This is a genomic window from uncultured Phocaeicola sp. (assembly GCF_948499155.1).
In the GTDB taxonomy this organism is placed as follows: domain Bacteria; phylum Bacteroidota; class Bacteroidia; order Bacteroidales; family Bacteroidaceae; genus Phocaeicola; species Phocaeicola faecalis.
In genome coordinates this window covers 57,672-115,342 of the sequence record NZ_CAOOSE010000005.1, presented here as the reverse complement: position 1 = coordinate 115,342, position 57,671 = coordinate 57,672, and the positions used below count along the sequence as shown (strand labels likewise).

Below are 57,671 nucleotides of genomic sequence, written 5' to 3'. Positions count from 1 at the left end.
GCGTAACCGATGTGAAAATCACACAGCAGAACGGAGCTTGTACCGGTATCGTAAAAGACGGAACCGGCGAGACCGTCATTGGAGCCTCAGTAGTAGTAAAAGGTACTACTAATGGAACAATCACCGGAATCGACGGTGACTTCTCTTTATCTAATGTCAATAAGGGAGACATTCTTCAAATCTCTTTCGTGGGTTACATTACTCAGGAAGTAAAATGGAACGGTACTCCTTTGAACATCATCTTGAAAGATGATACTCAGACTTTGGAGGAAGTAGTGGTGGTAGGCTATGGTACACAGAAAAAGGTAAACCTGACTGGTGCAGTAGCAATGGCGGAAAGCGATGTTTTGGAAGACCGTCCTATCGCTAACTTGGCTCAAGGTTTGCAAGGTGCCATTCCTAACTTGAACATTTCGTTTGCCAATGGTAATCCTAACTCAAGCACAAGTATCAATGTCCGTGGTCTTACATCATTGAATGGCGGTTCTGCATTAATCTTGGTAGATGGTGTGGAAACCAACGATATTTCTTTGCTTAACCCGCAGGATATTGAAAGTATCTCAGTGTTGAAAGATGCTTCTTCTGCAGCCGTATATGGTGCACGTGCAGCATTCGGCGTTGTATTGATTACAACTAAAAAAGGTAAGAAAGGAGAAAAAGTAACTTTCAACTATAACAATAATTTCTCATGGTCAGCTCCTTCACGCATGGCTAAAGGATTACCGGCAGACCAATGGTTACGCGCCATGAATGTGGAATCCAACAATACCAGCGGTACTCAATATTGGAGTGATGAATTGATTGAAGCTGTAGAAGCACGCATGAAAGACCCCAGTCTTCCTACTGCTTGGGAAAACACACAAGGAAACAAATTCACCGCCAACGGAGAATGGGCTTATGCCGGTAATACTGACTGGCTGGATGTACTGTTTAATGATGCAGCCTTCATGCAACAGCACAATGCCAGCGTTCGTGGTGGTTCTGAAAAGACCTCTTACTACGGTTCGGTAGGTTACAAAGGACAAGATGGTTTGCTGGCTTATGGAACAGACCATTTCAAACGTATTAATATGTCATTCAATTTCAACACTCAATTAACTAATTGGTTGGAAATCGGATTGAACGTAAAATACAATCGTAGCGAAGCTAACGAACCTAACTCTAATTTCTATACTTCAGAAGACCCTTATTATGAAGTATATCGCGCCATGCCGTTTGTTCCCGTTTATTTACCGGATGGAGACTTTGCAGGTGTAGCAGGTTCTAACTTCAACTTCAACATTGCGGGTATGTTGGCACAGGCCGGACGTACAAAGAATGTTTATGATGATATCTGGTATACAGGTTCTTTCAAATTAACTCCGTTCAAAGGACTCACTGTAAGAGGTGACTATACCGGAAACCGTTACTTCAGAACCACTCGTTCACACGAAAAGACTATCTATCAGAAGCAACCCGATGGCACTTCAATGTCAAAAGGTGACCCGAACGGTGTTTCACTGAGGAAGTATGACGATACTTATGAAGCATTGAACTTATGGGCAGAATATAAGAAATCTTTCGGCGACCACTCTCTTACCGCAATGGTAGGTTATAACCAGGAATCTAAAGAAACCAGTAATATGTATGGCAAGACAACAGGCTTGTTTGTAAATGATATCCCTGTTATCGACTTAGCCGGAACCAAGCAAAATCTGGAAGAAGAAGCAACTATCTGGGCTGTACAAGGTGCTTTCTTCCGTTTGAACTATGATTATAAAGGTAAATACTTATTGGAAGTGAACGGTCGTTATGACGGTTCTTCAAAATACGGTGAAAATGACCGTTGGGGATTCTTCCCATCAGCTTCTATCGGTTGGAGATTATCTGAAGAAAAATTCTTTGACTCTGCACGCAATATATTCGAAAACGTTAAACTCCGTGCATCTGTCGGTTCATTAGGTAACCAGGTTACTACAGGTAACTTCGACTACTTAAGCTCTATGGGCTTTGCTCAGCTTAACTACTTATTGAACGGTAAATTGGCAACCGGTATCACTCCTGCTTCATTGGCTTATAACAATGTAAGTTGGGAAAAGGTAACTACCGCCAACTTCGGTCTTGATCTGGGTCTGTTGAACAACCGCTTGACTGCTTCATTCGACTACTTTATCCGTTATACCAATGATATGGTCGTATCAAAGACTTATCCTGCAACAATGGGGTCTACCGGCGGTAAGGAAAATCTAGCCAACATGAGAACAAACGGTTGGGAACTTTCTTTGAGCTGGAAAGACCAAATCGCCAACGTAGGCGGCAGCCCATTGGATTACAACATCGGTATCGGCCTTTCGGACAGCTATTCAAAAATTACCAAATATGACAACCCGACCGGTTATCTGGGAGACTACTACGAAGGAATGGAACTGGGTGAAATATGGGGTTATGTCACTGACGGCTTCATTCAGGACAAAGCAGAAGCAGAACAACAGGCTGTTCGCCAAAAAGTAATTGCAACCACTTGGTTGCCAGGTGATATCCGTTACGCTGACTTAGACGGAAACGGTGCAGTTGACTACGGAAAGAATACATTAAGCGACCACGGTGACAAGAAGATTATCGGTAACAATACTCCGCGCTATCGTTTCAACATCAATCTGGGTGCATCATGGAAAGGCTTTGATATCCGCGCTTTGTTTGAAGGTACAATGAAACGCGACTTGTGGCTCGGTACAGGCAGTACCGGTATTTTCTGGGGATACTACGGACAATGGTGGAGTACATTGAATGAAACTCATCTAGACTATTGGACACCCGAAAATCCGAATGCCTACTATCCAACTCCGACCAACACAACTCGCAGCCGTCAAACTCAGACTAAATATTTGCAAGATGCTTCTTACATCCGTCTGAAAGATGTAACTATCGGTTATAACCTGCCACAAGCTTGGATTTCCAAATTCGGCATCGCTCAGTTGAGAGTTTTTGCAAGCGGACAAAACTTATGGGAAGCTACAGGTTTGTATAAATACCTAGACCCGGATGCAACAGGTAACAGAAAGAAAGATGGTGAAATGGAAGATCGTATGACCAAATACCCATTCTGCCGTACTTATTCATTTGGTATCAACGTAACATTCTAAATTCAGGAACGATTATGAAAAAAAATATATTATATATAGGTTTAGTAGCTTTAGCATTGCAAAGCTGCGATTATTTGGATCGCGAACCGCTGGATTCCATCTCTAAAGACAAATTCTTTTCAACAGCCGGTGCTGATGGATTACAGCAATATTGTAACAATCTCTATCCTAAATTGATTAAAGGGCATGGAGACCCACAATCTTACAACTTCGGTATGATGGAAGAAGATTTCAAATCGGACAACATTTACCCATGGGAATACAATACTACCAGCTTCGGTCTGCACGTAGCTCCTACCGGTGCTAAAGATACAGAATGGAACTGGGAATATATCCGTGCTTGTAATGACTTCTTAGCCAATTACGAACAGTCACAGGCTTCAGAAGCAGAAAAACATCGTTTTGCAGGAGAAATCTTATTCCTCAAAACCCTTGACTATTTCAACAAAGTGAAAACTTATGGCGATGTGCCTTGGTATGACAAAGTCGTAAATCCGGGAGACGAAGACTTATATAAAGCACGTGATTCCCGCACTGTGGTAGCAGACAATATGCTGAAAGAAATCGATCAAGCTATTGAGTGGTTGCCCATGAAATCGAAAGTGGATGTTACTCGCATTTCAAAAGATGCAGCATTGGCATTGAAAGCACGTTTCTGCTTGTTTGAAGGTACATGGCGTCGTTATCACAAGATGGAAGGAGATACAAAATTCCTGCAGGAAGCATACAATGCGGCCGGAGAATTAATGAAATCGGAATATGGCTACTCATTATTCCAGGGCAGTTCTCCTTCACAGGCTTATCATGAATTATTCATTCAGTCTGATTACGCAAACAATCCTGAAATCATCTTGTCTAAGGCCTATGACCCCAGCTTGGGTAAAGGTAATAACCTGAGCCGTCAGATTGGTGTAGGCGAAACCCCTCTGGGTGTCAGCAAAGACTGTATTGATGACTATCTGTGCGCAGAAACAGGATTGCCTATCACTCTTTGCAATTGCCCCGGACATAGCACACACACCGGATTATTGGCAGAGTTGAACAACCGCGACCCGCGTTTGCTACAGACAGTATGCTCGCCCGAAGCCGGTGAACACACCTATTATCTGAACGGACATCCAGCCAATATTGCCAACATTGTAAATACCGGTGCAGGCGGTTCATCTTCTACCGGTTATAGCATTGCCAAATTCTATAATGCAGCCGAACATTTGGCTGCTCACCATCAGGGAACATTGGATGCTCCGGTATTCCGTTTCGGTGAAATTCTGTTAATTCGTGCAGAAGCTGCTGCAGAACTGGGCACCATTTCTCAGACTGATTTGGATGCAACAGTCAATAAGCTGCGTGAACGCGTAGGATTCAACCACAAATTGACTATGACTCCGGCCGTTGATCCCAAACTGGAAACTGAATATCCGAATGTAAGTGCCAATAACGCAACACTGATTCGTGAAATCCGTCGCGAACGCCGTGTAGAATTATTCGGTGAAGGTTACCGCTTTGACGACTTGCGCCGTTGGGCATGCGGTAAACGCCTAGATGCTTCTGTTGCACCCCGCATGGGTATGATTCCTGATGCAACTCTTTATTCTGCTGAAAATATCGCCACTATGCAGAATGTATTGGGTACAAACAACCAAGGTGAACTTGACATTTACAGTAAACGCGTAGACACACAGGCAAGATTTGAAGATCCGAAGAACTACCTGTTTGCTATTCCGACTAATGAAATCTCTATCAACCCGAATCTGACACAGAACCCGGGATGGTAATTGATACATTATAATCTATTGAGAAATGCCCGGGAAGCGAATAATGCTTTCCGGGCATTCTTTTTTTGTTTTCCACCCAATTATTAAATTTCTATCCTCTTTTCTTGCTCGCCAAATAAGAAAACCTTACCTTTATCAACCCTTAAACGGAAATTAAACGCAAACAAAACAATAAACACTAACTCATAACAGTTATGTATAACCTCAAAAAACTAATAGTATGCATGGCTGGAGCAGCGTTCGCCCTGAACCTCCACGCCCAACAAGTACAAGGCTTTGTCCACAAGCAGTCAGAAGCAACCGATTATGTATGGCCTACCGACCAACAAGTGTTGGCCAAACTGGACAAATGGCAAGACCAGAAGTTCGGAGTCCTGTTCCATTGGGGTCTTTACTCCGTTCCGGGCATTGTAGAATCATGGTCGATATGCTCGGAAGACGTCGACTGGATTTCACGCAAGAAGCCTTTACCCTACAATGAATACAAAGAATGGTACTGGGGCTTGAAAGATTCGCTCAATCCGGTCAACTTCAATCCCGAACAATGGGCGGATGTAATGCAGGATGCAGGTATCAAGTATATGATATTCACCACCAAGCATCACGACGGTTTTTGTACTTTCGATTCCAAATACACAGATTTCTCTATTGCACACGGAGCCTTCAAGGATAATCCGCGCAAGAACGTGGCTTACCATGTATTCGATGCTTTCCGTAAGAAGGGCTTCATGATGGGATGCTATTTCTCTAAACCCGACTGGCATTGCGAATGGTTTTGGAATCCTTATTTCGCTACCCCCAACCGTAATATCAATTACAAGAAAGACCGCCATCCTGACTGGTGGAAGAATTATCAGACCTTTACCCGCAATCAGCTGAACGAACTGATGTCTGACTACGGAAGTTTCGATATCCTTTGGCTGGACGGCGGCTGGGTGAAAGGCGACGACATCGGCCTGGACGATATTCTGGCACAGGCACGCCGGAAGCATCCGGGATTGATTTCGGTAGACCGCAGCATCAGGGGAAAGAACGAAAACTACCAGACGCCCGAACGCGGTATCCCCGAAACACAGCTCGACTATCCGTGGGAAAGTTGCATCACACTGAGCAATGATTGGGGATGGGTGCCAAATGCTCCGTTCAAATCGCCGCAGAAGGTAATCAACATATTGAGTGAAATCACTGCCAAAGGCGGCTGCCTGCTATTGGGTGTAGGGCCTACCCCTGACGGTATCATCGAAGAGGAAGTGACCAAGCGTCTGCATGAGGTGGGAGAATGGCTGCGGGCAAATGGCAAGGCTATCTACAACACCCGAATCACTCCCATTTATCAGGACGGACACACATGGTTCACTGCCGACAAAGACGGACAGACACTCTATGCCATCTATGCATTGCCCGAGGGAGAAACACTGCCGGAAACGATAGAATGGACAGGAAATCTTCCAAAAGGCAAGATGAAAATGCTAAAAGGAAACAGGAGCGTGAAATATACTTGCAAGGACGGCAAAGTGAAGGTGTCACTCCCCAAAGGTATCAAGAATGAACCTATTGCATTGCAATTTAAAGTAAAGACTAAATAAGAACTATAGAGGGGGGGCAATTTATCAGCAATGAGAAAAGCCATATCATCACTCGAGAATCGAGTTGGATATGGCTCTCTTTTATACTTGTCAGTTATAAGAAGCAACTTTTAGAGTGGACATCTTGGTTTTGGCATACCTCCTAAAGCAAAAAAACTTTTGGTTATTCTTCCATCACAAAACTTTTCAGGATAGCCTCAGCCTCCGCTTTATGCCCGGCCGAATAAATGATGGAAATATAAAATGCACTTCCCGCCGCCTTGGTCATCAGGCAGGCATAGCAACAATGGTCATTCTCACATTTGCCATCCATTGAAACGCCATAGAATTGCTCCAAGTCAAAGGCTTTGACAGCAGTCTGATTCTCCACGCCATCATCATTGGCATAATCCCGAAGCACCCCTTTCAGGTCGTCCTTCGTGATGCCGTCAGAGTCCAAAGCCTGGACAGTGATATAAAACTTACTATCATTCAACAGGAAAGTTTCCTCCGTATCCTCCTCCACGGCAATATCCTTCGGCACCTTGAAAGTCAGTCCGTAGGCAGTCCATGTTATGGGAGACAATGCCTGTGCGCCTGCCGACAGGCAGGCAGTCAGACACAAAAATGCAAAAAACAAAATTCTTTTCATCTTTTACTTCGTTACGAATAAAACTCCGCCCGACGCACAAGTCGGTTATTTATCTTTATCACGTATCTCCACGCGACGAATCTTACCACTGATAGTCTTCGGAAGCTCTTCTACAAACTCTATCACACGCGGATACTTATAAGGGGCAGTCACACGCTTCACATGGTCTTGCAATTCCTTAATCAGTTCGGGGCTTTCCTGTCCTTTGTAGTTCTTGGAAAGAACGATGGTCGCCTTTACCACTTGTCCGCGCACCTCGTCGGGAACACCCGTAATGGCACATTCCACCACTGCAGGATGAGTCATCAGTGCACTTTCCACTTCAAACGGGCCTATACGGTAACCGGAACTCTTGATAACATCATCCGCACGTCCCACAAACCAGAAATATCCGTCTTCGTCACGCCAAGCCACATCACCGGTATAATAAATGCCGTCGTGCCAAGCATCTTCTGTCAGCTCGGCCGCCCGATAATACTCTTTGAACAACCCCAGCGGCTTGCCTTTTGACGTATGGATGACAATTTGTCCCTGTTCACCGTCTTCTGCCGAACGACCGTCAGGAGTCAGCAAGTCAATGTCATACTGCGGGTTGGGCACGCCCATGCTGCCCGGTTTCGGGTCCATCCAAGGGAAGGTGCCCAATGTCAACGTCGTTTCCGTCTGTCCGAAGCCTTCCATCAGCCGGATACCGGTTATCTTCTTAAACGTCTCATATACAGAATAGTTCAACGCTTCTCCGGCAGTGGTGCAATATTCCAAAGAAGACAGGTCATACTTACTGATATCTTCCTTTATCAAGAAACGATAGATGGTGGGAGGAGCACACAGTGAAGTGATATGATAGTCCTGAATCTTTCCGAGGATATCGGCAGGAGTAAACTTCTCATGGTCGTAAACAAAGATATTTGCACCCACAATCATCTGTCCGTAGAGTTTTCCCCACACGGCCTTTCCCCAGCCGGTATCAGCAATCGTCAGATGCAGGCTGTCGCGGTGCAGGTTATGCCAGAAACCGGCAGTTACGATATGTCCCAACGGATAAGTAAAGTCATGCGCCACCATCTTCGGCTCGCCGGTAGTTCCCGATGTAAAATACATCAGTGAAGTATCCTCATTGGTATTCGGATGTTCGGGTCTTACGAACGGAGCCGCGTTTTCTATCCCCTGATGAAAATCTTCGAAACCTTCGGGAATTCCGGGACCGACGCTGACCAGCTTCTTTACAGAAGGAGAATCAGGCATCGCTTCTATGATATGTTTGGTGATTACATCCTCGCCTGCCGCAACAATCATCTTAATATCGGCAGCGTTACAACGATACACAATATCTTTCTTGGTCAACAAGTGAGTGGCAGGAATCACCACCGCGCCCAATTTGTGCAGGGCGATAATGGAATACCAGAACTCATAACGGCGTTTCAGTATCAACATCACCATATCACCGCGACCGATGCCCAGACTTTGGAAATAAGATGCCGTCATATCGGTATATTTTTTCAGGTCGCCATAGGTGTATTGTCGGGATTCACCTTTATCGTTGGTCCACAACAAGGCTTTCTTGTCGGGTTCCTCAGCAGCCCAAGCATCAACAATATCATAACCGAAATTAAAATTTTCGGGAACCTTGATTTTCAGGTTCTTTATAAAATCCTCTTGTGAGGTAAAAGCGGTTTGTTCTAAGAATCTTTCTACCATACTCTTACAATTTACATAATTACTGCCAGGAACTTCACAGTCTTGCCATCCAGTGCCATCATGCCGTGAGGCTGAGCAGAATCAAAGTAAAGGCTGTCACCCGGGTTCAAAATAAGTTCTTTTCCGTTAATGTTAAGCAACATACGTCCTTCTATCACCAGGTTGAACTCTTGTCCTTCGTGTGAATTGAAATAAATAGGCGTATCTTCGGGCTTCGGTTCTACGGTAACGATGAACGGATCTACTTTGCGTCCGCGGAATCCCGATGCCAATGATTCATATTTGTATGCTTTGGTACGCTCCACTGACACCCCTGTGCCCCAACGGGTCAAGAAGTAAGCACTCATTTTAGGTTCTTCACCAAACATCAGCACATCCAGTGCGATGTCATATTTGCGGGCAATCTTCTGCAAAGCACTGACTGATATATCTTTCTCACCGCTTTCCATACCCAAGTATTCTTCCACCGTGAGCTGGCAACTTTCGGCCACCTCTTGGGGAGTCAGTTCCAAAACGTCTCTCAATCCCTGAAGACGTTCGGCTATTTGCTTTATTTGGTCACTCATAATCTTTAGATTTAGGGTTCAAAGATAATGAAGATTTAATTAATCCTAGCAAAATTTCAAGAAGTTTCTAAGAAAACTATCTATTAGACAGTAAAACTGCACAATATCATTCTACATGAGCAAGAATAGGCATTTAAGAAGGTAGCTGCCTTTCGGATAGTTTCAAATGAAAGTATTCGCATCGGATAGCAGGAAATAATGACATGTAACCTACAAAAAATACATTATTGGGCAAAAATGAGAGCAATGCTCTCACCTTTCCAAGCGTCTCTCCCCGCATCTCTCATACCTGAAAGGCTTTATACATCGGATTTTCAACAACACGAGTGAGAGAATGAGAGATAAAATACATTCTAACTGTTTTGCGCAGAGGATTACTGAAGAAGAAATAGTAAGAGTCAATGGAGAAGACTATATTAAACAGACAGATATGTTACATGCCGCAAGGAGAGTGTCCAGTAAAACTTAACCCAATAGTAGCCATCCGCCCAATGATTATTAGGTTATCTCCCTTATTTTCATTTTTTTTGTATCCGAACGAAAGGAAAAATAATAATAAATTATACCAATGAACAGTACTCACCCGACGACAAAACTGTCGGCGCTAAATATGCCGAGAAATCTTTTCACCGGACAGAAATTATCTGTCTGGATATAGAAACGATAAGCGGAAAGGGAAAAACAGTACGTTCTTGATAAAAAAGAAATCCTCTCCTATGCTACATTTCCATTGAAGCAGATGGAGGGGTGCCAAAAGTCCGACAGTCCCCCTCCACTAGTCTCGGATGACAGAATGATAGGCTGTTTCAGTTCAGTGAGGGCTCTTCATCAGATTACCATTTAGCAAAGAAGAGTTTCGGATTGATATTCAAAGAAACCCATCCCCAGTCCTGCCAACTGCTATGATTACCGCCTTTCACTGCATCCATGGTCTTGGTTCCCAACATGAATGAATAACCGGCTGACAGTTTCACGTCTTTCATAATGCTCCAATCCACCTGAGTATCTATTTCGGAGCCTAATCCTTTGCTCAGCTTCTCCCCGCCGAGCAACGGCTTCTGTGCCGCACTGAAATAATGATAATTCACCTGCAATGCAACTTTCGGCGATGCCTTGAACGCTAGTCCGATGCGATTGTCCCACAAGCCGGGAGCCGATACACCCTGCACCCATGAAGAAGCATAGAAATAATCCATGGCTCCATAGAACTTATGATGGGTGCCGTAAAGCGGGTCGAAGGCCTTGTTCTTGTCACCTTCTTCCTTGTTGCCACTCAGGTAATCACTACCGACGGTAACCGACCACGCTTTGTCTATCTTATAAGAAGCGACCACACTCCACATATAGGCGGAGACATTCTTTGAATTCATATTCTTATCGGGCTTGCTCTTTCCCGACTGATAATAGAAAGCGCCGTTCAAATTCCAATTGCCCGGATGAAAAGTCAGATAGGTGCCCATGGTCTGCATATAGCGGCTCTTCGCCTTTTGCTCGTCACCGGCTTCCCAACCCAGATTCATAAACAGCAGGGAGGCTTCAAACGGAGTGGCCTTTGCTTTATAGTGATACCATGCTGTCTGCATGCTCTTATAAGGCTGCCCGATGGCATTGTAGTAAGTTCCTGCATATTTCTCATCATTCTGATTGAAGGCCAGAATCAAATGAAGTTGGTTGTGCTCATCCCGATAGCCTAGTTTCAGGGCATCGTGATAACGTCCTGCTACATTCCAATCCAATCCGCCCAAAATGCGTTCGTCATCATAAGAAAGCGTCTGACGTCCCAAGCGAGCAAAGAAACCGTTCTTTGAAGTTAACTCAGCCCAAGCCTCATTCATGATGAAACGGCCGTTCTTGTCAATCTGAGGATCTTGTCCCCACACTCCCACGTGCTGGGCAGATATTTTCATGCTCAAACCCGTGCGTCTGTATTCCATAGAAAGGCGGGCGCGATTGTTGATGAAGGAGGCAGAAGGCTCCCCTTCCTCACGAGGAAGTAATGCACCGTTACGGTATTCAGCACGCGGACGAATCTGTGCGGACATACTAAACTCATTTTCCTTATTGTCATCCTGCGCATACGTCAGGCCGGGAAGCAAGAGTAAACTTGCCGCCAATAGTCTAAAATGTTTCATCGCTTTATTCTTTTAAATTAGTTCAGATTATATGTGTGTACACTCACTCCTTGCGCCGAGGGCAGGTAATTGATGCCATACCAGCACATTTGGAGCAGCACGAATGCCACAAGTGAGATAATCAATGCTTTCTTATAGTCGGCGGGGCATCTCAAGCGGAAATGGATATAGGCCAGATAGCCAAACCAAGTAGCTGCCGCCCAAGTCTCCTTCGGATCCCATGCCCAGTAATGTCCCCATGCTTCTTTGGCCCATACTGCCCCGAAGAGCATTCCCAAAGTCATAAAGGCAAGTCCCACACAGATTAGATTATCACATAAATCGAGTTCTTGCCTTCCAGGTGTTTTCTTCTTGAACCATAGCAGGTAGACCGCCATCACTGCAGCAGCCCCCAGCATGGCGTATGCAAACATATATACAATGACGTGAGGAGCAAACCATGGGCTTTGAAGCGCGGGCATCAACGTCTTATTATGAATTTCAGGTTTAAACAGATTGATGCAGATAAAGACTAATGACAGAATGAAGCTGAAACTCAGAATCCATTTGTACTTCCAACGGAAGTAGGTTATCAGTCCTGCCAAGGGCAGGAAAAAAGAATACCACAAGCGTGTCTCTCCCATTGTGCGCATGGGCGGTCGCTCCAACGATATCCACATCAAGAGGATAAAGGTGAAGAATATCGCCTGCCCTGCCAATGTAAAGCCGTAAACCAATGCCTTGCGTTTTCCTTTCCAAGCGGCAAAAGCGCCGATTGCCCAACAAATCAGAGCAACAATGGCAAAGAAAATGAAATAATCCCAACTCATGAGTGTGCCTCCTTTCTTTCTTCAGCCTGTCCGGACTTTCTTCTCCCCAGCTGGGCGGTGGTAAACAAACAGACGGCACCGAGAATCATCATGCCGATACCGATATAGACATAAGGTAGCCAAGGGTCGCGCACTAATTCAAAGACGCTGATGTTACTCCATCGTCCTTTTGTTTCATCGTAACTCAACTGATAGATTTTCCAACCGTCTATTTCGTATGGTTTGTTGACTTCTATCGTGCCCGATTCCTGCTTACCGCTTTCTGTGTACAGGGTCACATCCGAAGCAAAACGTTGCGGTTCGCGTTCGGGCATCACCATACTTATCCGGTCATTCAGTTTCAGGGCTTTGTAGGGAAACATAAAACTACCGCAGCTCACCCACCCCTCTTTGGTTTCATGGGTTTTGCGGTTCTTTGCTTTCAGATAGATAGCATACGTTGCCCCCATCGAACGAAACTCGGTGAAACGAAGGGTATCTTCCGTTGCCACCGAAGCCGCTTCGGGGATGGACTGCGTGATATTCAACTCCCAGTCCAGCAGGTCGCCATGCGACACTCCTTCTTCCAACAGCACATGGGCAGGAGCGTCTTCGGGTAATACCTTACCGGTGGCATTGTCAATCAACATAAGCTTAGGAGGATATTCATCGATGGTAAAGTCGTTGAGTTCGATAGCCAAAGGAAGTTCCACCAAATTTTGATTTTCTTCATCTTGAGCACGCCATTCAGTATTGCCCAAAGAGGTGGTCATACGAAGGCGCTGCATATCAGCATTGCCCAAAGTGGCGGCAACCAATGCTATAAAAAGTCCGACATGGTTAAGCAGAAAGGGAATTTTTTTCCAATGAAAGGGAAAGGTAGAACGAAGAATGGCCATCCCCAATGACAGACTCATCCATATATATAGGAGTACGAAAGGCCAAGAAGAGAGCATTTGGGTAAAAAGCCCCTCCACCGCATCAATGGCATGATGCGAAGGAACCTGCTTCACCAATCCCATCAGGACAGTGGCTACCACTACCCAAAGCAAAGAAAAAACGGCAGCCGTATAATGACTCAGCCAACCAAATACATAGACCTTCTTCCGCAGGGCATTCATTACTCCCAACAGAATCAGGAAAGCTGCCAATACGATTACATTCACCGGAAAGGCAATCCAGTCCCATTCTATTTTACCGACAGTTGCCTGTAACAGAATTCCTGTTACAAGCAGACCGGCACCAATCATGATACCTTCTCTCAACTTCCAAGGTTTATTCCACATAGTTCATTCCTTATCATTCCGGCCCTTCCTCTTCTTTAAGAAACAGAACCGAACCGCAAAGCTACCATTTCCGAACGTCTTTCCAAAGTATTCGGCATATCATTTCCATCACCGTTGTTTTCCACTCTTCGGGATGTACCGGACCATGCTTGGCACCCTCTGAATACCTCATCCTAAAGAAAAAGTACTTTTATAGTATTAATTATAAAAGAATTGCTACTTTTGTAAAACACACACGTAGGATATGAAGAAGGTTATTGAACGTACAATCAGAATTTTATTGGCTGAAATATTTCTTTTCTGCCCGATAATGATGAGTCAAAACAATCCTTATAAAATAAACGACCAACTCTTTTCTTATTATCAGAAATGTACTCGCTCCATCAAACAGCCCAAAGTATTGCTCATGGCCGACACACTTTTCCACCTAGCCGAACAAAAGGGAGACGTGAAAGCGCAATGCCTTGCCAAAAACCTGAAATCCGACCATTACTATTTCACCGACAACATCACTGCACTCCTGAAAGAGAAGGAAAAAGTGGCAGACTTTGCACGCAAGACCCCTTATAAACAATACATATTCGGCGCATGGAACCGGATTATTACTTACTACCTACGCAACTGGGAATATGATGCCGCCCTCAGCGAACTGAAAAAATACCAAAACGAAGCCTTACGCCTCAACAATTCTTACGGTATCGGGCAAAGCTATATACAAATGGGAGATGTTTACTTTCAGCAGAAAATGCCGCAAATCGCCGTTCAGCAATACCAACAGGCAGTGGATTATTACAAATCGGTGGGGAAAGACAATGAATTATATTATCCCTATTATACCTTGGCAGCCAGCTATATCAATCTAAACGATTATAAAAAAGCAGAGGAATACACATTAAAATCTATCGAATTATCTCCTAATGACAAAGCCAAAGCCAGCGCACATATCAATTTATTACGCATCTATACTAGAACCAAAGAGTTCGAAAAGGCAAAAGAAATTATACCTATTTTAAAATCTTATAAAAAGAATGATGTCTTGCAGACAGGTACTCTACAAAACTATTACATCATCATGGCTACATATCTTATGCACACCGAAAAATATGAAGATGCCATGACCTATAGCGATTCTATCAGAAACCTACAAATTCAATGGGAACTGAAAAGCCGGATTTATGAAAAGATGAAAGACTTTGAAACCGCCTATACTTACCAACTGAACAGTGCATTGATGCGCGATTCATTGTCGCAAGCACGCAATAATGAACTTTTAGCTGACTACAACGCCCGTTTCAACAATCAAAAACTGGAATTGGAAAAGAACCGGCTGACGCTTCAAAATACGGAAATGCGCCTCAGCCAACTACAAGACCGGGAAAAGATGATGATGCTGGAAAAGGAACAGACACGCATCGAGCTGGAGAACCGCAACTTGCAGTTGAAGCAACAACAAACAGCCATCGAACTGCAAAAAGCCGAAACACAAAAACAACGTCTGGAAGTCATACATAAACAAGAACAGTTGCAACGCATCAAGATGGAGCAAGAAGCCAATGAGCACAAAGCCTGGGTTATATTCTCCATTTTGATATTGATTTCCGGCTTCTCCTTCATATATGCACTCACACGCAGACAGCATGCCAAGCATTTAAAGGTAGAGAAAGAAGCTGCAGAAAAAGCACGGCGGCAGGCAGAAAAAGCAGACAAGCTGAAATCGGCTTTCCTGCAGAATCTCAGTCATGAAATCCGTACGCCTCTCAATGCCATCATCGGTTTTAATGATTTGCTGAACGATGCCGATGCGGAATTCAGCGAAGAAGAACGGAGCGAACTACTCGGCCATCTGCACACCAATACCAATTTATTGCTTACATTGGTAAATGACGTGCTCGACCTAAGCAAACTGGAAAGCGGTAACTATAACATCTCTTTAACTAATGTCGTTTTGCCCGAACTGTGCCAATCTACTTTGGCAGGTGTGGCACACAGAGTGGCCGAAGGCGTCAGACTGGAACTGAAGCAACCCGATACGGAAATCATCCTGAATACAGACGCGCAACGCCTGCAACAGATTTTGACCAACCTATTGGTCAATGCCTGTAAATACACTTCCCAAGGCAGCATCACTCTAGCTTATGAGATAGCAGGGCACTCTATCATTTTCTCTGTTACCGATACCGGCAGCGGCATTGATAAAGAAAAAGGTGAATTGATTTTCCAACGTTTCGAAAAGCTGGACAGCATGAATCCGGGCTTCGGACTCGGTCTGAGTATTTGCCGGAGCCTCGCTACCCTGTTGGGAGGTAAAATCTATCTGGATACACAATACACCGGAGGTGCAAGATTTGTTGTGGAACTCCCCTTACAGCCTCCGGCATAACGACTCCCTATTCTTTTCTATAAATTTTAGTTTTGATTAAATGACCCGATGCGCTTCGTGCCCTTCCACATAAATGGCACTGAAAGGACGTGCCGGACAAAGATTTTCACACGCACCACAACCGATACAACGTTCTGTGTTTACTACAGGTATTTGTAAAGAAGAGGCATCTTCGGCATCTTGAGGAACCATCTGAATAGCTCCTGTCGGACAATGCCGTGCACAGTTGCCACAACTCACTCCGTCGGTTTTGACCACACAGTTCTGCGCAATCCACACTGCATGTCCAATCTGAATACTTGACTTATCCACTGTAGTAATGGGACGAATGGCTCCTGCCGGACAGACCTCGGCACACTTCACGCACTCGGGGCGGCAGTAGCCGCGCTCATAAGACATTTCGGGCTGCATCAGATGTTTTAAATCGGACGAAGGACGAAGCACTTGATTAGGACAAGCCGACACACACAATTGGCACGCCGTACAGTGTTGTGCGAAATGCCCGATGCCCGACGCTCCTGCAGGAACAAGCCGTGTGGCACGGTCGGGCACCTTCTTGTCTATTATTGCAGCCAGCCCGCCATCTACCTTCTTCTCTTGTGCCTTCAGTAAAGCACCGGCAGTAAGCAAAGCCGAAACAGTGAGAAAACCGCGACGAGACTGATCCACTTTTTCCGCTTCCGAAGCGGTAGCATGCGCCACCGCCGGCTGTTTCTTTTGAAGCATTCGTCCGGGCAAATAACGGATGGCTCCCTGACGGCATTTGTCTATACAATCCATACACGCCACACAGCGGCTATAGTCTATTTCATGAGCCTTGGGATTGATACAGGAAGACTTGCAATTACGTGCGCACAGCCCGCAACCATTACATTTGGAAGTATCGATAACCAACTTAAAATATGAATATCGGGAAAGAAAACCGAGCACCGTACCTACCGGACAAACCGTGTTGCAATAAGTGCGGCCGCCTCGCCATGCCAGCACAAAAAGAACCGCAAAGGTAACGGCAGCCACCGCAAAGGTAGAGATTCCTTTCATCCATATATCCACCGAATAAAAAGCATAACTGTCCATCCGTTCGGCAAAGTATGCCAACAAGTTGTTCCCCCACTGATAAAAAGGAGCAAAAAGATGGGCGACGATTCTACCGTATGAGCTGTAAGGAGCCAGCAAAGCAGCCAACGGCACCACACCTGCCACCAATACAGCTACAAACAACACCAACAGAGAATAACGCAGCCACGACACTGCGGGAGAGTAACGGAAACGGTTCTTTTTCACCTTTCCCGAAAAACAGGAAATGATATCCTGAAAGACACCCAACGGGCAAATGACTGAACAATAAATGCGCCCGAACACCAAAGTGAAAATCACCAGCCCCACCACAATCCCTACATTCAAGGCCAGCACCGCAGGCAAAAACTGAATCTTTGCCATCCAGCCGAACCAACCGTGTAAAGTGCCTGTAAAATCAAGAAACAGCAAGGTAATCAGGGAGAAAAACAGCACAGCAGCCGTCAGTCTTATTTTACGTAACATAAGCATTCGTTTTTTTATTATAAGGTTTCTTGTTTCAACTGCTCCACAAAGTCGTCTATGCGGCGGAGCTGTTTCGGAATATCTATACTCTGAGGGCAATGCGGGTTGCACTGATTACAGCCGATGCAATGATTGGCCTGCCTAAGTTTAGGTACAGCGCGGTCATAGCCCACCAAAAACGCACGACGCGCTTTTCGGTAGTTCTCGTCCTGACGGCTCTTGGGTACATTTCCTTCATTCACACAACGGTTGTAGTGCAACAGTATGGCGGGAATATCCAGTCCATAAGGACAAGGCATACAATATTTACAGTCATTGCAGGGAATGGTAGGATACTTCAGCATCATCTGTGCCGTGTCCTCCAAAAAATCTTTTTCTTCATCGGTCAGCAACTCCAACGGCGAATAAGTACGAAGATTATCCTGCAAATGTTCCAGATAAGTCATTCCGCTCAATACACACAGTACATCGGGATAAGTCCCGGCAAAACGGAACGCCCACGATGCCACACTATTCTCGGGACGACGCTGCTTGAGGCGTGCTATCAGATGATCATTCAGTTTGGCAAGACGACCGCCCAACAAAGGTTCCATGATAATAGCCGGAATGCCCCGTTTCTCCAATTCGCCATAAAGATATTCGGCATTCACATTATTGCCCGTGGCATGGCGCCAGTCGGCATAATTCATCTGTATCTGTACAAAGTCCCATTTCACATCCAACGACAACAAGTAATCAAATACCTCCACCGAACCGTGAAACGACCAACCCAAATTGCGGATACGTCCTGCATCACGCTCTTTCAACAAGAAATCAAGAACTCCGTTATCAATGTAACGGTCATGGAAAGTCTGTATTCCGGCTCCTCCTCCCACAGAATGAAGCAGATAGTAATCCAAATAATCCGTCTGCAACTCTTTGAATGACTGCCGATACATCTCAATGGAATTTTCACGCGTATAGTTCTGAAAATTCGACAGTTTGGTAGCTATGAAAAGTTTCTCGCGGGGATGGCGTTTCAATGCAATACCGGTAGCCTTCTCAGACAATCCCTGGCAATAGACAGGCGACGTATCAAAATAATTCACTCCATGCTCTATGGCATAATCCACCAACCTGTTCACCGCTTCCTGATCCACAATTTCCCCTTTGCCATCAGGATTTTGTTTCATTGGCCACCTCATACACCCATACCCCAGCAGTGATATACGCTCTCCTTTGGGTGAAGTGCGGTAAGTCATTTTATCTGTAGGAATTTCTCCACGTGCCGCCGCTTCCGATGCCTGCGGCTTTTTATCGGACGAGCAACCATATAATGCGGTAGCCGATGCCACGGCGCCAGCTCCCATTATCTTCAGGAATTTTCTTCTGTCAATCCCTTTTTCATTTTTCTCTTTCATACCTGGTTATTCTACTTTGACCTTCAACAACTACAAAGTTATCAGAAAAAAATAGAAAGACTCAACATTAGATCGTTTTTTCATAACAAACTTCTTACATATATAATATATATTACCTATATTTGCAAAGTTCTGACCATATTAATAAATAAAATGGGAAAACACATTTGCTATATTATACTTTTAACCATATTATTTATCCTTCCCCTTCAGGCTGCGAACAGAGAGAGCCAACATCTGTCCACATTGGAATATCTAATGGATAATTATCTTGCCTTTGATACCAACACCCCCATTGACAGCGTTATCTACTGGGGAGAACAAATCACACCGACATTGGAAAAAGAAGGAAAAACAGATTTATTCTTTCGTATCAAACAGCAGCTGGTCCAACTCTATTCGTATCGTGGAGATATTGGTCAGGCCATAGATGAAGCACGACTAATGTATGAAAAAGCCAAAACCATGAATTATCAGCAAGGAATGGCACTCGCAAGCAGAGCCATCGGAGACGCCTACCATTGCTCCAACATGGCACAGGAAGCCATTGACTCTTATAAGGAAGCCATCCAATATCATATTACTTCTCCCGACCATAATTTGTTTAAAGAAGCAACCACCCTGAAACTTATCTCACTACTGATGATGACAGACCAGACAGACGAAGCTGGACAATATATCCATCAATTGGAAGCCTCAGAATACAAATATGCCGGCACCACTTTACATTTTTTTGATTACATCCTCCATTCAGCCTTCTATATCAAAAAAGAAAATATTCAAAAAGCAGCGGAATACCTCCAAAAAGCAGAACACTTTTTCACATCAAACCCGCAGCCTTATTTCTATCCTTTTCTCAACTTTGCATGCGGGCAATACAACGAAACCATCGGTGCATACGAACAAGCATTGCAAAATTATGATGAGTTTCTAGAAAATATCCATCAGAAAAACAAGTCGGTCAACTATTTGCATGTGTCATACACCAAGGCCAACCTTTTAATAAAAATGGGAAAGAAACTGGAAGCTGCCCGACTGTATGAGCGAATCAGCGAAGTAAGTGACTCAGTCGTATCTCCCAGTTACTCACACCGAATCAATAACCTTCGCGCCCGATTTGAAGAAAACCGTATGCAAATTGAAAATAAGGAAGAGCTCAACCATCTACTATTGGTGGGACTCGTATCGGGAGTTATCATATTGGGAATTATCACCTATCTGGCCATCAGTATTCTGAAACAGAATAAAAAATTGGAGCAGTCCAAAATCAAGTTGGAACAATCACGACTGAATGCAGAAAACGCCATGCATACCAAAAGTCTTTTCTTATCCAACATGAGCCACGAAATCCGCACTCCTCTCAGTGCCATATCCGGTTTCTCGGAACTGCTGACAGACAAACAATTGGATGAAGAGACACGTCGCCAATGCAGTGAGGTCATACAAAGAAACTCAGACCTGCTGATAAAGTTAATCAATGACGTTATTGACTTGTCCAATCTCGGAACAGGGAATATTCATTTTCACTTTAACTACCATGATGCTATCAGTATTTGTCGGGATGTAATCAATACTGTCAACAACGTAAAAAAGACCGAAGCCGAAGTTCTATTCAAATCCGGACTGGAGTCGTTGCAACTATACACAGATGATTCCCGTCTGCAGCAGTTACTTATCAACCTGCTCATCAATGCCACCAAGTTTACTCCCAAAGGCAGCATTACATTGGAAGTGGAACAATATTCGAAAGACAGTGTCCTGTTCACCATAACCGACACAGGCTGTGGTATTCCGCCAGAAAAGCAGAGTAAAATATTCAACCGATTCGAAAAACTAAACGAAACGGCACAGGGAAGTGGACTTGGACTTTCCATTTGCCAGCTCATTATAGAACATATAGGTGGAAATATCTGGCTGGATTCGAGTTATACCGGCGGATGCAGATTTTGTTTTACCCATCCTATTAACCCAATAGATAAGAAAAAAGAAACAGAAGGGGAAAAACCATGAAACGAATACTGATACTGCTCATCATACTGATTTATAGCGGAGGAGCAAAATTACTTTCTAACAGTAGCACTTCCGCCAAAGACAGTTTACTAAAAGTATTAGAAACATTGCCGGCCGATACCACCCGACTAGATATGTTCATCACACTGGTGCATCTAGACCCTATGTCGCCTTCCTCCCTCACATTTTTAGATCAAATGTTAGAGGAAGCTATCCAACAGGATAATAAGTATTACGAATGTTATGCCGTTTATTCCCACTTAGTCTACTACTTCAACCATCAAGATGAAGAAAATGTAAACCTATGGATGGAAAAACTGGAGAAATTGGCCTTGGAGAATAAATTTCATGACTTTTATTTTCTAGGGAAAAGAGTCCATATCACCATGCGGATTATTGCACACAAAATAGAATATAGCATAACGGAAGCCGAAGAGATGTATGAACTAGCCCAAAAATTAAACCATCCCTTGGGTATGTCTAGAGCCAAGCTATGTATGATGACCGCTTATTTAATGACCATGCGCAACAAAGAGGGTATCGAAGCTGGCAAAGAGGCTTATCGGCTATTACCGCCTGATGCACCTTTCAGTACACGCAAAGACGTTCTGCAGGAATTAGTTTTGGGCTGCTCGTCCACGAAAGACAAAGACCTTATGAAGGTTTTAGACGAATATAGAAGTTTTCTCGATAAAATGTACTCAAACCATTATCCGGTCTTATCCAAAAAAAATGCCTACCTATTATTGGAATCCTTGTATGCCGATTATTATATCTACCACGGTCGTACAGAAGAAGCAGTCCCCTATCTGAAAGAGATGGATAAAAACTTTTTCAGCGAATGTTATATCCCATGCCGCGGATTATATTATGATGTTTATTCGCGTTACTATAAAGCGATTCATGAATATGACAAGGCTCTAGTCTGTGCCGACAGTACCATCAGCCTGCTCTCCAACATCGCGGACAATGACGGACTGAACATTGGAATAAACCGGGCAAGCATTTTAGTCGATGCCGGAAGACTGGACGAGGCTATCCCCCTCTTTCAAAAATTACTGGCCCAGAAAGATACTTTCCACAGGAACTTATCAACATCTCAAATAAATGAAATCTATGAGATGTATAACATCAACAATCTTATTCTTGAGAAAGAACAGCATAAAACCATGAAGCGCTATATCATCATTGCAGTGATTGCCATTGCTTTGCTTATTTTAATTCCTTCTACCATACGCATCTACTCGGTGCGAAAAAGACTGAAGAAAGAAGAAGAAGAATGTCGTGCCATGAGTATGATAGCGGAAGAGGCCAATGAAGTGAAAAGCCGTTTCCTTGCCAATATGAGTTACAATATCCGCATTCCTCTGAATAACGTATTAGGATTCTCCCAATTAATGACTACCGATGTAGAGAATATCGATGCCACTCAGTGGAAAGCTTACACTGAAATTATTCAGGCTAATTCAGCCGAACTTATCCAACTGGTAAACGACGTACTCGATTTATCAAGGCTAGAAGCCGGAAAAACGAAATGGCAATTGGATGAGTGTGAAATTATTCAATTGTGCTCGGATATCACCAGCATGGTACACATGAAGTGCGGAGATAAAATATATATTAATTTTTATTCTGATATTGACGTCCAAATGATAACAGCCGACAATAATCGCCTCACACAGGTAATATTAAGCACATTGATTTATGCCGACCCATGCGAGAAAAGCAGAAATGTATCTTTCTATCTGAACCGCGATAATGAAAGAAAAATGTTAGTGTTCCGCATTGTCAACAGTCCATTGGCAGATGCCCAACTGCAAACGCAAAAAACAGAAATACGCCATAATATTAACCGAATGACCATTGAATACTTCGGTGGCACTTATACTATTGAGCCGAATGCAGCAACAGGAGCAACGATAAGTTTTACTTATCCTTATGGAAACCAAACATGACTATCCTAGAAACGAATTTCAGAAGCAACAGAAGACAGGAAGTTATTGTAATACACTTGTTATCACTGATATATGTGTATATGAAACATGTTTCCCTTTCACTTGGTATCTAAATCCTATTTTACATTACTTACTTTCATTGCCTTGATAACGGCCGAAGTAAATCCGGCATGGTCCAATTCATTGATACCCTTAATAGTTATTCCACCGGGAGTCGTTACCTTATCAATCTCCACAGAAGGATGTGTATCATTATTCAGAATGAGTTCGGCAGCACCCTTTACCGATTGCGCCACCATTTTCTGTGCATCTTTCGGATAAATGCCCATCTCAATGCCGGCCTGCATAGCCGCCTGTATATACTTCAATACATAGGCTATACCGCAAGAAGTCAATGCAGTGGTAGCTCCCATCTGGCTTTCGGGTATCAGCATAGCCAGTCCAAGCTCATTGAAAATATCCAGCATCAGTTGTTCCTGTTCCTTACTGGCATTGCGACTGGCTATTAAAGTCATACTTTGGCGTTCGGAAATGGCTGTGTTCGGAATCACACGGAAAATAGTCATCTGCGGGCTTACCCATTCGGAAAAACGATCGAACGACAGGCCTCCCGCAACAGAGACAAGTACTTGGCGTTCAATATCCAATTTAGTAAAACTCAGCACTTGTTCTACCATCCACGGCTTCACTGCCAGAATGACGATATCGGCCTCTTTCACCACTTCATCATTGTCATTTGTCACATTGATTTCAGGAAACTCCGCCTTCAACGCATCCAGTTTCCCATTGCTGGGGTTGGCTACGAATATTTCACTTGCTTTTACTATAGTTCCTTGGGCTAAGCCGCGTGCAATGGCACCTCCCATGTTTCCTGCACCGATAATTGCTACTTTCATTTTATTATTCTTTTAAATCGACCGGCCCAAAGATAAACGGAAAAAGTGAAAATACCGGCCCATAGGACATGTATTTTCACTTTCTTATATTATTGCAAACTTCTTTCAATCAAAAGAGTTTCTTAAAGCGGGCCAAGAATTCGTCAGCCTCAGCTATAGTCAAGCAGAGAGGCGGTAACAAACGGATAACATTTGTGCCGCTGACACCGGTGAATACTTTTTGTTCAAATAACAAGCGTTGACGTAATTCCTTAATCGGCTCATCAAACTCTATACCAATCATCAGACCTTCGCCACGCACTTCCTTTATTTGCGGGAATTTCTTTAATTCAGTCAATAAGTAAGCGCCGACTGTCGCAGCATTTTCCACCAAATTTTCCTGTTCCATCACATCTAATACGGCAATAGCTGCCGAACAAGCCAAATGGTTTCCGCCGAAAGTGGTACCAAGTTGTCCATACACCGGCTTGAATTTCGGACTAATCAGAACACCTGCCATAGGGAAGCCGTTACCGATTCCCTTTGCCACGGTAATCATATCCGGACGGATACCTGCATGCTGATGAGCAAAGAATTTACCGCTTCGTCCGTATCCTGATTGAATTTCATCCAGTACAAGCACTGCATCTGCCGCTTCACACTCCTTGCTCAACTCTTGCAAGAATTTAGCATCAGGGACTTGAATGCCACCCACACCCTGAATACCTTCAATAATCACAGCACATACATCGCCTTTTGCCAACTCAGCTTTAGCTGCCTCAATGTCATTCAAGGGCAGATACGTCACATGACCGTTATCATTAATCGGAGCAATAATCTTTGGATTATTGGTTACTTCCACCGCCAATGAAGTACGTCCGTGAAATGCCTTGCTAAAAGAAAGCACCCGCTTACGTCCATTATAAAAAGAAGCAAGCTTCAACGCATTTTCGTTTGCTTCGGCACCACTGTTAATCAGAAACAATTGGTAATCGTCGTAACCCGAAATCTTACCCAATCGGTCTGCCACTTCCTGCTGCAGTTTGTTAATCACCGAGTTGGAATAAAAGCCCAACTGTGCCACCTGATTGCTTACCATCGCTACATAATGCGGATGTGCATGACCGATGGAGATGACCGCGTGACCACCATACAGATCAAGGTACTGCGTATCTTTATCATCCCATACATGGCAGCCTTTTCCCTTTACGATATTAATATCGAACAGAGGATATACATCAAATAATTTCATAACTCTTCTTTTTTTAGAAAGCAGCCGGTTTCAACTTCAAGCCTACCGTCTCTTCCAGATTGAACATAAGGTTCATGTTATGGACAGCCTGGCCGCTGGCACCTTTCAACAAGTTGTCGATGCAAGAGATAACCAGCAGTTTGTCGCCATGTTTTTCCAAATGAATCAAGCACTTGTTGGTGTTCACCACCTGCTTCAAGTCAATGTTTTTATCTACAATATGAACAAAGGAATCTTCGGCATAGTAGTCTGTGTACATCTTCACCAGTTCTTCCAGTTCTACCTTGCATTTCACAACCAATGTGGCAAAGATACCACGCGGGAAGTCGCCACGGTAAGGGATGAAATCTATTTCAGAATCAAAACTGTTCTGCAACTGCTTCAATGACTGTTTAATTTCGGGCACATGCTGGTGAGAAAACGGTTTATAGATGCTCATATTATTATTACGCCAGCTAAAATGGCTTGTCGCACCCGGTTTGACACCGGCACCGGTACTTCCTGTAATGGCATTCACCATCACATCTTCGTTCAGCAATAAATGTTTTGCCAGAGGCAATAATCCCAACTGGATACAAGTAGCAAAACACCCTGGGTTTGCTACGTGCTTGCTGTGGCAAATGCCACGACGGTTCAGTTCGGGCAAACCATAGATAAAGTCATGGTCGTCACTCTTAATACGATAGTCCATACTGAGGTCAATGATTTTCAGATCTTCAGGTACATTATGACTATCCATAAACTTCTTCGTATCACCATGGGCGGTACAGAAGAACAATACATCTATTTCATCCAAAGGAAGCTGGTCAGTAAATACCAAATCGGTCTCACCATAGAGTCCTTCATGTACGTCAGTTATCTTATTGCCAGCGTTACTGCTACTATTTACAAACTTTATTTCCACTTCGGGATGATTAATCAGCAGACGAATCAATTCGCCTGCCGTATAACCGGCCCCACCGATAATTCCTACTTTAATCATAATTAAATCTCTTCGTCCTTGTGGTTATTATAATAAACACGCAATGGTGTAGAAGTTACTTTGATAAAGCCTTTCGCATCTTCCGCCGTCCAGCCTTTCTGCATTTCACCATATTCACCGAACTTGGTTTTCACCAAATCGTCTTTCGATTCAACGCCTACTGTAGAGAACGAAAGCGGACGGAGTTCAAGGATAGCCGTACCGTTGACGTTGCGCTGCGATTCCTGAAGCATAGCTTCGATATCACGCATCACCGGTTCCAAATACTGACTTTCATGCAAGAACATTCCATACCAATTGGCAACCTGATCTTTCCAATATTGCTGCCATTTGCTCAAGGTGTATTTTTCAAGGAAACGATGTGCACCGATAATCAGCATGGGAGCAGCAGCCTCGAAACCTACACGGCCTTTGATACCGATAATGGTATCTCCCACATGCATATCACGACCGATGCCGTAAGCGGCACCGATTTCTTCCACCTTCTGGATAGCCTTGATAGGATTATCAAACTTTTCATCATTCACAGCTTTCAGCTCCCCTTTCTCGAAAGTAAGGCGAAGTTGTTCGCTACCCTCCTTTGTCACCTGTTTCAAGTATGCACTTTCGGGCAATCCCTGTGCAGAATCCAGAATCTCACCACCACAAATTGAAGTTCCCCAAAGGCCTACGTTATATGAATATTTCAACTTTGTGAAATCTGCTGCAAAACCATGCTCATTCAAGTAGTCGATTTCCTGTTGACGGCTCAACGCCATATCACGGGTAAGGGTAATAATTTCCACCCCCGGAGCCAATACCAGGAAAGTCATATCAAAACGGATTTGATCGTTACCCGCACCAGTTGAACCATGAGCGATAGCGTCAGCACCGATTTCGTTGGCATAGCGGGCAATGGCCAATCCCTGGAAGATACGTTCCGAACTTACAGAAATAGGATAAGTTCCGTTACGAAGGACATTACCGAATACCATGTATTTCAAACTCTTCTCATAATATTCCTGAGTGACGTCCAAAGTCACGTATTTCACAGCCCCCAACTTATAAGCATTTTCTTCGTTCTGCTTCAGTTGTTCTTCGCTGAAACCACCGGTGTTTGCGCAAGCTGCATACACTTCATATCCTTTTTCCTTAGCCAGATACATTACAGTAAACGAGGTATCAAGACCACCACTGAATGCAACTACTACTTTTTTCTTCTTTTCTTCCATAATGGTATATGTTTTTTATTATTCCTTCTTTAAATCGTATCCTCCTCATGCAAAGCCGGATCATAAAGCATCGCAGTACAGATACAGAACTTACGGTTCTTTGCCACCAATATATCGTGATTGGTACATCCTTCACAGCCTTTCCAAAACGCTTCATCATCCGTCAATTCATTGAATGTAACGGGAACATAGCCCAGTTCAGTATTCATTTTCATTACAGCTGCACCGCTGGTCAGACTGAAAATCTTAGCCTTCGGCCATCGTAAACGCGCCAAGCGGAAAGACGCCGCTTTAATGCGTTTTGCCAAGCCCAAGCCACGATAATCAGGATGAACAATCAATCCCGACGTGGCTACATACTGCTTGTTTCCCCACGACTCAATATAGGTAAAACCTGCAAACTCCTCACCACATAAAGCGATAATCGCTTTTCCTTCTCTCATTTTAGTCGCCACATATTCATGTGTGCGTTCTGCGATGCCCGTTCCGCGTACCTTAGCTGCTTCCCTGATGGTATCTAAAATCTTATCAACGTAAACTTCATGTGAGGCATCAGCCACCATCACATCAACTTGTTTAGCATCCATTTCTTATTCTATATTATTTTTTATTGTATATTCGGTATAATGAGTGAGAGCGCATTCTTCACTCCTGTCTTTGTGCAGCCTTCGCGTATCACAAGTATAATAGTATCATCTCCGGCAATAGTACCCAAAATCTCATCAAACTCTTTATTGTCAATGTCATAAGCCAAACTGCTGGCATAACCGGGACGAGTTTTGATTACAGCCAGATTTGCCGAAAATTCAATGGAAATAAACCCATTATGCATCAATAATTCGCTGGCCGAATGTTGTTCGGTCATACGCTTGTACATTGTATTGTTAGGTAATACATATACATAATTTCCATTCATACTGGCAGCCTTAGCAACTTTCAATTGTTTCAAGTCACGTGACAACGTAGCCTGTGTCAAGCGGAAACCCTCTTTTGCCAATTCTTGCAACAACTCTTCCTGACTTCCTATTTCCTTGCTGGAAACTATAATTTTGATGGCATCAAGTCTACTATTCTTGCTCTTCATACTGCATAATTATTCTAATTCGGCTGCAAAATTACGCATTATCTGGGAATATAGATACAAAAACCGGAATATTTTTGCGCAAATATGCAAAAAAAGTAGTGCTGAAGTTGCATTTTAACCGGAAAGAGTCACACCTGACAAGGAAGTACGATAGAAAAACAGCTACCTTTGCCTACTTCCGACCATAACTCAATCTTTCCGTGAAGCTTCTCAATGATGGCTTTACAGATAGAAAGCCCTAATCCTGTACCCTGTGCAAACTCATCTTGTTTATAAAAACGACTAAAAATTATGTTCCGTTCTTCGGCAGGAATACCTTTTCCGGTATCTTCTACATAAATATACACTTCTGAAGTTGCTTTTGCATATTCCCATCCCAACTTGATATATCCTTGCTGTGTAAACTTGCAAGCGTTATTCAAGAAATTGGTGAGCACCTGCATCACTCGTCCTCTGTCCACATAAATCCGGGGAGAAACTCCCGAAGGAATCTCTTTCAAGAATTGCAAGCAAGAAGGGATTAACACGCTATGTGTCTGATAAACATCATTCACCAACTCACTGACATCACACATAGTATAATCGAAAGACATTTGTCCCGAATCAAGACGGGAGATTTCAAGAATATCATTTATCAGTTTCAGCAACTGCTCCGTATTCACATTAATGATATTAACATATTCCTGCTTTTCCTCTTTTGATAAATCCTCCTCAGCGTTAATCACATTGGCAAACCCGACAATGGCATTCAAGGGAGTGCGTATCTCATGACTCATGTTAGTAAGAAAAGACTCTTTCAATTCTGCTTTTTCTGCCAATCTTCGTGCTTCCTCCAGTTCATGTTCCTTATCCTTTATATTCTGCACATTGAGCAACAATCCGGCAGTCCGGTACTCTCCGGTAGCCAACCGAGTAGTAGTATAACGGAATTCCCACCATTGATACCCTTTATCATTGAAATCACAACGCACCTGCACTATTTTCTTTTTGGCATACAAATGTTCTTTCCAATCATTATAAATAATTTCCTTGTCATTCGGATGAGTCACTTCAACCAAATCTTCTATCGTCAATTTCCCATCCGGCATATTCTGTGATTTCCAAAATGCAGTTTCAAACACAAGAGATTCATTCTGTAGTTTCCATGCAAACGTATTACTTCCCTCAATAGCCAGTTCCAATGTCTCATTCTTATCTGCAAGGTCCAGAAGTACACGTTTTTTCCTTCTCTGCTCACGAAGATAGAGAAACAATAGCCACGAAATGATTAAGCCAACCCAGATTGTTATCGAAATAACCAAGAATAACCACAACACCGGATATTCGTCCTTAAAGGGAATATTTATAATTTTACAATAACCGGGGATTCTGTCTTTCCCCCAACCCAGCTGAGCCATAACATTCCAATCCACCACATAATCCTTGCGGCTTTCCCTAATGGGCAACTTAGAAATATTTTCACCATTCAGCAGCCTGACAGCCGTCTCTACCTCCTCTTCCACTTGCGTATCAAGCATAGTCAAATAACCTCCCAATAACTTTTCTTTTTGTCCAAACCCATCATTTATCATCGTCAAAGTAAGTCCCTGAGCCAGATTACTGACATTGACAGTCGTAAAGTCACGCTTACACTGCAAATAGCAACTGTTATGTTGATATTTACTCATATTCCAAGCTAAATAACCATTCGTAGAATTGCGCATGGGAATATAATGAAAAGTCAGTTTATGAGTCCGTTCCAATTTCAACTCCGCCGTTTTCCGGTCCATAATCCACAAGATATTTTCATCTTTCAACTGCCTATGCATATCTGCCTCTATTTTTTTATCAAAGAAAGTAGAATCCATAACAGCAAAGAAGTGCACTTCATCTCCCAATAGCGCTTTGGCAAAATCTATATTTTCCTTGATTTCCATCTTGTCATGAAAGCCTGTAACATTCGGATATTGCCTTATCAATGGCCAGTTGGGATAATTCACTCCTCCAAACACAATAGGAATCTTCTTCAAATAAGGATGCCCGCACTTCAATAAAGAATATGTGGCCTGGTCTTCATTTACTAAAATCAGTTCAGGATGCCAAGACCGGACTGAATCTATCATATAATACATTCTTTCCAACTCCGCCTGTGCTAAATAAGACTCACAATCCAAATAGAATACACGTAAGTCCACCTCCATATTCCTTTTAGCAAAAGCATCTGCTATTTTCCGGTTAAAATCCGGATATGCGGCATAACTCTCTTCGTATGAATGTATCACCAGCACACGTCTGGCTACTCCTCCCCATCCCGACAATGTACAGGCTAACAATGCCCATGTCAATAACATCAACTGTCTTCCAATCCTGCTCATAAATTTCCTGCGGCTATTTATCATCATACGGATAAGTAAAAGTTACTGAAGGGCCTTGTTTTGCCTGCTCGTCTACTTTATAATACCCTCCAAAATAATGAATGAAGTGAGCATTTATCTCATTACGAATCATAGCTGTTTTATTCTCAAAACGCTCCTTTGCCAATGGTGTATTGACAACCGTCACCAGTAAAAGGGATTTTTCATCTATACGCTTTACAGTTATATCCGAATGATAAAATTCCGTATCGACAGTAGAGACAGTCAAACTCTCTAATAAAGAAAGTAAACGGGCCCGGTCTGTTCTGACCGTCTGTGTCTCCAAATCAGTACGTAGCTCTGCATGCACACAGTTCTGCGCATTTTTATTAGCTTCCTCTATCACTGCACGAAACAGACTGACAAAGTCACAACGCTCTTCCACATACTTTATTTTCCCCGACTCAAGACGAGACAACTCAAGAATATTATTCACATAGTCCAACAACTGCGTGGCATTCTCCTGAACAATCTTATTATAAGTGGATTTAGTCTCTTCATCCAAACAATCCGCATCAGCCAGAATCTCGGCAAAACCGACCACTGCATTCAAAGGAGTCCGTATATCATGACTGATTTCAAGTTTTAACCGTTCCTTGGCCAAATTGTCGGCATGAGAAAGTTCGGCAGCCCTTATCGCCTCCTTCTCCGCCACAGCTATTTTCTTGGATAAATAGCCGGTATAAAGATAAAACAGGAGCATCAGAACCAGCAGTACACTCAGAATCGTTATCGCCCGAAGATAATTCATATTGGCAATCTTCTGCTTTTCCATCAGCAGTTCATTGATTTGATACTTCTCTTTTACCTGTTCCAACTGGCTGGTGGTAGTAGCTATATTCAATGAATCCTGTTTATGCAGCAAAAGTTTCAAGGTATTGATACCTCCGTTCCAATCCCCCTTGTCGCGCAGTATTAAAGACTTATAAAAAATAAGAGTTTCGAATACATCTATATGGTCTTTTTCCACAAACGGAGCAACCTGATCAATCAATGCAAGCCCTTGGTCATATTTTTGTGTCCGCGCATAATATTGCATTTCCATCAATTGGATATTCAGCCAATACACCGAATCCACTTCCGGAGTAAGCAACGCTTTAGACTTTTCAAGGGCTTCAATAGTTTTGGGATAATTCTTTTTATTCATGTAATAGTTGACGTACTTAATCTGGCAATCCACCATTACATCTCTCCAATTATTAAGCGTTTTCGGTTCCTTTTCCACAACTCCACCCAATAAATCATCCATTTTCTTCAAATAAAACAAAACCGAATCCCGCTTCCAGGTACTCGAATCCCGCTTCGCTCTATAAGCATATTGCCTTGACAAACGAGAAAGAATATCAATGTGCAAACCCAATTTAGTATATCTTCTGCATGCCCGATAGCCTTTTAAGAGAGCAGCAAGCGCCTCATCCGGGCGGTTGGAAGTGGCATAAGTACATCCCAAACTGTTATAAGCAGCCACTATTCCATTATTACAGTGACGCTCTTCCGATTCTTTCAATACTTCCCAAGCTACAAAAACCGCCTTTTCATTCATCTTTTTAGAAGCCAGTACGCGACTGACGGCAGCCTTTTGTTCTAGATAATAATCATACTTGCCTATCTTGGAAGCAAGTTCCTGCAGTTTGTCCACCCAAAACGTAATACTATCCAAATCATGTTTTTTATCATAGCAGACAGCCAGATAATAAGCGCCCAAATTCTCATAATATATATTCTGCTGTTTACGTGCTTCTTCATAAAGGTGTCTGGCAAAAAACACATTATAAGGAGGATTCTGATGCAAGTATGCCGCATCCAGCAAGACAAACAAACGAGAAGTGTCTGCTGGCAAATGTTCCACTTTCCTCATCAGACTGTCACGAAAAGCAATCGTATCATCTCCCTTCCAGCCCCGAGAGAAGAGGCATGAAAAAGAAATCAGACAAGATATCAGTGTTATAATTTTTTTCATGTTATGATACTCTGCTTATAATAACATCGATTTATACTTTAACGGATGAGTGAAACAAAAACGTGCCCCTCGGGTATAGTCTCCGTCAATCCATATCCTACCACCTACAAATTTCACAATCAACTGACAAATGGAAAGCCCCAAACCGCTACCCTGCACAAATTCATTCAACTTTTCAAAACGCTCGAAAATAAGTTTCTGCTTCTCCTTCGGGATGCCGCAACCGGTATCCGACACCGAAAAAAGAGCCGTCCCGTCATTTACCATTTCAAGTTTGAGCACGATAGAACCTTCTTTAGTAAACTTAACAGCATTCACCAGCAAATTTATCAACACCTGTCTCAGCCTCGAATCATCCGTTTCGAGCTCCAACGAAGCCAAATCAGTCTCAAACTCCAGCTTCACATTCAGTTTATAAGAGGCGCGTATAGTTTCTATTACTTCGTAACATATCTTCACCGCATCATACTCCTTTATATTGAACTGAATATTATCCTCTTCAAAATCCGACAAGTCAAGTATATCATTTATCAGTTTCAGCAGTTGGTGCGAGTTGACACGAATAATCTCACAAGCTTGCTTACGGGAGTCATCATCCATGCCCATATCCTCCTCCGACGCCAACAAAGTAGAGAAACCCACAATAGCATTTAACGGCGTACGCACTTCATGGCTCATATTAGAAAGGAACATATTCTTTTTGCGAATAGCATTCTCCGCCTTCTGCCTCATCTCCTCCTGCTTTCTTTTCGATTCTCGCAGTTTAAATATCTTCTTCCAACTCAGAAAGATAAGATAAAACAGTACCAAGACACAAACAGCAATTCCGGTCACATAATAACGGTTGGACAAAGTACGCCGATGTTCATTCATAAACTTCAACCGGTCCGCCTGAAACCGGGTACAAAGTTGGTCTATCTCTTTAGGATAAGTTTCCGTAAATACAGATTTTGTATAAGTATAAACAGACACAAACTGCTTAAAAGCCTCTTGCTCCTCGCCCATCATCACATACAGCTCTGCCTTATTGCGCATCGCATCAATATACAATCCGCGATTCCTTTGCGATGTCTTCCCATTAAAGAAACGGTCATAAGAACCCAGCGCCTTTTCATATTCCCCCTTACTCTCATAATAAGCAGCCTCAGTTATCAACAGATGCTGGATAACCCCCACCGGCAACATCGGTTCCAGTTTCCATGCTTCCTTCAAGTACTTGTCGGCTTCGTCCGGCACACCCGCTTGAATACAATAATAAGCATTATAATTATGAAAAAGTGCCTGTTCCACCGGAGATAAGTCTGCCGGCGGATACCCATTTATGCGTTCGATATACAGTTTAGCCTTCTCAACCTTTTTCAGGTGAAGAAGATTATCCACCAATTGCGTCAGTAGTATTTTCGTCAGAATCTGATTATCCGAAGGATCATTTAACTGCCTGAAAGCCTCTTCGAGTGATGTTTCCGCTTCCTCCAACCGGTTCATGTAACTATACACCTCACCAATTGCATTGAGCGACATCGCCATACCGAATTTGTGGTTCATAGCCTGAGCCTTGGAGTACATCATATCACTTTGGGCAATGGCAATACGGCTCTCCCCTCTAAGGATATGCGAACGGATTACAATCCTTCTCAATTCAAAATACTCATCATACTTGCCTATGGAATCCAACACGGTCGCCAGACTGTCACCCAAAAGAGCGATACTGTCATTCCTCTCTGTATGGATAAAACCGGCATTTTGTCTGAATGAATGGATATAACTTTTTTGCAATTCATCAGGTTGAGCCTGCTGTCGATCAGCATCCCATGCTCTTGCCAGACCAATATTTGTCAAGCATAATAAAGAGAGAACAATAAGATGTCCGACTATTCTTTTCATTCTTAATAAAACCTTCATATATTTTTCACTTAGCGAAGGTATTGATATTCTGCCATTTCACCAAAGAAGTTACAAGAAAAGTAAGAATAATATGTTTTAGGGCATTTACCACACAATCGAACTGTTATTCTATCAAAAAAAAGAAGAGCAGTTTAAAAGAATGAACTATTTTTGCAGTATCATTAATTCCTTAAATTATCAATTGCAGAAACATGGAACACACTTATTTCTTTGCGGTAGACCTGGGTGCCACCAGCGGACGAACCATTTTGGGCTGTCTGGGAGACGGCAAATTAGAGCTGAAAGAGGTTACCCGCTTTCCGAATCATATAATAGAGACCTGCGGGCATTGTTACTGGGACATCTATGCCCTTTACCGCGAAATCATCAACGGACTCAAAGTAATAGCCAAGGACAACATTCCCATCCGCTCCATCGGCATTGACACATGGGGAGTGGATTTCGTACTAATCGGTAAAGACGGTGAACTGCTCCGCAATCCCTATTGCTATCGCGATCCGCACACGGTAGGAGCTCCCGAAGAGTATTTCACGCATATTCCGCGCGAAAGAGTATATGATATTACCGGCATTCAGATAATGAACTTCAATTCATTGTTCCAGTTATCGACACTTCACCGCCATCACTGCACAGCATTGGAAGCAGCAGACAAGATTCTCTTTATGCCCGACGCATTGGGCTATATGCTCACCGGCAAAATGGTCACGGAATATACGATTGCCTCTACTTCACAAATACTGAATCCGCGTACCAAACGCTTTGAAAAAGATCTGTTGGACGTAGTGGGAGTTAAAGAAGAACAATTCGGCCGGTTTGTCTTCCCCGGAGAACAAATCGGAGTACTGACGGAAGAGGTACAGCAACTGACCGGCTTGGGGGCTGTTTCCGTCATTGCGATAGCCGGACACGATACAGCCTCGGCCGTGGCAGCAGTACCGGCTCAAAATGAGAAATTTGCTTATCTAAGCTCAGGCACATGGAGTTTGATGGGTATTGAAGTAAAAGATGCCATTATCAACAAGGAAAGCTACGAACAGAACTTCACCAACGAAGGGGGAGTGGAAGGCACTACCCGGTTTCTGAAAAATATCTGCGGCATGTGGTTGCTCGAACGATGCCGTAAGGAATGGGAAGCAGCCAATAACAATTATTCTTATGCTGAATTGATTGATGCAGCTTTGGCAGCACCCGCTTTCCGCAGTCTTATCAATCCGGATGCACCGTGTTTTCAAAACCCGGCATCCATGATTAAAGCTATCGCCGAATATTGCAGACAGACCAATCAGCCTGTCCCCGAAACGTATGGAGAAATAACCCGTTGCATCTTCGATAGTTTATCCATGCGCTACAAACAGATATTCAGTGTACTGCAAAAGATTGCGCCATTCCCTATCGAGAAATTACACATAATCGGCGGAGGCTCGCGAAACAATTTGCTCAACCAATTCACCTGCAATGCAGTAGGTGTTCCTGTCATGGCAGGACCGAGTGAAGGAACCGCTATCGGCAATATCATGCTGCAGGCAAAAGCAAATGGATTGGTAAACGACATTGCTGCCATGCGTCGCCTTATCAGCACCTCTGTCGAAACTGCTTCCTTTGAGCCGCAGAATGCAACACAGTGGGAAGAAGCTTATAATAAATATCTTGCCTGCTACAGAGAAGATATTTAATATTTGCTATATTTGTAAATTACAGAACAATCAAATTAAAACAAGAAATATGAAATCAATTTTAGACAATCGCCCCGAACTGGCACATGAAGTAAATAAAGTAGCGGAAGTTGCCGGTTATTTATGGCAAAAAGGATGGGCAGAGCGTAACGGAGGTAATATCACCGTTAACATCACAGAATACGTAGACGACGAAATCCGCAATATGCCCGCCATCAGTGAAGTAAAACAAATCGGCGTAACACTGCCCCATCTGAAAGGATGCTATTTCTACTGCAAAGGAACCAATATGCGTATGCGTGATTTGGCCCGCCGCCCCATGGACAACGGCTCTGTAATCCGCATTCTGGACGACTGCGCAAGCTACGTTATTATAGCTGACAAACCGGTCCAGCCCACTTCTGAAGTTCCTTCCCACCTGAGCGTGCATAATTTCCTCATAGGTAAAGGCTCTCCCTATAAGGCATCCGTACATACACACCCCATCGAACTGATTGCCTTGTCACACAACAAGAAATTCATGGAGAAAGATGTAGCCACCAATCTTCTGTGGAGTATGATTCCCGAAACAAAAGCATTCTGTCCGCGCGGCTTAGGCATGATTCCTTATGCCCTTCCCAGCTCAGTAGAACTGGCAGAAGCCACTATCAAAGAACTGGCAGACTATGATGTCGTCATGTGGGAAAAACATGGCATCTTTGCAGTGGACTGCGATGTAATGGCAGCTTTCGACCAAATTGATGTGTTGAATAAATCAGCATTGATTTATATCGCGGCAAAGAACATGGGCTTTGAGCCCGACGGCATGAGCCAAGAGCAAATGAAAGAAATGTCCGTAGCCTTCAATTTACCTAAATAATAAAATAAGTAAGAAGGTGTCGAAACTCTGATAACCTAAAAATCACCCTCGCCACAAGTAGTCGTAGCGAGGGTGATTTCGATAATAAGGGAGTTTTGGCATCCCCACTTTTATTATCTTTCCTAAATGTCCTTTCTCTTTAATGCCATCAAGCCTGAGGTTCCCTACTGTCCAGCTTCTCAAACATTCTGTCGAACTCCGCTTCATCGTAATTCAATTCACTGAAATCAAAATCACCATAAGGCACCTCTGCGGCATCCACTTCTCCGTCAGTCACCCCTTCTATACTATAAGTAAAATCAGTACCGATTGCCTCCATTATAATCGGTATATAGAGGTCGGCTTCCTCGTCTGTATCGGCACGCAAGTAATGCTTACCGTTTCTGCCGAATTCAGTAAACGGTATCTCCTCTTTCTTTTCATCCAGAATATATTTCGTGATATCGAAAGAATCTTCAGAATCTATTCCCACCGCTTCGGCAAAATCAACAGCCCCATACACCAACTTGTGGGCATCAGCATACTCCGCTTTTTCCAAATCCTCATCCATATCAATACGTCTCACCATCATTTCATAATCGTCATAATCCAGATTAAAGAAATACTCAGAATGAAGCAGACCTTTACAATAGATATCCACCAAATAAACCCCCATCGTAAAGTGTCCTTGCGGATGTTGGCGCGTGACAATAATTGTCTTTTCCCCCATATGATCCCATTTTGTTCCTATATAGCACTCTACTATCGGCAACTGTCTTGCTTTCTCCTTTATATATGCTTCCGGGGATAGCGGTTTTTGTTTTTGAACTTTATTCTTTATCATAATTATAGATATTGATTTCGTACTATGGCTGAGTATCCATTTCTGAAAAGTCAAAAACCTGCTACCCTATTCTTCACATGTATTAGACTTTTTAGAGACTCCAGTCCTTTAATGGCAGTAAAGATAGGAAAATATATTCCATAAATAAGACATATCCGAAGAATATTTACTACAATAAAAACAAGCAGGATAAAAATGAGAGCATATCAATACCCTTTATTCCGTTGCAACCTCTTATTTAATATGAAAATGAACGGAGTTTCATTACCGTATGTTTTATCACAATAAGCAGTATAACTCCTGTAATGCCCCAAAGCAGGAAAGAAAAGAGAGATAAAAATCGGTTGGAAGGGATAGAGGCTCTGTTTGAAATCTTGGGAATTCAAACTCTGCATACGCTTAGAACCCCCTAAGTCGTTTCATTAGGCGGACTAAGCGTTTTCGTCCTTTCGATTATGCCTGTCTGTCAGTCGGATTACTACAGTCTTCGGCAGTGGACTGTATAGTCCATTGCAGTGGACCGTACAGTCCGTTACGGTGGACTGTACAGTCTGCCGCAGCAGACTGTAATAATCTTCCGTTTAAAAAGGCTTGGCTGACCCTAAGAAACGGCTTAGTCTTCCCTTTGTTGGTGAATATGATATATTAAATCTCCAAGAATAATGACTGGTCCACATCAAACGATAAATTACACCTTTGCAAAATAAATATAGGTATTATAAGGCAAAAAAACTATCTTTGCCATAACAAAGAATAATCAGACCGGTGTAACCGTCAAAAGAAAATAGAAAAAATGAAGATATATACACTAAACATGGCCGCAGCAATGCTCTTTACTTTGGTCACAATCTCACCTGCCCTTGTGGGCAACAGTTGCGTTGCTCCGAAAGGAGAACAGGAAGACACAACAAGTACAGCCATAAAAGAAAATCCGGGTATCACCGCATTGAGATACAGCAGTCCCGAAGTGCCGGCCAGTATTGTTTTCTGCGGAAAAGCGATAGACCTCAGCCGATATGACCGCCATGAACGTATGGACCGCGAACTATTGGCATTTACCTATATGCACAGCACCTCCCTGCAAATGATAAAGAAAGCCAACCGCTATTTCCCTATCGTAGAACCCATACTGAAGGAAAACGGAATCCCTGACGACTTTAAATATCTGATGGTAATAGAAAGTAACCTCAATCCCATCGCACGCTCCTCTGCCGGAGCCGCCGGACTGTGGCAGTTCATGCAAGGAACCGGACGAGACTATGGATTGGAAGTCAATTCCAACATCGACGAACGCTATCACGTGGAAAAAGCAACCCGCGCCGCCTGCCGTTATCTGAACGATGCTTATGCCAAATATAAAGACTGGGTAGCTGTAGCCGCCTCTTACAATGCCGGACAAGCAAGAATTGCCAGCCAACTGGCAAAACAGGATGTCGACGATTCACTGGACTTGCAACTGGTAGAAGAAACCGCACGCTATGTATATCGTATCCTCGCTGCTAAAATCATGTTCTCCGACCCGACTGCTTTCGGTTTCCGGCTGAGAGCATCTGATTTATACCCTGCCATCCCTTATACCGAAATAACTGTGACAGAAGGAATAGCAGACCTTGCACGCTTTGCACGCAGCAAAGGAATCACATTGGCTATTCTGAAGAATATGAACCCCTGGTTGAGGGAAACCAGCCTGGCCAATCACAGCAAAAGGACTTACAAGCTGAAAATACCCACCAAAGAGGGGATGTATTACAATCCCAAAACGATTGTTCCGTATGATAAAAGATGGGTAGTGGAATAATTTCTCTTTCATTCCAGCTTTCCTCCACAATGTTTGCAAAAGACAGCCTCCTCTTCATGTCCGCCTCTCCCACAGTGCGGACATTTCAGGGCTTGTCTGCGTCTATGTTCTTTCATCATCGACGCAGATACAATGCCTGTGGGAACAGCAATGATAGTATACCCCATCAGCATCACCACAGCCGAGAGAAAACGCCCCAAAGGAGTTTCGGGAGTAATATCGCCATATCCCACAGTAGTCATGGTGACTATCGCCCAATAAATGCTGTTCGGAATATTATTGAAAGCTGTGCCGGGACGCTGTCCTTCAATCATATACATCAACGTTCCGATAGAAATAACCAATATCAGCACAAAGAGAAAAAAAACGATAATCTTGCGACTGCTATAGGTCAGTGAGCGCAACAGCAGATTGCCTTCATCCAGGAAGTTGAACAACTTGAATATGCGGAACACCCTAATCAGGCGAAAGGTGCGGATTACCAGCAGGTAGCGTGCCGTTCCAAAGAACCATCCTATATATAAAGGCAAAGTAGCCAACAAATCAATGATACCGAAAAAGCTTAAAGCATACTTGCGCGGTTGAGGAGAGCAATAAAGCCTTAACAAATATTCTACCGTAAAGAAAAAGGTAAAGACATATTCCGAGAATCGTAAGTAAGGCCCGATAACCGCCGCCCAACCTTGAATACTTTCAGCCACCACTACCAAAATACTAAGCACGATAAACCCGATAAGTGCCACATCAAACCATTTCCCTGCCGGCGTGTCACTCTCAAAGATAATCACATAGATTTTATGCTTCCATTTATCATCATGCAGCAAATGCCGCCATTTTTCCCATATACCTTTCAAAAATGCCATTACTTTTAAGAATAAGTTGCAAATTAACCACAATTATAACAAATATTGCCCGATTTATACCCATAAGAACTATAGTTTTTCACTATATTTGCACAAAACCTTTATAAATATTATAGCATGAAAAGACAACTTCTTACCGGACTATTCACCGTGTTTGCACTCGCGGCAAGCGCACAGTCCAATGAGTGGCGCAACCCGCAAGTTAATGCGGTAAACCGCGCACCGATGCACACTAACTACTTTGCTTACGAAAATGCCGATGCTGCTAAAACAGGACTGAAAGAATCATCAGCCAATTATATGACGCTAAACGGCACATGGAAGTTCAATTGGGTGAAAGATGCAGATGCACGCCCCATGGACTTCTGGAAAACAACCTTCAATGACAAAGGTTGGGACGATATTCAGGTTCCCGGCGTTTGGGAATTAAACGGTTACGGTGATCCCATTTATGTCAATGTAGGCTATGCATGGCGCAATCAGTTTAAGAACAACCCTCCCGAAGTCCCGACCGAAAACAACCACGTCGGTTCTTACCGCCGCGAAATTGCAATTCCCGCTTCATGGAGTGGAAAAGACATTATCGCTCATTTCGGTTCCGTCACTTCCAATATGTATATATGGGTAAACGGCCGTTATGTGGGATATAGCGAAGACAGCAAACTGGAAGCCGAATTCGACCTGACCCCTTATCTGAAACCGGGACAAAAGAACTTAATCGCTTTTCAAGTATTCCGCTGGTGTGACGGTACCTATCTGGAAGATCAGGACTTCTTCCGTTTCAGCGGTGTAGGACGTGACTGTTATCTATATGCACGCAACAAGAAACGCATTCAGGATATCCGCGTCACTCCCGACTTGGATGCAGAATATAAAAACGGTTCACTGGCCGTGAAACTCGACCTGAAAGGAAGCGGAACCGTCGATTTGGAATTGGTCGATGCCACCGGCAAGCAAGTAGCCACAGCTACTGCCAAAGGAAGCGGCACGGTGACCATGAACGTAGAGAATCCGAATAAATGGAGTGCCGAGACTCCTTATTTATATACTTTGCGTGCCAGCATGCAGGGAAGCAATGAAGTTATCCCCGTAAAAGTCGGTTTCCGCAAAATTGAACTGAAAGGAGGTCAAATCCTGGTCAACGGAAAAGCTGTTCTTTTCAAAGGAGCCGACCGTCATGAACTCGACCCGGACGGAGGTTATGTAGTGTCGCCCGAACGTATGCTTCAGGATATTCAAATCATGAAACAATATAATCTGAACGCTGTGCGTACCTGCCACTACCCGGACAACAACCTGTGGTACGACCTTTGTGACAAATACGGTATTTATGTAGTAGCCGAAGCAAATGTGGAATCTCACGGAATGGGCTACGGTGAAGCTACTCTGGCAAAGAACCCGTCATTCAAACAAGCACACCTGGAACGCAACCAGCGTAATGTTCAACGTGGCTTCAACCACCCCAGCATCATCTTCTGGTCATTGGGTAATGAAGCCGGAGACGGCCCCAACTTCGAAGCATGTTACAAATGGATAAAGGCAGAAGATCCCAGCCGTGCCTGCCAATACGAACAAGCCGGTCTGAAAGACCATACCGACATCTTCTGCCCGATGTATTACGGCTATGAAGGTATGGAAAAATACGGTCAGCGTACCGATACTACCAAACCGCTTATCCAATGTGAATATGCCCACGCCATGGGTAACTCTCAAGGCGGATTCAAAGAATACTGGGACCTCATCCGCAAATATCCGAACCTGCAAGGTGGCTTCATCTGGGACTTCGTCGACCAGTCCGTTCGCTGGAAAGGCAAGAACGGAGTTGAAATCTATGCTTACGGTGGCGACTTCAACCGCTTCGATGCATCCGACAACAACTTCTGCGACAATGGTTTAATCAGTCCCGACCGCAACCCTAATCCACACATGCACGAAGTAGGCTATTTCTATCAGAACATCTGGACTACTCCTGCCGACCTGAGCAAAGGGGAAGTTAACGTCTACAATGAAAACTTCTTCCGCGACCTTTCTGCTTACTATATGGAATGGGAAGTGCTGAAAGGCGGAAAAGTAATCCGTTCGGGACGTGTGGACAATCTCAATGTCGCTCCGCAACAGACCGCCAAAATTAAACTTGACTTAGGCAAGACTTGCCAGTGCACAGAATGGCTGTTGAACGTATCCTACAAACTGAAGAACCGCGAAGGCTTATTGGCTGCCGGTCATACAGTTGCCAAAGACCAGCTTACTCTGAATCCCTACAAGGCTCCGGCCATGGACTTGAAGAATGTAGAAACAACCAATGTGGCTATCGTTACTCCTCAAATCATCGACAACCAGCAGAACTACCTGATAGTAAAAGGTGAAAACTTCACCATCGAGTTCAATAAAAGAAACGGTTACTTGAGCAAATACGATGTTAATGGTCTGGAAATGATTAAAGAAGGCGCTGCGCTGACTCCCAACTTCTGGCGTGCTCCTACCGACAATGATTTCGGTGCCGGCCTGCAACACCGCTTTGGCGCATGGAAGAATCCGGGGTTGAAACTTGTCCGTCTGGCTTCCACTACTGTAGACAATCAAGTACAGATAACAGCCGAATACGACATGAAAGCCGTTTCTGCCAAACTCTATCTGGATTATGTCATCAACAACCAAGGTGCCATTAAAATCACCCAAAAGATGACAGCCGACAAAAATGCCAAGGTATCTCCGATGTTCCGCTTCGGTATGCAGATGCAAATGCCGAAGAACTTCAATACCATTGAGTTCTACGGACGCGGCCCGGTTGAAAACTACAGCGACCGTAACCATAGCACAGATTTAGGTATCTATCGCCAGAGTGTAGACGAACAATTCTACTCCTACATCCGTCCACAGGAAACCGGTAACAAGACCGACATCCGTTGGTGGAAACAGTTGAATGCCGGCGGTAATGGCGTGAAGATTGTAGCCGAAGCTCCTTTCTCTGCCTCTGCATTGCATTACACCATCGAATCATTGGATGACGGCGCACAGAAAGACCAGCGTCACTCACCCGAAGTGAAGAAGGCCAACCTCACCAACTTGTGCATCGACAAGGCACAAATGGGATTGGGTTGCGTCAACAGTTGGGGAACGATTGCGTTGCCTAAATATCAATTGCCTTACGGAGACTATGAATTTACGTTCATCCTCTCTCCTGTAAAGCATAGTGTGGGCATGGAATAAAAAGATAACTCAAAGCATTGAATAAGGACAGCCGGATTTATCTTTCGGCTGTTCTTATTTAATCTTATCCACTTGCTTCGCTCTATCTTTTTCTTTATAATTGCAAAATACTTAAGCTATCATTATGAAAGAACACAGTCATATCTTCTTTTTACATCCTTAGTATAAGCTAATATAGAAGCATTGGCTATTGGTGAGCGGACTCCGTTACACCGTTTCTGCCACCGCAGCTTATAGACCAGAACATGGCTGGCATTAAAATATTAATTATCATATCATAGACACTCATGAACAAGCAATCTGCTATCTTCTACTCCTTACTGTTCCTGTTATGTTGCTCCTTCACCAAGCAACATAATGAGGAATGGAAAGAAATTAGCAATAAGTTCTACTCCATAACCTTGCCTTGCCATTGGAGCACAAAGAATGAAAAAGGCAACGGCATCATACCGGAAGAGCGAGACGCCCGGTCTATCGGTTGTCATCTCTATTATCTGATATGGGAAACTCCATTGATTAATTTCCGGGAAGACTTACCGAATCATGTATTGTGTTTCATTGAAAGCTATCAGAAAACAGATAAGGCATCCCCTATTACTTTAAAAGAAGTAGAAGAATTGGAAATGAAAAAGATTTCCGGTCCTATCCGGCTCTGCAGCAAAACGAAAATCAAATCCGATAAGAATCAAGAAAGGTTTGTCATTGTGCAAGAGAGCCAAGAATATGATAAGACATGGAATACATATCGTGTTTACTATTTATTACAGCAAGATGACGATATAGTACATTGTGTAACCATAAGGCTGAGAGAGAATTATGCCAAAAAGAATCCGGCGAAAATCGAAGAGATAAAACGGATTCTTGACTCTTTTACCATAAAAACAAAGCAAATATGAAGAACCGCCACATTATATTAATCGTTCTACTGTCAAGAACATCACTTGTCTCCTTCCCAATTTCCCCGTGTAAAATCCGGTATCTCTACCGGAACACTGCCTTGCCGCACCGAAAGTTCGCTCAACTCCGTGATGCACGACCATTCGGCTGCATCATACACATCCTGATCTAAAGGCAGACCATTGCGCAGGCAATGCACCAGACGATAATCCATGATATAGTTCATCTCGTTCGGCATCTCTTTCCGCTTTGCCTCCTCACCGATGGTAGCAGTGAACGGATGCTTATAACGTTCCATTACTTTCTCAAATTCCTCTCCTGCCAAGGGCTCCTTACCATACTCATCCAGCAGGATGCAAGGCATGGGATATTTCTGCATGAAGCCTTTTGTGCCGCACACAGTCTGATGCCGGCTGTATGGGCGCGGAGTCGTCACATCATATTGCAATACGATAGTACGCCCTTTGACCGTCCGAATCAATGTCGTATTCACATCTCCCATCAGATAAGGTTGTGCAGCCTCGGCGGAATGCATGCCAAACTGCCTGCGGGCATAAGCCGACAGCCCCGCTTCACGCGATGACATGGATACAAGATACTCCATGCGGTCCCCCCGATGAATGTCCATCCATTGGCAGATAGGGCCCAGCCCGTGAGTGGGATACGGATTTCCGGTATGCTGCTGGCTATAAAGCTTTATCCAATTATTATGATAGCCGCCTTCCGTTTCATCGGCAAAATAATGACGGCGGAGATCATGGATATATGCTCCTTCGGCGTGGGTTATCTCGCCCAATGCACCTTGTTGCACCATGTTCAGAGTAGTCAAGGCAAAAGCATCATAACAACAGTTCTCCAACATCATGCAGTGCCGGCGTGTCTGCTCGGCGGTATCCACCAAGCGCCAGCAGTCCGCCACACTCATGGCGGCAGGCACCTCAAGGGCGGCATGGCGTCCCTGCTGCATGGCATATACCGCAATATCGGTATGTGTCAGCCAATCCGTACAAATATAAACCAAGTCAATATCCGCACGTCCGCACAATTGTCTCCATCCCCCTTCTTCGCCATAAGCAACAGCCGCAGGGCGGTTAAAACGACTGAGCAACGCAGTGGCACGCTCTATATTCTGAGGGCGTAAATCGCATATCGCCTTTACCTCCACACCCTCCAGATGCATATATCGTTCAAGAGCCAAAATCCCCCTATTACCCAGCCCCACAAAGCCAATGCGGAGGACAGGTATAGGAGGACATGTCAAATGAAGTACGTTCCGGTTCATCATAATGAAATCTTTGCTTGTTTCTTTATGCCGCAAAGATAATCATTTGAGTTAAATGATGGAAGTACGTTTCGTAAATTCTATAATTTCAGGCACATAACCGAAGGCAAGTCCTGTCACGGTATCGGCACAGCCATAATAAATGGCGATGCGTCCTGTCTCTTCGTCGTGCAGTGCAGCACAAGGGAAGCACACATTGGGCACGTCGCCCATGCATTCGTAAGGAGTACGCGGCGAAAGCAGATAGGCTCCCGAACGGTATTTCACTTTCCACGGTTCGTCCAAATCGAGTAATGCCGAGCCGAAAGCATATACATAACCGTTGCACGAGCGGAGCACTCCGTGATAAATCAGCAGCCAGCCTTCCGGTGTTTCGATAGGAATAGGCCCTGCACCAATTTTCAGGCACTGCCATGCACTCACTTCAAAAGGAGCCGGACTCATCACCAGCCGATGCCGTCCCCAGAACTCCATGTCGGGTGATTCACTGTAATAAATATCTCCAAACGGAGTATGTCCGTTATCGCTCGGGCGGCTCAACATGGCATAACGGCCGTTTATCTTGCGCGGAAACATCACTCCGTTGCGATTGAATGGCAGGAAAGCATTCTCCAACTGATGGAACGTCTTGAAGTCCTTTGTCCACGCCACACCGATAGTAGGCTGACCTTTGTAACCGTTGCACCAGGTGACATAATAACGGTCTTCTATAAAACAAACACGCGGGTCGTAACCGTACACCCATTCGCCCACTTCCGCATTGTCGCACTCAAACTTCAAAGGTTCGGGATTGATATCCCAATGAACGGCATCTTTGCTGAAGCCCACATGCAGACGCATGCGCCGATTCGTGTCATCGCAACGGAACACTCCGGCATAACTGTCACCGAAAGGCACCACAGCACTGTTGAATATACTATTGGAAGTAGGAAGCAAATCGCGCGGAATGATAGGATTGGCAGAGTAGCGCCACACCACTTCTTTCGAACCGGCCGGACGATCTTCCCAAGGCATGTTAGATAAGTTGCTCATAAACGTATTTTTTGATTTGGTTTTTAATGAATACAAAAATACACATTATAACAACAGGAACAACGTTTTGAGGGAAAACACTTCACCCTTCTACTTTACTTTTCTCACATTCAGATAGTAAAGAAGCGATTCTTTCACTCTCTCGTCCGAAGTCACAACCAGGAATTCTCTTCCTCTACCATATAAGAAACAATAATCCTTATAAAGGGCTATGCCTGCCAGCTCCTCCCAAGCAATCTCTTTCTTCTGCTCCGCCCTGTCATATACCAGTCCTTCAGGAGTCATTTCAACCCAAGTATGCCCAGCAACGGATTTCCTGTAAATCTTGTTCAGCCGTATGGGAAGCATAATCAATATATAAAAGAGACACAGGAACAAAATCAGTAGAGGAGTAAACAAACTTTGCCCTTCGGGAGCAATATAGTATCCCGTACACAATGCAATACACAGATAGATGACAAACAATAAGGAAAAACTAAAATGACGAATATCCCATAATTTATAAAGTGCATATTTCTTCAGGCTAATATCGTAATCACAAACGACAACACCGGGAGAACGTGTCAGTCTACTCTTCGGAATCCGAAAGATACGCAACAACTGAATTCCCCGTTTCACTCCGTAAGCAAACAGCAAACTCATCACACCAAGATTTATCAACAGCCACCACCATAACCGTTCATTTGCCAACTCCGGTTGCCCCGTCAGCACCATTACGACCCATGTGATGCCCATTATACACAACAGGAGACCACACATCACAGTTAAAATCCAGCCTTTTATCTTCATCATAGCTCCTTATTTTAAGTTTACGATAAGAAGACGTCCCTGAAACGAATTCTTCAACGGAGTGGGATTCCGCTGAATCCAAAGTCCGTCAAACAGTGTATTGAAACGGTCTGCCTTGGCAATGTCATAATAGGCTTCCATCATGCTGACGAACATGCTCTTACCAAAACGACGAGGACGAATCAGAAACAAATACTTACTCGTAGCTTCCAACAACGGCAGATACATTGTCTTGTCCACATAATAGAAATTTTCATTCCTCACTTCCTCAAACCGAGCCACACCGTAAGGCAATCCTTTTACTTTTTCCATGATACATCTTTTTAGGCATCCTTTATCACACAAAGATAGAAACTCTTCCTCAAGTTTCCTAATTCCTTCTGTTAGAATTATCCAATCGTATCCGGGACAAAGATTATATGGAGTACAGCTAAAATTCCAAATCAGCCACTTGAGGATTGTGGTCGGACAACAGAGCATCGGGGACTTCCGCCGGAATATCGCATCCCTTCACTCTTATCTGCGGAGTGACAAATATAAAATCAATCTTCTCACAATCCTTTGCCGGAATGCGGGCAAAGTCATGGAACGTATAATCCACACCGGTCACACGGTCGGCTATCTTATAAGCATCCTTCATGGCAAACTCATTCGTAGTAATGGTTGCATACGCATTGCTTGCATCCGTCACATTGAAATCACCTGTCACGACAGCCGGACGCCCGCCTACTATTTCCTTAATCTTTCTGATAATGAGCAACGCACTTTGACGACGCGCTTCTTCACCGATATGGTCGAAATGGGTATTTACTGCCATAAATATCTTTCCGGTGGATTTCTCTCTGAATTTAGCCCATGTAGCAATACGCACACAAACAGCATCCCACCCCATCATACCTACACTGTCCGGATTCTCAGCCAGCCAAAAAGTATTTGAATCCAACACCTCGTATTTATCTTTCCGATAGAATAAAGGAGCATACTCTCCCGCAGTCCTGCCATCATCACGGCCGACACCGATACCGTCGTACTCAGGCAGTCCGGCACGCAAATCGAGGAACTGGTTGTGTAATACTTCCTGCATACCGAGGATATCTATTTTCTGTTCTTGAATGAATTTGCATACGCGTGCTTTGCGATACTGCCAGTTGTTCAAGCTATCCTGCGGATTATCATAGCGAACATTGAATGTAGCCCAACGAATGTCTGTCGTTTTTTCTTTCATACAGCCCGCCAACGACAAAAGGGCTATTGCAAGAAATAAAATGTGTTTCATACTGCCTCTATCTAAAGTTTCATTTAAAGGATTTGCAAAAGTAGTAATAGTTTTGATAATATTCCTGTTGAAAGGCTGTTTGATTGATCTATCCAACAACAAAAAAAGAGAAGTCATCCCAAAAAACCGAATAACTCCTCTTAGCTATGGAATCGCTTACCCCGCTTTATTCACTCCATTCTGCAGCGTACCACCACATTCTTTTAACAATATTCTTTTCAACTCATGCACTTTATCCAAATGAGTACTTGAAAGGTCATTTAATTCTTGCGGATCATCCGGTAAGAAAAAGAGTTCTATTTCATTCCGAGACAAATAATAACGAAGCTTCCAGCCGTCTGCTGTTACAATACCCGGTCCTGTATTCGACCCGAACACAATATACGGATGAATATTCCCTGTTTCTCCCTTCAGTAATTGGGATAAGAACGAACGTCCATCCTTTTGTTGCATTTCCAAACAAAGTTCCAACCATTCCACCATGGTAGGCAAAAAATCATAATTGGCAACTAAAGCATCACTTACTTTTCCAGCAGGAACAATACCGGGACCATAAAACACAAGCGGTATACGAACTCCTCCTTCCAAATTGCTACGTTTCAACCCTGCCATGCCGGCATTACCATTGAAAATATCTCCACTAACAGAACTACGGTACTTGTCTGTATAATTATTAAACAACTGTCCTGTCTGTAAGTTACGGTAAGGTTTCTCACACCGTCCTTTCTGTGAGTAATAAATTTCATGCCCGTTATCAGCAGAGAATACAATAACAGTACAATCTGCAATTCCCAACCGTTCCAACTCGGCAAGGATAACACCCACATTATCATCCAGCAGTTTTACCATTGAAGCATATTCACGTTCTATAGGAGTCAATGACGGATTAGCAGCCACTTCGGGATGAATGGCAGGGATAGCCACTGGACCATGAGGCAATTGAGTAGGATGATATAGAAAAAAAGGTTCATCACGATGTTCACGTAAAAAAGCAAGTATCTTCTCCAAAAACAAATCCTGAGAATAGACCTCCTTTCCTATCCGGTTCCGTCGTTCTGCTAATGTTTCAGCAGTTTCATTCTCTATACTTTTCCCTCCATTAGTTAATGTGTTTCCACTGATAGGAACAATATGCCCATTATCAAACAGAAAAGGAGGATAAAACCCATGACAACGTGCATGATCCAAATAACCATAATAATAATCCCAACCGTGATCTCGCATCTGCTTACGCGTAGCAGTGAAGCCCCATTCCAATTTGCCTATTTGAGCTGTAGTGTATCCGGCCTTCTTAAATATCTGGGGTAAATAAAAATCCCCCTCCGGCAGACGGACATCTTCTGCATTTATTTCTTTTTCCATTTTAGCAATACTAGCGGTATCAGACAAAGAAACTGAAAAAGCAGCACCTCTAGAAATATTCCACTTATCTGTGCCATGACAATCATGGTACCCTGTAAGTAACGAAGCACGCGCCGGGGCAGAAAGCATACAGCCATAAGCACGACTGAAAGAAGTGCCATGCTGTATCAACCGATCAATATTAGGGGTCGTGAATTGCTGTTGCCCATAAGCAGACAACATACCCATCCCCATATCATCAGCATAAATATAAATAATATTAGGATGTGTGAACGAATCAGAGGAAGAAGATGTTACTGCATGGACAGCCGACAATGGAAACATAGTCAACCCTAGAGCGAATGCTGTACATATGATATTGGGCTTTATTATTCGATACATAAAAAATTATAATATTTAGATAACGACTATTTTATTTTCTCAAAAGAATAGGTTCACAAGAAAAGATTACCAGAGAGTCCTAATTATTAGAAAGTTCTCCGGTAATTTTCCCAATTTAGATTACCATCCCGGATTCTGTTTTAATTGTTCATTCAAAACCAATTGTGTCACAGGTATCGGATAAAGGTAATAATGTTCCTTCCATCCTTTGCCTTGACTAAGCGGCGCATCAAGTTTATAGCAACGCCCCGCATCAGGTCCGGTCATCATCCATTTCATGGAAGTAGGCATTTCCGTGCGGAATTGCTCACTCATACGCACTCCCAAGGGTTGAGGATTAATAAACCAATCTGCCGTCTTCCAACGACGGATATCATGAAAGCCAAATCCTTCGCCCATCAATTCCACCATTCTTTCACGCCGGATTTCCCATAACACCGGTGGCACACGAGGATCACGAGCAGGATCAAAAGTCTCTGTAATGCTACTTACAGTCATAGCGGGCATATCTACGCGCTGCCGCAAACGATTAATGGTAAGATCGGCTACAGATTGATCAAAGTTCCCTTGCTCAAACATAGCCTCAGCATAATTAAGCATCACTTCTTCAATATGAAATATAGGTGAATCAGTGGTCGAAAACTCAGCACCGCCGGTTACATTCGTTTCCACATTATAAAACATATATACATAATATCCTGTATTATTGGACATAGGAGCTAAAGAACCTGCGGCTCCCTTGATATGCGGCATACGATCTATAGTAAACGGTTGCCAAGACCATACAGGGAAAGGACGATTCCCTGTCTTATCCAGTTCATTCATCAAATCCAAATATTCACGATCTTTCGGATCATCCGTATATTCCCATTGCACATTTCCACCCGGTAACCGTTGTACACGATAAGGCGGAATAACCCGATAAAGTAAACGACGGTCACGGTGACGGAATTCATCAGCCATAGTCGATTGTGAACCGGCTCCTTCATACCGAGGACTAACAGATGTAGGCAATCCGTCATCACACAAATAGCGTTCTGCAGTACGGGCATGCATCTCAACCTGTTGCCCTCCCCCTCGTTCGTGACGTGAAAACGGTTGCATAATCACATTTTCCCTGTATTCCTTAAACAGAATGACACCGGGATAGCCTTGCAAATCTTCCGTGCTCCATAAATGCTGATAGTTTTCCCCTATCTGAGGATAATCTTTTATCAACAATTCACTTACCCGTATACACTCATCCAAATAAGTTTTCTCACCTCCTAAACCATGGTATTTACGCCAAGTACCTTCAAATAACGAGAAACGTGAAAGTAAAGCTCGCACAGCATCCCGCCCAATGGTGTTATCTCCTTCACCGTTCAATTTGATATGTTCTTCAGCCCATTTCAAGTCTGTAAGTATATGATTTGCCACTTCGTCACGAGAAGTACGAGAACCGTAAATAATTTCTGATTCATTTTCGCCCAATACATGGTCTATCCAGGGTACATCACCAAACCGCGACATCAACTCCATATAACGATAAGAACGAAAGAAAAGACCTACAGCACGCCAATGGTCTTTATCCCCTTGGCTCATGGCAGATGCATCAATATTATCGAGTAACGTGTTCACCTTACGGATATATGAGAAATCCCATCCTCCCGGAGCTGTTTCAGGGCTAACAGTCTGCCACGCCCAACGGTTGGTTCCATTAGAATTATACAGATAATTAGCTTCCACATCTCCCTGATAAAGTGCTCCGGCATCCTTAATACGTTGCAAATGGTTATCATCAGAAAAAACAGAATAAAGCGACCAACCGTAAGTTTGGAAGTTTTCATAAGTTACAAAAGCTGTTTTATCCGTCAATTTGTCAACAGGAGCCTTGTCAAGAAAACCGTCATTGCATCCCGCTTGCATCACAGTCAATAGCGAGAGGCATCCAATATATAGATATTTTTTTGTAGTCATAATGAATGTCTTTTTAAAGATTGATACTAACGCCAAATGAATAAGTAGCCGTCATAGGATATTGCCAACTCAAAGCTTCTGGGTCTATTCCCGACAGCAGACTGGAAATGGTAAATAGATTTTCACCGCTAAAAAATACCTTAGCACCGGTAAGCGACATCTTTTGACAGAGAGACTTTGGCAGATTATAACCCAAAGTAATATTTTTCATACGCAGATAAGCGGCATTAGACAGAAACTTAGTCTGTGTCCATTGATTTACGCTATGGGCGTATTGTGCGTTTTGATAGATTCGTCCATAATAAGCATTTGGATTCTCGGGAGTCCAATAATCCATTTGATGGGAAAGGAACGTCGAAAAGGTTCCGGCATGAGGGAACATAATCTCACCACCTATCCATGCATCACGTTTCGCCACCCCCTGCATCAGGAAAGAAAAATCAATGCCTCTCCAGCTTACAAATCCGTTTATACCGAAATTGTAACGTGCAGCATTATTGCCTATAATCTTCAAATCACCCGGATTATCCAATGTAGCATCGCCGCGGTCTATACGGTTTGTACTATTCTCACTGTCACGCAAATTCATATATTTAATATCACCCGGATGCTGGATAGCCACTCCGTTAATGTTTACCACACCATCCTTCAAAGTTCCGTCTGTATTGAAATCATCATCGGTATAAAATCCGTCTGTCACATATCCCCAAATGGTTCCTATTTCATAACCTTTATAATATTGATTGACTTCCTGACCATTCTTCGTGGTAAAAAGGGAATAAGTATCATTATTAAAGCGAGTGATTTTAGTACGAGAATCATATAAGTTAAATCCGATACCATAATTCCAGTCACGTATCTGGTCACGCCATGAAATACTAAGTTCCCAACCGTTGGTACGCAGGTCGGCTGCATTCTGTAAAGGTGCCGCCGCCCCTGCTACCGCAGGAAAATCCATTCCTGGAGCCAACATTCCTTTCGTATCTCGACGATACCAGTCGAATGTACCACTTAAACGATTACCCAGCAGTGAAAAGTCTATTCCAACATCAATAGTTTCCACTTTTTCCCATGTATAGTTGGCACGTACCAGTCCCGGTGCAGTCAAGGTCGTAGGTACTTTCCCATTATAAATCCATTTGGCATCTTCAGGATTCATTACAGAATAAAATCCATAATTATCTATGGCCTGATTGCCAAGTTGTCCCCATGAGCCACGTAACTTTAGGGATGAAAGTACTTCTCGCAACGGAGTCATAAATGCTTCTTCTGCAATGTTCCACCCGATGGATACAGAAGGGAAGAAACCGAAGCGATTCTTTTTCGGGAATTTAGAGGAACCATCATAACGTCCATTGGTTTCAATCAGATAGCGGTCTTTATAATTATAATTAATACGATAGAATGCCCCTCGCAATGCATACTCATCATAACTGTCCGAAGTTTCCACAACACCTGTACCACCGGCTAATGAAGGAAGATCATTACTAATCATGTTGAAGTTCTTAGACCATTGACGTTCAAAATTGCGTGAATCCTGATTAAACCCTCCCATCAACGTAAAGTTGTGTTCCTTATTAATATCAAATTTATAGGTGGCATAAAGATTCAGTGAATTATAAGAAACAAACCGGCGATCCATATAAAACTCATTCTTCGGATCAGATGGATTCAGTGCATCTTGTAATCCTTGATGGAGCACGAAGTAATTATTATATTTTCGATTCCGGTTTACTGTATAATCATAAGTATACTCCAATACAGCCTCCAATCCCTTCAAAGGCTTCAGAACCGTACGTGAAAACAAACGTGTATTACGATTATTCCAAGTCTGTTCACTTGCCTGATTGATGGCATTTTCAGGAGTCTGTACCAAGCAGTCAACTCCTTCATAAGGCAAGGTGCCAATAGGATGATAACTGGGACGATTCAAGTGCCAAAACTGCTGATGCCAGCCCGCATTGGGGAAAGAGCGTGTTCCATTGGCAAACTTGACGTCAAGCGAAGTAGTAAGCCACTTCGTTATGTCGGCACTGATATAAGATGATGCATTGACACGCCGATAACCGTCTTTATCGGTAATCAGAATACCGTCCTCATTCGTATACCCCAATGCCATACGGTAATTTATTTTTTCGCTGCCCCCGGTAGCAGACACGTTATGAGTCTGTTTAAATCCGGTTTCCAGCATATCACCGATAACATCCGTCTGACGCAGAAAATATTTTGTTCCATCAATGTCTGTCCATCCATCCGGATATTTGGAAGGGCTATTTTGGTATTCTTCCAGTAATCCGAGCCAAGTATCAATATTCTGCCCCGTCCAATAGGCCGAATATCCCATATCCTTCAAGCCCTTTACCGTCTGCATGGGTGAAGCCGCACGCGGACGGTCGGTCACTTTAGAAAAGGCAAAGTTGGCACTATAATTGATGGAAAGTCGGTCATTGCGTTTCCCCTGCTTGGTCGTAATCAAAATAACACCAAATGCTGCACGTGCTCCATAAATGGCTGCTGAGGCAGCATCCTTCAGTACCGATACACTTTCAATGTCTTCCGGATTAATCAGATTGATATTATCCGTCACCACATTATCCACTAGGATAAGAGGACTTCCATCACCATTAATGGAAGCCATGCCGCGTACATTGATTTTCTTACCAACTCCCGGTTGAAGTCCGCCGTTGTCTCCATCCGTTGAAAAGGTCAGTCCCGGAACAGCCCCTTGCAAAGCAGTAGTAATATTTGTAACCGGACGTTCTCCCAGCACTTTATCCATACTTACTGCAGTAACCGCCCCTGTCAGGTTCACCTTTTTTTGCGACCCAAAACCAACAACGACTACCTCATCCAATGTCTTTGAATCTTCTGCCAGCACCACATTCACCGTGCTCTTCCCCTTCACGGCAACTTCCTTCGGAATATATCCAATAAAAGAGATGTACAGTATGGCATCCTCAGAGACCTCCAATGCAAACTTTCCGTCTACATCCGTAATGGTACCCTGCGCTTCATTACCTTTTACCACTACATTAGCACCAATAACAGGTTCCCCGGTTGCATCGCGTACAACTCCCGTCACTTTTCGTCCTAACTGCTGTAAGACATCCGTTCCGGGCGTCAAGATGACATGATTCCCATCAATCTCATACTTTACTGAAGTACCTTTAAACAGTTCTTCCAATACGACACTTATCGGACGGTCCTTAACTTTCACTGTCACCAGCCTGTCCACATCAATCAGTTTACTGTTATACACCAGATAAAATCCCGATTGGCGTTCAATTGCATTCAAGACCTTCTCTACACTACTTTGTTTCATATCTAAAGAAACATTCTGCAATGTTTGCGAAAAAACATTGCCAGCCTTCAGGTTAAGAAAGACTGCAAAAAGTAAAATAAGTGTCACTCTCATAGCTAAAGGAATTTTGTGCCCTAACCGTCCGGTAAACGGTTTTCGGCAGCATGTCATTAAAGTTAATTCCATTCTTTCCAAATTTAAAGTTAACAATAGGTTTATTAATAGTTTCGCATAATAGACGAATGAGACATTAATGCACCCTATGGAAAAAATGAACTTTTTTTAATTTATATCGAAAGCCTTTCCCTATAATTATTCAAGTTTCAGAATCACCTTACGACGACGATAGGTATAGTCATCTTGCTTTTCCGGTTCCATGATCTTGAAATGCATCGGAGCCGTACGTTCAAGTATAGAAAATATTTCGGTCAGATTCTCATTGACAAAAGTTGCAGAAAACTCGTAATGATCGGTATGCTGTCCAGTCACAACGAAATCCACATTAAAATGGCGAGAAAGCTTATGCAATATTTCGTCCAGACTTGCCCGCCGGAATATCAACTTTCCTTCACGCCACCCTGTCTCCTCCGCCAAATCGCAAGAAGTGACATTTAAAGTATTTTTTGCTTTATGTAATATAGCCTGTTCACCCACCTTTAATTCGGTTAATGCTTTATCCCCCATCCATATTTCCACATGCCCTTGAGCCAAAGTTGCTTCTGTCACCGGATCGGTGTCATAAGCCGAGACATTAAATTCCGTTCCATAAGCGCTGACAGTCATACCATCGGGGGTAGAAACATCAAAACGATGTTTCTTATCAGCCTTTACCTTAAAGTAAGCCTCCCCTGCCAAGGCCACTTTCCTTTCGGCTGTAGAGAATTCACGCGGATAACGTAGAGTTGATGAAGAATTAAGCCATACCACCGTACTGTCCGGCAAAACAAGTTTGGAAACAGTTCCGCGCACCGATGTCACTTCCACCCATCCAGCTATATGTGGCATTTTTTCCTCCTCTTCCCATAAAAAGAAAAGAGAAACGAGCAGTGGCAATAACAAAATGGCAGCAGCATTACGCACCACTTTCCAAGCCTTGGACAGCCATTGTTCCCAACGTATCCGTTTCTCCAGTTGATCCCAATTTTGCCGAGTCCGAAACTGCGATTGCTCGCTTAGCAAAGCACTTTGTTGATAAATAAACCGATAGTCATCTAATTCCTTCCGGAGTTCTTCAGATTGAGCACATTCCCTCTCAAAAACCTTTTCTTCCTCCAATGACAGCTTTCCATTCAGATAAGCCACTATTTTATCTTCTTTTGTTTCCATATATTCTTAATTCTTAGGTTATATAGACGAATTAAAAAGAATTTACCCTATCATCAAGGCTCTAAAAATAGTAAAAGAAGAGGAAGAAAGTCTTTTAGCTCGCTTCTCAACAACTTCAAGGCCCGGCTGATATGCGCCTCCACCGTCTTTACTGAAATTCCACATTCTTCTGCTATTACAAGATAGGTCTTACCGTCAAAACGATTCATCTCGAAAGTATGACGTACATTTTCAGGTAATTTGGCCAATGCCATATTTAGGTGTTCTTCCAGTTCGGAAACAGCATACAGTATAGTTGTGTCTTCTT

At 43.5% G+C, this 57,671-nt stretch carries 39 protein-coding genes and 2 pseudogenes (2 of these 41 cut by a window edge); 12 read left to right on the top strand and 29 right to left on the bottom strand.

What is annotated here, in order from left to right:
- The 3 genes from QYT14_RS05940 to QYT14_RS05930 form a co-directional block, all read left to right on the top strand.
- Positions 1-3,122 carry the 3' portion of a TonB-dependent receptor gene (locus tag QYT14_RS05940; RefSeq protein ID WP_288325023.1) on the top strand. The gene continues 85 nt to the left of window position 1, outside the view, so only the last 3,122 of its 3,207 coding nucleotides appear in the window; the start codon falls outside the window, past its left edge; its stop codon occupies positions 3,120-3,122.
- Between the two features lie 14 nt (positions 3,123-3,136).
- Positions 3,137-4,897, top strand: a complete 1,761-nt coding sequence (locus tag QYT14_RS05935; protein ID WP_288325022.1) for a RagB/SusD family nutrient uptake outer membrane protein — start codon at positions 3,137-3,139, stop codon at positions 4,895-4,897.
- Positions 4,898-5,091: 194 nt separating this feature from the next.
- Positions 5,092-6,483: an alpha-L-fucosidase gene (locus QYT14_RS05930; RefSeq protein WP_237039077.1), complete on the top strand. Its 1,392-nt coding sequence runs from the start codon at positions 5,092-5,094 to the stop codon at positions 6,481-6,483.
- Between the two features lie 163 nt (positions 6,484-6,646).
- Here the strand turns inward: QYT14_RS05930 and QYT14_RS05925 are convergent, their stop codons facing one another.
- The 3 genes from QYT14_RS05925 to QYT14_RS05915 are packed head-to-tail and all read right to left on the bottom strand — an operon-like array spanning position 6,647 to position 9,378.
- Positions 6,647-7,114 (bottom strand): hypothetical protein, encoded by a 468-nt coding sequence (locus tag QYT14_RS05925; RefSeq protein ID WP_237039078.1) that lies wholly within the window; start codon positions 7,112-7,114, stop codon positions 6,647-6,649.
- 45 nt (positions 7,115-7,159) lie between these two features.
- On the bottom strand, positions 7,160-8,812 hold the full coding sequence (locus QYT14_RS05920) for an AMP-binding protein (protein WP_288325021.1): 1,653 nt from the start codon (positions 8,810-8,812) through the stop codon (positions 7,160-7,162).
- An 11-nt stretch (positions 8,813-8,823) separates the two neighbouring features.
- Entirely contained in the window at positions 8,824-9,378 is a 555-nt protein-coding gene (locus tag QYT14_RS05915; protein ID WP_237039080.1) for a cupin domain-containing protein, read from the bottom strand.
- 570 nt (positions 9,379-9,948) lie between these two features.
- On the opposite strand from QYT14_RS05915, the pseudogene QYT14_RS05910 reads away from it, so the two are divergent.
- A pseudogene (locus tag QYT14_RS05910) lies at positions 9,949-10,074 on the top strand (pyridoxamine 5'-phosphate oxidase family protein); the annotation flags it as partial.
- Between the two features lie 137 nt (positions 10,075-10,211).
- Here the strand turns inward: QYT14_RS05910 and QYT14_RS05905 are convergent.
- Genes QYT14_RS05905 through QYT14_RS05895 form a run of 3 tightly spaced genes read right to left on the bottom strand, consistent with a single transcriptional unit; the run spans position 10,212 to position 13,584 of the window.
- On the bottom strand, positions 10,212-11,510 hold the full coding sequence (locus QYT14_RS05905; RefSeq protein WP_237039081.1) for an alginate export family protein: 1,299 nt from the start codon (positions 11,508-11,510) through the stop codon (positions 10,212-10,214).
- 17 nt (positions 11,511-11,527) lie between these two features.
- On the bottom strand, positions 11,528-12,319 hold the full coding sequence (gene ccsA / locus QYT14_RS05900; RefSeq protein ID WP_288325020.1) for a cytochrome c biogenesis protein CcsA: 792 nt from the start codon (positions 12,317-12,319) through the stop codon (positions 11,528-11,530).
- Positions 12,316-13,584: a cytochrome c biogenesis protein ResB gene (locus tag QYT14_RS05895; protein ID WP_288325019.1), complete on the bottom strand. Its 1,269-nt coding sequence runs from the start codon at positions 13,582-13,584 to the stop codon at positions 12,316-12,318. The genes ccsA and QYT14_RS05895 overlap by 4 nt, the downstream gene beginning before the upstream one ends.
- A gap of 244 nt (positions 13,585-13,828) precedes the next feature.
- Between QYT14_RS05895 and QYT14_RS05890 the strand changes: the two genes are divergently transcribed.
- Positions 13,829-15,964 (top strand): ATP-binding protein, encoded by a 2,136-nt coding sequence (locus QYT14_RS05890; protein WP_288325018.1) that lies wholly within the window; start codon positions 13,829-13,831, stop codon positions 15,962-15,964.
- A gap of 36 nt (positions 15,965-16,000) precedes the next feature.
- On the opposite strand, the gene QYT14_RS05885 is transcribed toward QYT14_RS05890, so the two are convergent.
- Complete coding sequence (locus QYT14_RS05885; RefSeq protein ID WP_288325016.1) at positions 16,001-17,506, bottom strand: 4Fe-4S binding protein; 1,506 nt, start codon at positions 17,504-17,506, stop codon at positions 16,001-16,003.
- A gap of 17 nt (positions 17,507-17,523) precedes the next feature.
- Positions 17,524-18,906 carry an aldo/keto reductase gene (locus tag QYT14_RS05880; RefSeq protein ID WP_237039089.1) on the bottom strand — a complete coding sequence of 461 codons (1,383 nt, stop codon included), beginning with the start codon at positions 18,904-18,906 and terminating at the stop codon, positions 17,524-17,526.
- A 153-nt stretch (positions 18,907-19,059) separates the two neighbouring features.
- Here QYT14_RS05880 and QYT14_RS05875 point away from each other — a divergent pair, with 153 nt between their 5' ends.
- Together QYT14_RS05875 and QYT14_RS05870 are read left to right on the top strand one after the other, a co-directional pair.
- Positions 19,060-20,916, top strand: a complete 1,857-nt coding sequence (locus QYT14_RS05875; protein ID WP_288325015.1) for an ATP-binding protein — start codon at positions 19,060-19,062, stop codon at positions 20,914-20,916.
- Complete coding sequence (locus QYT14_RS05870; protein ID WP_288325014.1) at positions 20,913-22,871, top strand: HAMP domain-containing sensor histidine kinase; 1,959 nt, start codon at positions 20,913-20,915, stop codon at positions 22,869-22,871. Before QYT14_RS05875 ends, QYT14_RS05870 begins: the two co-directional genes overlap by 4 nt.
- A 116-nt stretch (positions 22,872-22,987) precedes the next feature.
- Here QYT14_RS05870 and proC read toward each other — a convergent pair whose 3' ends face one another.
- The 9 genes from proC to QYT14_RS05825 all read right to left on the bottom strand — a co-directional run bounded on the left by proC (position 22,988) and on the right by QYT14_RS05825 (position 34,512).
- Entirely contained in the window at positions 22,988-23,767 is a 780-nt protein-coding gene (gene proC / locus QYT14_RS05865) for a pyrroline-5-carboxylate reductase (protein ID WP_237039092.1), read from the bottom strand.
- 109 nt (positions 23,768-23,876) lie between these two features.
- Positions 23,877-24,998: an aminotransferase class III-fold pyridoxal phosphate-dependent enzyme gene (locus tag QYT14_RS05860; protein WP_288325013.1), complete on the bottom strand. Its 1,122-nt coding sequence runs from the start codon at positions 24,996-24,998 to the stop codon at positions 23,877-23,879.
- 13 nt (positions 24,999-25,011) lie between these two features.
- Positions 25,012-25,980 (bottom strand): N-acetyl-gamma-glutamyl-phosphate reductase, encoded by a 969-nt coding sequence (gene argC, locus QYT14_RS05855; RefSeq protein WP_288325012.1) that lies wholly within the window; start codon positions 25,978-25,980, stop codon positions 25,012-25,014.
- 2 nt (positions 25,981-25,982) lie between these two features.
- A complete protein-coding gene (locus QYT14_RS05850; RefSeq protein ID WP_288325011.1) occupies positions 25,983-27,191 on the bottom strand; it encodes an argininosuccinate synthase domain-containing protein in 1,209 nt (402 codons plus the stop codon).
- Between the two features lie 29 nt (positions 27,192-27,220).
- Positions 27,221-27,778, bottom strand: coding sequence for a GNAT family N-acetyltransferase (locus tag QYT14_RS05845; RefSeq protein WP_237039096.1), 558 nt, complete (start codon positions 27,776-27,778; stop codon positions 27,221-27,223).
- Between the two features lie 20 nt (positions 27,779-27,798).
- The gene (gene argR / locus QYT14_RS05840; protein ID WP_237039097.1) at positions 27,799-28,275 is read right to left on the bottom strand and encodes an arginine repressor; all 477 of its coding nucleotides are present in this window, start codon (positions 28,273-28,275) and stop codon (positions 27,799-27,801) included.
- 128 nt (positions 28,276-28,403) lie between these two features.
- A complete protein-coding gene (locus tag QYT14_RS05835; protein ID WP_288325010.1) occupies positions 28,404-30,629 on the bottom strand; it encodes a HAMP domain-containing sensor histidine kinase in 2,226 nt (741 codons plus the stop codon).
- 13 nt (positions 30,630-30,642) lie between these two features.
- Entirely contained in the window at positions 30,643-32,628 is a 1,986-nt protein-coding gene (locus tag QYT14_RS05830) for a HAMP domain-containing sensor histidine kinase (RefSeq protein ID WP_288325008.1), read from the bottom strand.
- A gap of 15 nt (positions 32,629-32,643) precedes the next feature.
- Positions 32,644-34,512, bottom strand: coding sequence for an ATP-binding protein (locus QYT14_RS05825; RefSeq protein ID WP_288325007.1), 1,869 nt, complete (start codon positions 34,510-34,512; stop codon positions 32,644-32,646).
- A gap of 212 nt (positions 34,513-34,724) precedes the next feature.
- Here QYT14_RS05825 and rhaB point away from each other — a divergent pair, with 212 nt between their 5' ends.
- A complete protein-coding gene (gene rhaB, locus QYT14_RS05820) occupies positions 34,725-36,206 on the top strand; it encodes a rhamnulokinase (protein ID WP_288325006.1) in 1,482 nt (493 codons plus the stop codon).
- Between the two features lie 49 nt (positions 36,207-36,255).
- Entirely contained in the window at positions 36,256-37,065 is an 810-nt protein-coding gene (gene rhaD / locus QYT14_RS05815; RefSeq protein ID WP_237039102.1) for a rhamnulose-1-phosphate aldolase, read from the top strand.
- Between the two features lie 148 nt (positions 37,066-37,213).
- Here rhaD and QYT14_RS05810 read toward each other — a convergent pair whose 3' ends face one another.
- On the bottom strand, positions 37,214-37,888 hold the full coding sequence (locus tag QYT14_RS05810; RefSeq protein ID WP_237039103.1) for a hypothetical protein: 675 nt from the start codon (positions 37,886-37,888) through the stop codon (positions 37,214-37,216).
- A 793-nt stretch (positions 37,889-38,681) separates the two neighbouring features.
- On the opposite strand from QYT14_RS05810, the gene QYT14_RS05805 reads away from it, so the two are divergent.
- A complete protein-coding gene (locus tag QYT14_RS05805; RefSeq protein WP_288325004.1) occupies positions 38,682-39,686 on the top strand; it encodes a lytic transglycosylase domain-containing protein in 1,005 nt (334 codons plus the stop codon).
- Between the two features lie 8 nt (positions 39,687-39,694).
- Here the strand turns inward: QYT14_RS05805 and QYT14_RS05800 are convergent, their stop codons facing one another.
- The gene (locus QYT14_RS05800) at positions 39,695-40,549 is read right to left on the bottom strand and encodes an ion transporter (RefSeq protein WP_288325003.1); all 855 of its coding nucleotides are present in this window, start codon (positions 40,547-40,549) and stop codon (positions 39,695-39,697) included.
- A 117-nt stretch (positions 40,550-40,666) separates the two neighbouring features.
- Here QYT14_RS05800 and QYT14_RS05795 point away from each other — a divergent pair, with 117 nt between their 5' ends.
- Together QYT14_RS05795 and QYT14_RS05790 are read left to right on the top strand one after the other, a co-directional pair.
- On the top strand, positions 40,667-43,759 hold the full coding sequence (locus QYT14_RS05795; RefSeq protein ID WP_288325002.1) for a glycoside hydrolase family 2 TIM barrel-domain containing protein: 3,093 nt from the start codon (positions 40,667-40,669) through the stop codon (positions 43,757-43,759).
- Between the two features lie 287 nt (positions 43,760-44,046).
- The gene (locus QYT14_RS05790; RefSeq protein ID WP_288325001.1) at positions 44,047-44,655 is read left to right on the top strand and encodes a hypothetical protein; all 609 of its coding nucleotides are present in this window, start codon (positions 44,047-44,049) and stop codon (positions 44,653-44,655) included.
- 41 nt (positions 44,656-44,696) lie between these two features.
- Here the strand turns inward: QYT14_RS05790 and QYT14_RS05785 are convergent, their stop codons facing one another.
- The 10 genes and pseudogenes from QYT14_RS05785 to QYT14_RS05740 form a co-directional block, all read right to left on the bottom strand.
- Complete coding sequence (locus tag QYT14_RS05785; RefSeq protein WP_288325000.1) at positions 44,697-45,941, bottom strand: Gfo/Idh/MocA family oxidoreductase; 1,245 nt, start codon at positions 45,939-45,941, stop codon at positions 44,697-44,699.
- 48 nt (positions 45,942-45,989) lie between these two features.
- Complete coding sequence (locus QYT14_RS05780) at positions 45,990-46,970, bottom strand: glycoside hydrolase family 130 protein (RefSeq protein ID WP_288324998.1); 981 nt, start codon at positions 46,968-46,970, stop codon at positions 45,990-45,992.
- Between the two features lie 90 nt (positions 46,971-47,060).
- Positions 47,061-47,762, bottom strand: coding sequence for a hypothetical protein (locus tag QYT14_RS05775; protein WP_288324997.1), 702 nt, complete (start codon positions 47,760-47,762; stop codon positions 47,061-47,063).
- 36 nt (positions 47,763-47,798) lie between these two features.
- A pseudogene (locus QYT14_RS05770) lies at positions 47,799-48,071 on the bottom strand (AAA family ATPase); the annotation flags it as partial.
- 118 nt (positions 48,072-48,189) lie between these two features.
- Positions 48,190-49,035: an endonuclease/exonuclease/phosphatase family protein gene (locus QYT14_RS05765; RefSeq protein WP_288324995.1), complete on the bottom strand. Its 846-nt coding sequence runs from the start codon at positions 49,033-49,035 to the stop codon at positions 48,190-48,192.
- A gap of 156 nt (positions 49,036-49,191) precedes the next feature.
- Positions 49,192-50,778 carry a sulfatase-like hydrolase/transferase gene (locus QYT14_RS05760; protein WP_288324994.1) on the bottom strand — a complete coding sequence of 529 codons (1,587 nt, stop codon included), beginning with the start codon at positions 50,776-50,778 and terminating at the stop codon, positions 49,192-49,194.
- Between the two features lie 120 nt (positions 50,779-50,898).
- The gene (locus tag QYT14_RS05755; RefSeq protein WP_288324993.1) at positions 50,899-52,737 is read right to left on the bottom strand and encodes a RagB/SusD family nutrient uptake outer membrane protein; all 1,839 of its coding nucleotides are present in this window, start codon (positions 52,735-52,737) and stop codon (positions 50,899-50,901) included.
- Between the two features lie 13 nt (positions 52,738-52,750).
- Complete coding sequence (locus QYT14_RS05750) at positions 52,751-56,059, bottom strand: TonB-dependent receptor (protein WP_288324992.1); 3,309 nt, start codon at positions 56,057-56,059, stop codon at positions 52,751-52,753.
- Between the two features lie 291 nt (positions 56,060-56,350).
- Positions 56,351-57,364 carry a FecR family protein gene (locus QYT14_RS05745; RefSeq protein WP_288324991.1) on the bottom strand — a complete coding sequence of 338 codons (1,014 nt, stop codon included), beginning with the start codon at positions 57,362-57,364 and terminating at the stop codon, positions 56,351-56,353.
- A 53-nt stretch (positions 57,365-57,417) separates the two neighbouring features.
- On the bottom strand, positions 57,418-57,671 hold the end of the coding sequence (locus QYT14_RS05740; protein WP_288324990.1) for an RNA polymerase sigma-70 factor. It continues 325 nt past the right edge of the window; only the last 254 of its 579 coding nucleotides appear in the window; its start codon lies off the right edge, out of view — the gene reads right to left on this strand; its stop codon occupies positions 57,418-57,420.

What these genes read in the sequence shown, in the direction of transcription:
- QYT14_RS05935 (WP_288325022.1), top strand. Translation starts at nt 3,137, where the DNA reads ATGAAAAAAAATATATTATATATAGGTTTAGTAGCTTTAGCATTGCAA.
- QYT14_RS05930 (WP_237039077.1), top strand. Translation starts at nt 5,092, where the DNA reads ATGTATAACCTCAAAAAACTAATAGTATGCATGGCTGGAGCAGCGTTC.
- QYT14_RS05925 (WP_237039078.1), bottom strand. Translation starts at nt 7,114, where the DNA reads ATGAAAAGAATTTTGTTTTTTGCATTTTTGTGTCTGACTGCCTGCCTG.
- QYT14_RS05920 (WP_288325021.1), bottom strand. Translation starts at nt 8,812, where the DNA reads ATGGTAGAAAGATTCTTAGAACAAACCGCTTTTACCTCACAAGAGGAT.
- QYT14_RS05915 (WP_237039080.1), bottom strand. Translation starts at nt 9,378, where the DNA reads ATGAGTGACCAAATAAAGCAAATAGCCGAACGTCTTCAGGGATTGAGA.
- QYT14_RS05905 (WP_237039081.1), bottom strand. Translation starts at nt 11,510, where the DNA reads ATGAAACATTTTAGACTATTGGCGGCAAGTTTACTCTTGCTTCCCGGC.
- ccsA (WP_288325020.1), bottom strand. Translation starts at nt 12,319, where the DNA reads ATGAGTTGGGATTATTTCATTTTCTTTGCCATTGTTGCTCTGATTTGT.
- QYT14_RS05895 (WP_288325019.1), bottom strand. Translation starts at nt 13,584, where the DNA reads ATGTGGAATAAACCTTGGAAGTTGAGAGAAGGTATCATGATTGGTGCC.
- QYT14_RS05890 (WP_288325018.1), top strand. Translation starts at nt 13,829, where the DNA reads ATGAAGAAGGTTATTGAACGTACAATCAGAATTTTATTGGCTGAAATA.
- QYT14_RS05885 (WP_288325016.1), bottom strand. Translation starts at nt 17,506, where the DNA reads ATGTTACGTAAAATAAGACTGACGGCTGCTGTGCTGTTTTTCTCCCTG.
- QYT14_RS05880 (WP_237039089.1), bottom strand. Translation starts at nt 18,906, where the DNA reads ATGAAAGAGAAAAATGAAAAAGGGATTGACAGAAGAAAATTCCTGAAG.
- QYT14_RS05875 (WP_288325015.1), top strand. Translation starts at nt 19,060, where the DNA reads ATGGGAAAACACATTTGCTATATTATACTTTTAACCATATTATTTATC.
- QYT14_RS05870 (WP_288325014.1), top strand. Translation starts at nt 20,913, where the DNA reads ATGAAACGAATACTGATACTGCTCATCATACTGATTTATAGCGGAGGA.
- proC (WP_237039092.1), bottom strand. Translation starts at nt 23,767, where the DNA reads ATGAAAGTAGCAATTATCGGTGCAGGAAACATGGGAGGTGCCATTGCA.
- QYT14_RS05860 (WP_288325013.1), bottom strand. Translation starts at nt 24,998, where the DNA reads ATGAAATTATTTGATGTATATCCTCTGTTCGATATTAATATCGTAAAG.
- argC (WP_288325012.1), bottom strand. Translation starts at nt 25,980, where the DNA reads ATGATTAAAGTAGGAATTATCGGTGGGGCCGGTTATACGGCAGGCGAA.
- QYT14_RS05850 (WP_288325011.1), bottom strand. Translation starts at nt 27,191, where the DNA reads ATGGAAGAAAAGAAGAAAAAAGTAGTAGTTGCATTCAGTGGTGGTCTT.
- QYT14_RS05845 (WP_237039096.1), bottom strand. Translation starts at nt 27,778, where the DNA reads ATGGATGCTAAACAAGTTGATGTGATGGTGGCTGATGCCTCACATGAA.
- argR (WP_237039097.1), bottom strand. Translation starts at nt 28,275, where the DNA reads ATGAAGAGCAAGAATAGTAGACTTGATGCCATCAAAATTATAGTTTCC.
- QYT14_RS05835 (WP_288325010.1), bottom strand. Translation starts at nt 30,629, where the DNA reads ATGAGCAGGATTGGAAGACAGTTGATGTTATTGACATGGGCATTGTTA.
- QYT14_RS05830 (WP_288325008.1), bottom strand. Translation starts at nt 32,628, where the DNA reads ATGAAAAAAATTATAACACTGATATCTTGTCTGATTTCTTTTTCATGC.
- QYT14_RS05825 (WP_288325007.1), bottom strand. Translation starts at nt 34,512, where the DNA reads ATGAAAAGAATAGTCGGACATCTTATTGTTCTCTCTTTATTATGCTTG.
- rhaB (WP_288325006.1), top strand. Translation starts at nt 34,725, where the DNA reads ATGGAACACACTTATTTCTTTGCGGTAGACCTGGGTGCCACCAGCGGA.
- rhaD (WP_237039102.1), top strand. Translation starts at nt 36,256, where the DNA reads ATGAAATCAATTTTAGACAATCGCCCCGAACTGGCACATGAAGTAAAT.
- QYT14_RS05810 (WP_237039103.1), bottom strand. Translation starts at nt 37,888, where the DNA reads ATGATAAAGAATAAAGTTCAAAAACAAAAACCGCTATCCCCGGAAGCA.
- QYT14_RS05805 (WP_288325004.1), top strand. Translation starts at nt 38,682, where the DNA reads ATGAAGATATATACACTAAACATGGCCGCAGCAATGCTCTTTACTTTG.
- QYT14_RS05800 (WP_288325003.1), bottom strand. Translation starts at nt 40,549, where the DNA reads ATGGCATTTTTGAAAGGTATATGGGAAAAATGGCGGCATTTGCTGCAT.
- QYT14_RS05795 (WP_288325002.1), top strand. Translation starts at nt 40,667, where the DNA reads ATGAAAAGACAACTTCTTACCGGACTATTCACCGTGTTTGCACTCGCG.
- QYT14_RS05790 (WP_288325001.1), top strand. Translation starts at nt 44,047, where the DNA reads ATGAACAAGCAATCTGCTATCTTCTACTCCTTACTGTTCCTGTTATGT.
- QYT14_RS05785 (WP_288325000.1), bottom strand. Translation starts at nt 45,941, where the DNA reads ATGATGAACCGGAACGTACTTCATTTGACATGTCCTCCTATACCTGTC.
- QYT14_RS05780 (WP_288324998.1), bottom strand. Translation starts at nt 46,970, where the DNA reads ATGAGCAACTTATCTAACATGCCTTGGGAAGATCGTCCGGCCGGTTCG.
- QYT14_RS05775 (WP_288324997.1), bottom strand. Translation starts at nt 47,762, where the DNA reads ATGATGAAGATAAAAGGCTGGATTTTAACTGTGATGTGTGGTCTCCTG.
- QYT14_RS05765 (WP_288324995.1), bottom strand. Translation starts at nt 49,035, where the DNA reads ATGAAACACATTTTATTTCTTGCAATAGCCCTTTTGTCGTTGGCGGGC.
- QYT14_RS05760 (WP_288324994.1), bottom strand. Translation starts at nt 50,778, where the DNA reads ATGTATCGAATAATAAAGCCCAATATCATATGTACAGCATTCGCTCTA.
- QYT14_RS05755 (WP_288324993.1), bottom strand. Translation starts at nt 52,737, where the DNA reads ATGACTACAAAAAAATATCTATATATTGGATGCCTCTCGCTATTGACT.
- QYT14_RS05750 (WP_288324992.1), bottom strand. Translation starts at nt 56,059, where the DNA reads ATGAAACAAAGTAGTGTAGAGAAGGTCTTGAATGCAATTGAACGCCAA.
- QYT14_RS05745 (WP_288324991.1), bottom strand. Translation starts at nt 57,364, where the DNA reads ATGGAAACAAAAGAAGATAAAATAGTGGCTTATCTGAATGGAAAGCTG.